Origin of the sequence: Marinobacter lipolyticus (genome assembly GCF_018424605.1) — a bacterium.
In the GTDB taxonomy this organism is placed as follows: Bacteria; Pseudomonadota; Gammaproteobacteria; order Pseudomonadales; family Oleiphilaceae; genus Marinobacter; species Marinobacter lipolyticus_B.
The window spans coordinates 113,387-168,069 of record NZ_QTKT01000006.1; the positions used below are offsets into that span (position 1 = coordinate 113,387).

The window sequence follows — 54,683 nt, forward strand, 5'->3', positions numbered from 1 at the left end:
TGCTTTGCCATCAAAAAGGTGCCGGTCAGGTTAACGTCCATTCGCCGTTGCCACTGGGCAAGCTCGAGCTTTTCGATGGGGCCGGTGTCCGGGTCGGCGATGCCGGCATTGTTGACCAGAGCGTCCAGCCCTTCGCCCCATTCCACCGCCTCTGCCACGGCAGAGATAACGTCTTCTTCCTGTGACACATCCGCTCTTATCAGCAGCAGGTTGTCCGGATCGCCGAGATCCATCCGGCATGCGTCGATAGCATCTGTATCCTGATCGAGCACCACCACGCGCCAGCCACTGTTGAGGAAGTGGGCGGTTATGCCTTTGCCGATGCCCTGGGCGCCGCCTGTTATCAGTATTACCGGAGGGGGTTGTGCCATCGACTGTGTCTCCTGATATTTTCCGAAACCCGCCAATAGTATTGCTGACTGCCCGGAGACGGCAGGGAGTTGCTCTCTCCGGCTTTTCGCCGCATTATTTCAGACCATAAGGGGGTAAGCGTTTTTTTCCGAACCTCAGTTTGCCCGTCGGAGTTCGCGTATGGAAGCGCTGTGTAAGGTAAGGATAAAAGGAACAGGGTAGATAGTCTTTATGGTTGAGGCGCTGGAAACGAACGGACTGCTCCAGATTCTTCTGCTGACGCTGATGGCAGGGCTGGCGATGCCCGTGGGAGCGGCGCTGGCCTCGGTCGAGTCGATTCGCCCGCGCTGGCTGGAAACCGAGGTTCGCCACAGCGTGATTGCCTTTGGCGGCGGCGCCCTGCTGGCGGCCGTGGCATTGGTGCTGGTGCCGGAGGGCATCCACAATCTCTCGCTGCCGGCGCTTGTCGCGTGCTTTGCCGCGGGCGGCATCACCTTCATGGGCCTGGATATGTGGTTGTCGGCCAACGACACCCCGGCAAGCCAATTGGTGGCCATGCTCTCTGATTTCGTGCCTGAGGCCATGGCGCTGGGGGCCACGTTTTCTGCCTCCAGCGAGGGCGGCGTTCTGTTGGCTGGCATCATTGCCCTGCAGAACCTTCCCGAAGGTTTCAATTCCTATCGCGAGGTGGCGCGCGCTACCCATTACCGTGCCAGAACGCTTGTAGGCGGATTTGCGCTGATGGCCCTGCTGGGTCCGGTCGCAGGCGCCACCGGGTATTTCCTCCTGTCGGACGCCCCACAGATCGTCTCCGGCATCATGCTGTTCGCCGCCGGCGGTATTCTCTACATCATATTCCAGGACATTGCCCCCCAGGCCAGGCTCAGGAAGCACTGGGCACCGTCACTGGGAGCGCTGGCGGGGTTTCTGCTGGGGGTTGTGGGGAAAGTGCTGGTGTAGGTGGCGCTCGGGGTGCTATTCGCCACAGAGTCCCGTGCGGACAATGCATTCACCGTTTCATCAGGTGGATATTCTGGAGGATGCCCGGGGTATTGAGCTGTATGCCCGCTTCCGTTCTGAAAAGCCGGAGCAGGATCTTGAGGACTGGCAGGGCGTCAGGGCCCTGCGCAGATCGGATAGCTGATTGGCGCTACTCAGGCGAAATCGTAGTCTCCACCCTTTTCGAGCGCCCGCTGATACGCCGGTCTGGCGTGCACCCGTTGCACCCAGGCAGTGATATTCGGCCGGTTCTCGTCAACGATGCCGCGGGCCACCGAGGCTTCCAGCGGAAAGCTCATCTGGATATCCGCACCACTCAGGTTATCCCCGAGAAACCAGGTGTTTTTTGCCAGGTGAGCCTCAACAAAATCCAGGTGTGTTTTGATCATCGGGCCGATGAAGGTTTCGTTGGTTTTGTCGGCAATGCCTTTGGCGACCGGTTTGATAAAGAACGGCATCGGGCTGGATTTGATTTTCTGGAACACCAGACGCATGACCAGCGGCGGCATCAGGGAGCCTTCGGCGTAATGCAGCCAGTAGGTGTAATCCAGCCAGGCCTGGCCGCCGGCCTCCGGCAGCAGGGTGTCTTTGCCGTAGGTGTGGGCAAGGTACTCAATAATCGCGCCGGACTCGGCCACCACCAGGTCGCCGTCGGTAATCACCGGTGATTTGCCCAGCGGGTGGACCTTTTTCAGGCTGTCCGGCGCCAGCATGGTTTTCGGGTCCCGCTCGTATCGCTGGATTTCGTAAGGCACCCCGAGTTCTTCCAGCATCCAGAGAACGCGTTGTGAGCGGGAATTGTTAAGGTGGTGAACTGTAATCATGCAGAAACTCCGTTCGCATCAAAAGAATGAGCAGGTTAGCAGTAATCCCCCCTTACCTTAAATTTCATCAACGTGGTTTGCTGCCAGTCAGGGTGACTCCTAAGCTGAGGGGTACGGGTATTTAAGCGCGTTACTGTTGGAGAAGGTATCGTGAAGTCCGTATCGAGCACAGGATTCGCTCTTTTCGGCGCCTCGCTGATTGCGATCAGTTACGGGCTTGCGCGCTTTGCGTTCGGGTTGTTTGTGCCGCCAATCCGCGCCGATCTGGACCTGTCAGCGGATCTGGTCGGTATCATCGGCGCCATCCCTCTGCTCAGCTTTCTGCTGGCGACGCTGATCGCTCCCCTTGCGGCTATTCGTATCGGCGCCCGCAACACGGCGGTGTTGTCGGGCCTGTTTGGTGCTGCTGGCCTGGCTCTGATCAGCCAGGCCTCGGGTGCCTTGTCTCTCGGGATTGGCGTGTTTGCCTGTGGTATCTGCACCGGTCTGATGATGCCTGCGCTGACCGCCGCCATGCAGGTGCTGGTGGATCGCTCAATGCATGGGCGGGTCAGCTCGGTAATGAATGCCGGTACCAGTGTCGGTGTTGCCCTTGCGGTGCCTGCCGTTTTGTTTATGGCCGGTATCTGGCGATTTGCCTACCTTGGCTTTGCCATTCTGGCGGTACTCGGGGTGCTTGCTGCCTGGTTCGTTATACCGTCGGTCTCCCGGGTTACTCCGTCCAATGCTGCGCCGCCCCCGCCGATCAGCGCGCTGCAGTGGTGGCGTTTGTTGCGGCTGACGCTTTTTGCCTTCGTGATGGGCTTTGTGTCTGCCGCTTACTGGATTTTTGCCCCGGACCTGGTGGTTACTCTTGGAGAGTTGCCGTCTTCTCAGACCGGGTGGCTCTGGCTTGCGGTCGGCCTTGCTGGCCTCGGTGGCGCGGTGGTGGCGGACCTGGCTGACCGTAACAATCCGCAGATTACTCATGCGCTGATGCTGATGATGCTGGCTGCCAGCCTCACACTGCTGGCGGCCAGCCCAGGTCAGTTAGGGTTAGCGGCGTTTTCCGGGTTGGTGTTTGGTCTGGCTTACATGAGCCTGACTGGCCTCTACCTGATGACTGGCATCCGGCTGTTGCCCGGCCGGCTGTCGATGGGGCCGGTGCTTCCATTCATGGCAGTTTCCCTTGGCCAGGCGGCCGGTTCGCCCATGGTTGGTGTGCTGGTGAAAAATTTCGGGTACAGCGAGGCATTCGCCGTCTTCAGTGCCATCGGCATTGTGGTGGCTTTGTTGTCGCCCCTTTACCCGCGGTACATAGATCAGGGCGCCGGGGACGAGGCAGAGGAGGAGACCGGCCTTCAGGCGGCTTACAACTATCAGCTTCTGGATGAGGAAGGGGAGCCGTTCACCTTCGACACGGAAGACACCGCCAGATAACCCATCTACCATTCGAGCCTGATACTGCCCAGCGCAGCATTCCCGAGATCCGGGTCGACCGTGCCTCTTTCCACATCTTCATAACGGACGCGGGTATCCAGGCTTGCCCCTATGCCGAGAATCACGGCGGGCCAAAGCCGGCCACCGGAATTGAGCCGGTATGTAAGCTCGGCTCTCCACTCGTTCAGATAAAGCGTACCTTCCAGCTGCCGGGCGCTATCCAGAGTCGCCCAACGGTCTCCCTCGCGCTCGAACCGGAACTGCCAGCGTCTGCCGGGGCCCTGCCATCGCAGCAACACGGGAAGATCCAACAACCACTGACCACTGGAGTGAGCGGTCTCCCAGCGCACTCTGGGAAGCCAGCGGAAAGAGCCGAACCGGTGGTCCCCGCCAATGCCAATGCTCAGTGCAGCCTCCTCATTGACGGTCCGAAACAGTGCGATACGGCCGTTCAGCACATCGTTGTGAAAGTCCCTGTATTTGAACATGTTGGAGGTGCCCGCCAGGCCAGCCCGCGCCTCCACGCGGTAGAGTCGGTAACGTCCTTCGCCGCCAAAGGTCAGGCGGTGCAAATGGCCGTTGTGCGCGGGCTCACCGGCCTGCAGGCCCAGAGTCTGGTAGTCATAGAGAACCGCCAGGCTGCTCGACGAATCCCGGGAATGCCAGCCAAGCCCACGCTCGGAGCGGCTTATCTCGCTGGCGGACCGCTCAAGGTCCTGCTGGTCATAGGGCTGCCACTGGCGGTACAGGACGTAGAACCGCTCAGTGGCCTCAGCCGTGTGTGGCAGGGCCAGCGTAACGATGACCACAGCCACCAGAAAAATAGCCGACGAGGCCATACCAGCAGAGGCTCGACAGCAGTGCAACCTGGACACCATGCCACCTCGTTTTGGGCCTGTGAATTGCGAGGGCTTTGCCCTACGATTGTAGTAACACTTTGGTCAGCCGGGGCGGTTTACGAAACCTATGTCCGACAAAGAACTTCGCACCAAATCCGATAAACGGTCGATTGACGAGTTTATTCACCGGGTTCGCACGCTGCCTCAGGAAAATGCAGGAGAGGTTGCCGGGCATGGGCGGTTGATTTTTGCGCTGGACGCGACCGCAAGCCGGGAAGCAACCTGGGACCAGGCCTGCCATCTGCAGAGTGAACTGTTTACGGCGACCAGGGATCTTGGCGGGCTGGCTATTCAGCTTTGTTACTACCGGGGGTTTGGCGAATTCAAGGCGACAAAATTCGTCACCGAGACAGGGCAGCTGCTGAACCTGATGAACGGGGTTTCCTGCCTTGGTGGTCGCACCCAGATCAGTCGCGTGTTGGCGCATGCGTTGAAAGAAACCCGTGCAAAAGCCGTCAGGGCGGTGGTCTTTATCGGTGATTGCTGTGAGGAACCGGTGGATGAGCTGTGCCACACAGCCGGAGAGCTGGGTATGCTGCGAACCCCGGTGTTCATGTTTCACGAGGGTGATGATGCCCATGCGCGGGCGGTGTTCCAGCAGGTGAGCAAGCTTTCAGGCGGTGCCTATGCACCCTTTGACCGGAGCAGCCCCCAGGTGCTCCGGGATCTTATGGCGGCCGTTGCAGTCTATGCTTCCGGAGGCGTAAAGGCGCTGCAGGACTTTTCCGGCCGCAGTTCCGCGGACGTCAGGCGCCTGACCCGGCAAATTCGATAGCCCTGTTTAAATCCACGTTCAACGCTACGGAAGGGCAAGCCAGCCCCGGAGTACCTGAGTGCCATTCACGTTGCTGTTTATTATTCTTTCGGTTGTTGCGTGGGTCTGGCTGCGCAGCCAGCCGCCCGGCCAGCGCAAGCAGGCCATTCTCCGGCTGGCGTTGGTGGCGGGTATCGGCATAGTGGTTGTGCTGGCCGTGACCGGCCGCTTGCACTTCGTGTTTGCGTTGCTGGCATTTCTATATCCGCTGTTGCGCCGGGTGTTGCCGTCTCTGTTGGCGGGCAGCGGCGCCGGAGGGACAGAAGCAACCGCCAGGCCCGGCAACCAGTCTCATGTGTCCAGCGACATTCTGGATATGACCCTGGATCACGATTCCGGCGTGATGACCGGCAGGGTCATCAAGGGGCCCATGGCTGGCCGGACGTTGGCGGAGTTGGGCGAAAGTGACTTTCTGGAGCTGTTGCGCTACTGCCGGGCGCAGGATGATGACTCCGCGCGTTTGCTGGAAACCTATCTGGACCGTCGCTTCGGCGACTCCTGGCGAGCGGATGACACTGTCGACGCAGGTGGCGGGGATGCCGGCGAGGATTCCGGTTCGGCCAGGGCCAGCGGCCCGCTGACCGAAAGCGAAGCCTTGGACATCCTCGGGCTGGCGCCTGGCGCCAGCCGTGAGGAGATTATCCGCGCCCACCGCCGGATGATGCAGAAGCTGCACCCCGACCACGGAGGCAGCAACTATCTGGCTGCCCGCATCAATGAGGCTAAAGCATGTTTGTTGGATTGATTCCCCTGCGTCGAGTGGCGATCTGCAGATTCCTGGGTTTCTGCCCCAATCAACGCAACTCAAAAAGAGGTTGGATGAGCGAAGCCGGGAGTGGATCGATACTGGCCGGTCAGGCGCGTCACTGAAATCAACCGGGGGAACCACAGCCTGACTCAGGAAGTTCGCGCCAGCGCCCAGGCACAGAAGGTATCCAGCGGCATCGGTCGGGCAAACAGGTAGCCCTGCAGTCGATGGCAGCCCAGCTGGCCGAGAAGGTCTCGGGTGTTGTCGTCTTCCACACCCTCCGCGACGGTTTCCAGATGCAGGGCGTGGGCCAGTTTCAGAGTGTTCTGGACAATTCCCAGGTCGTTCTGGTTGGAGCACATCTGGCTGATGAAGCAACGATCAATCTTCAGCTCGTGGATCGGCAGGCGGCTCAGATAGGCCAGTGAGGAGTAGCCGGTTCCGAAATCATCCAGGGCGATCTTGCAACCGCTGTTGGCAATCTGGAGCAGGGAACCGATCACGGCGTCCATGTTGTGCATCATGGAGGTTTCCGTTACCTCGAAGTTCACCCGATTCATGGGGATGGCGTGTTCCCGGATTCCCGCCAGTGCAAAGGCAACGAAGTGGCTGTTGGTGAGATTCTGCACCGAGAGATTGATGCTGCAGGTGATGTTCAGTTGTCGTTCCTGCAGGATCTTCATGGTTCTCCACGCCTGGGTCACCACATAGCGGGACAACAGGTCCATCAGGCCGGCATTTTCCGCGATTTCGATTACTTCTCCCGCAGGCACTGATCCGAAACGCGGACTGTTCCATCGCAACAGCACCTCTGCGCCCACCAGGCCAAGGCCGGTGCTGTTCATCTGCGGCTGCAGGTACAGTTCCAGTTCCCCGGCCTCCATGGCCGGTGGCAATGCCGTCACCAGGTCCAGACGCCGCCGCGCGAATTCGGAGATCTCATCGTCATAGACCTGTACCGGCACTTTGCTGGATTCGCTGCGATCCCGCGCCGCCGACGCGTGTTGAAACAGGGTTTCCGCGCTGTCGCCGTGCTCCGGGGCAACCGCAACGCCGCAGTATAAGTTCATGAAGACCGGCAGCCGCACGGCATGCACCGAAATCTCGTGGTGGCCGACCATCTGTTCGACAAAGGCCAGCAGCGGGCCGTCCAGTTTCTGGACATTAATCAGGAACGCTGCGGAGCCGAGCTCGGGAATCGCCACATAGGCATGCTGCCGTGCTTCCAGGCACACCGGACCGCCAAGCCCCGCTAACCGGTGATTGAGTTTCGTCATCAACTGGCAGAACATTTCTTCGGCCAGGTTGTGCCCCATGCTGGAGGCAATGTCCTTGACCTGCGGGTAGTGGACCAGCGCGAGGGCTACATGGGTGTGCTGGCTCATCAGCCTGTGTAGCTGCTGATTGAGCAGAGACGCGTTGGGCATCCCGGTGATCGAATCGTGCATGGCGCGTTCGAGGGACTGCATTTCCAGATCACGAACCTGGCGCTCGGCCATCTGGTGCTTCCGAAGTGCCGCCAGTTTGCGTGAGCGTTCGTCCTTGATGCGGTGGGCGAGGGCAAAGGAAAGTAGCAGAACCTCCGCCACGGAACCGGCCTGTATCGCATGATTGGTGACGGTGTTGACCGGCAGAATGTCGAACACGGTCAGCAGGTACAGGGAAGACCCAAGGGCAAATGTCGTCCAGGCCAGCACGAAATAGCGGGCAATGGTGACACCGGCCTTGAGGCCCGCCAGCCCGACGACAATCAACAGGACCAGCACCAGGGTGCCCAGCAGAGCGGCGAACAGCGCACCGTGTATGGGGTCGGCCCAGGTGTAGAGGATGAGCACGCCGGCCAGTGCGGCCGCGATCTTCATGCTGCGGTCCCAGCGCGAGGAAATGTCCTGCCATTTCAGAAAACTGCGCGCGAACATCAAGGCAAACAGCGATGCAAAGGCAGTGCTTATGGGTAGGGCATAGCGGGTCAGTAATGGTTGCCCGCCCCAGAGCCAGGCGCTCCCGGCTCCGGAAACACAGAGCATCAGCAGGCTGATGGAGCCCACAAACAGCACGTAATAACCGTAGGCCGAATCTCGGATGGAGACAAACAGGAACAGGTTGTAGATCACCAGCGCACCCATCACGCCAAAATAGGCGCCCCAGTAAAGGCTCTGCTGCGAGAAGCGAACCAGCAACTGGTCTTCACGCCACAGCTCCACCGGCACCTGCAGAGAGGTGGCTGAACTGGCCCGCAGGACAATGTCCACCGGGCCGTTCAGGTCCGGTGGCAACGGCAGGGCAATCTGGTAGCTGCGGGCCTGTTCGCGGCGGTTTTCGGTTTCGTGACGACTGGTGTGGTAGACCGCTGATTGCTGGCCATCAGGCAATACATAGAGGTCCACCTGTTCCAGTAACGGATAGGGCACTACCAGATACCACTGTGACGTCAGCGGCTCCGGTATGTTCAGGGAGGTTCTGAGCCATACCGGCTGATCGGTGAAGCCGAGGTTCAGCACGCCGGTGTCGTTCTTGGCCTGCCACCGGTTCTGCTGAATCACTTCACCAAGGGTTCGTGCATCGTCGAGAAGATACTCGAGCTGATTGTTCAGCTGGTAATGGCCGGTGTCGCCGTCAACCGTCAGCTCCCGGGCAAAGGCGGTGTGGGCGAACAACAGGGTGATCGCCATGAATCCCACTGCCCATCTGTCGCGTTTTACCATAGCGCATCCCTGCTCTTCCTATTCGTCCAGAGGGCGGACGAGGCGGCCGGTAAAGCCGAGAAACTCGGCTTCCTCGCGGAAGGCGGTAAAGTCGCCATTCCCGACGCCCGGCTGGCGGAGCAGCACTAGGGCTTCAACCAGGCACCCGGGAATATCCCGGTTATTCCAGGCCGGCATCCGTGGCCACATCAGGAACTCCTCGTGGGAGAGCACCACCTTCTCCACGGCGATTTGCTTCTCCTGCAATTGCTCCCTGGCGGCGAGGGTGATGCAGGGATGGGTGTCGTCTGCGATCAACGCGCCCGGAGCCATATGGTGCTGCAGTTCCAGAATCGCATCGCCGTGATGGGTTAAACCGATAAAGAGTTTTTCGTCATGGAGCCGGGCCAGTGACGAGGTTTGCAGAACCGTGCCCCGATCGGTGGTGATTTCCCTGTCGTCCTCATAGCGCGGATCGAAGCCGATCACCCTGTCAAACAGGCTGGTGAGATCCTGGCACACGGCATTGCCAATGCGCCCGGCGCCGCCGAGCACGACGATGCTGGTTTGCTGGCAATACTGGGGGCGCTCACGCATTTGCCTCGCCACGTCCCAGATCATGTATCGCGTTCCCAGGCTGCCTTCCACCAGCGGCTCGGCAATCTCGATACCGGCTTTCATCACGAAGTTCGGTAGCCGCCCAACGAGGGCGATCCTTTCAACATCGGGGTAGTCCCGCTGCAATTGATCCAGGTACTGGCGTACTTTGTCGGAATCCCCTTCCAGCTCATGCTCCATGAACTGCGATGCGACCAGCAGGCCACGCATGTCCTGATTGCGAATGAAGCCAAGCACCAGATTAGGTGGCATGCGCCGGGCCATGGCGGGCGTAAAGTAAGAGCCGGCCTGCTGCTGGTTGCCGTAGACCGCAAACACGAAGCGGGGTCGGGCGAGGGCGTGCACGAGGGAGCGAAGGTAGGTATTGGCCAGAAAAACCGCAAACCGGCGGCTGTTTTTCCACAGGGCGCGCTTGCTCTTTGCGATCAGGCGTTGCCAGGAAGGAGCAACGTCGTAGAGGTCACTCAGTTCGTTATCGGAGAAGCGTCTGCGGTAGAACTGCAGACCTATGTGGGATTTACCGGTGTAGGCGACGGTGGCCGCGACGTTCATGTCGGCCATGTCGCGAAATTCAACGTCAGTGGTTTCGCCGGGGCGGATATAAACCCGCTCCGGCCTCTTCAGGCGTAGCCCGCTGGCTGATACATCCAGCGTTGTGGTCTCTATGACGTGATTGGCATACTTCAGAACCACCGGGACTCTGATCCCGGATCGCAAATGCCGGCGATACTCCCCATGCACCATTCTCATGGCTGGCTCCCGACGCTGTGGTGAAACTGATGCTCAATTTCAAACCCTAGTCTGGACCAAACTCCTGAAAGCCGCCATTTTCCCTCTAGAACGGATGCCCGAAAATGCCCAGCACGCCAAGCACGATCAGATACCCGGCAACGATGTAGTTAAGCAGTTTCGGAAACACCAGAATGCCAATGCCCGCGCCAAGGCTGATGAGAGGGGCGAGTTCCAGATGCAGTGTCATAGGCCGTACTCCTGTACTTCGATGGTGGAAGAATTGGGTAAGTTCCCGGGAAGCTTGGCATTGAGGGGGAGGGTAATCAAGAATTTGCCGTGCGGTGGGCAGACACGCTGGTGTCAATGGAAGCCCGTTTTCAGGCTCCCCTAGCGTTCAGCTCGCCCTGCAGATACGCCCAGGTTTGCAGGCACCGGGCCTCGATCTCCGTATCCAGAGCCGGCTTGTGGTGTTTGCGGACCGAGCGGTCGTAAATGTTCGCCATCATGCCTTCCGACCATTTCAGCCCGACAAACGACGCCAAAGCCCGGGTGGTAGCCTCGGGATTTTGCACCAGCTGCTCGTAGCCCACCAGCAGAACCGCCGGGTTGTGGTGCAGTTCCAGGAAACGATAGGAATCGTTGTATAGAAGCCAGTAGAGGGCGGCGGCGTCGGGAATGCTCAGGTTGCTGGTGCATTTGCTTCTGATGAACGCCCTGAGCCCCTCGGGGGCCGTCGACTGTTCGGCGAAATCGGTGGCAACCCAGGCCTTGACGGTGTCTACGTGCCGCTCGCCAAAGAACCGCGCCATGGAGTTGATGGCGTCGTAGGGGTGGCGAACCAGAAAGATGGCTTTGCTACCGGGGAAGCGGTCAATGAACCTGCCGGCGTGCAGGGTTTCAACAATCGGTTTGAAGGCGATCACCGGAGCGCGACTGGCGCGGATAACCTGTTCAACACTGTCGAGGTCCCGTAACCGCCAGTTTTCAAAGGCTTTCGGGTTGTCCTCGTTGATCATTTCCACCTCCCAGCAGCGGCTCAGGCTGTGGGCGACAATGTCGGTGCCCGACCGCCCGCTGCCTACCAGGAACACCGGGTGTGTCTGCTCGGCGGGCCTGACCAGCAAATAGGCTTGCTTCCGCAGATGGCGCAGTTTGCGGTTGGCCCGGTAGGCAAATTCACTTCCGCGATATTCCACATGCAGAGTCATAAAGTTCCCTTTTACGCCGGCTGTATGGGTGGTCCCAAGTAGATCCAGTTTAGGTCAGTTTTATTGCTTTTTGAAGACCATTTTCAAGCTCCGCACCTGGCCGGCTCCGCCGCCTCGTACAGGGTGCTGGCGGCGCTCATCTGCTGGCGGAGAGATTCAATTCGTGTGTCGTGACTGGGATGGGTGGAAAGAAACTCCAGGGGTTGGTTGCCCGAGGCCTGGGCCATGTTCTGCCACAGGCGGACACTTTCGCCAGGCTCAAAGCCTGCCCGGGCCATAAGGCTCAGCCCCAGAAGATCGGCCTCTTCCTCATGAGCGCGGCTGAAGGGGAGGGTAATGCCCAGCTGTGCGCCAAGACCCAGCGCCTGCTGAATCTGGTCTTCGGCGATTTCACTCTCGGTGAACAGGCCGATCAGCAACATCCCGGCTTTCAGGCCCAGTTGCTGGGTGAGCCGCTCGTTGCCGTGATCGGCGAGAACATGGGCAATCTCGTGACCAATGACCGCCGCCAGCTGGGCCGGGTTGTCCGCTACCCGGAGCAGTCCCGAGTGAACGCCGATCTTCCCGCCCGGCAGGGCGAACGCATTGGGGCTCGGATTGTCGAAGACCACCACCTCCCAGGAATCGGGCAGAGAGACGCCGTTGACGGGCGCTTCTTCCAGCGTCGCCACCAGTTCTCCGGTAATGCACTGGACCAGCCGGTTAATGTCCGGCCGGGTGATCACCGGGATCTGCTGTTTCATCTGTTCGAAACTCTGTTCACCCATGTCGGTCATGACCACATTGGGGACAAGCGCCAGCCGGTTCCGTCCGGTGGGTGATTCCTGGCATCCGGTCAGGAACAGCAACGCGGTCAGGGCGAGGATGAAAGTCTTCACGGGACACTCCGTCGAAATGATCGTGGGCGGTTCTGGAGATAGTATCCATGACTGGCCGCCCATCGGGTAGGGCAGATCGCAATGTGATAATTGGCGGCGCTGCAAGCGCGGGCAGGCTATGCTCAGGGGATGGTGCATTGGCCCCACCGGCTCAGGGAGGACACCCCAGTGAACGAGATACTGATTGGAAAGGGCGACCGGCAGGTACATTTGCTGGGCAGGTACGGAAACCGCCACGGGCTGATCGCTGGTGCGACCGGCACCGGCAAGACGGTCACCATGATGCTTCTTGCGGAGGGATTCTCGCGCATGGGCGTGCCGGTCTTCATGGCGGATGTGAAGGGCGACGTGGCTGGCCTGTCACAGGCCGGAACTGCCAGCGACAAGTTGCGAGCCAGGGCCGCGGAACTTGGCGTGGATGGGTACGCCAACGAGCCCAGCCCGGTGGTGTTGTGGGATCTGTACGGCAAGCTCGGGCACCCGGTGCGCACCACCATCAGTGAAATGGGGCCGAAACTGCTTGCCCGGGTGCTGGAGCTCAACGACACCCAGTCTGGCGTGCTGGAGGTGGTGTTCCGGGTAGCGGACGATCAGGGTCTGTTGCTGCTGGATCTTGAAGACCTGCGGGCGCTGCTCGCGCTGGTGACGGACACCCGCAAGGAAATCTCCAAGACCTACGGTCTGGTCAGTTCGCAATCCGTGGCCGCCATTCAGCGTTCCCTGCTGGGGCTGGAAAGCGATGGCGGTGACCTGATGTTCGGGGAGCCGGCGCTGAATCTGAACGACTTCATGGGGACTGATCTTAGCGGCCGCGGCATCATCAACATTTTTGCCGCCGAGCAGCTCATCCTCAAACCCCGGCTTTATTCCACCTTTTTGCTGTGGCTGATGTCCGAGCTTTTCGAAAACCTCCCGGAAGTTGGCGATCTCGACCGACCCCGGTTGGTGTTCTTCTTCGACGAAGCCCATCTGCTGTTTGACGATGCGCCGGGCATACTGGTGCAGCGAATAGAGCAGGTGGTCAGACTGATTCGCTCGAAAGGGGTTGGTATTTACTTCTGCTCTCAATTTCCGGACGACCTGCCGGGGGAAGTCCTCGGTCAGCTTGGCAATCGTGTCCAGCACGCCTTGCGAGCCTTCACGCCACGGGATCAGAAAGCGGTGAAAACCGCGGCGGAAACGTTCGTGGCGAACCGCGGGCTTGATGTGGCAACCGTGATTTCCGAGCTTGGTGTGGGGGAGGCGCTGGTCTCTACGCTGCAGGACAAAGGCGTGCCCATGCCGGTGGAGCGCACCCGCATTGCTCCGCCCCGCTGCCGCATGGGCGCTATTACCGCTGAGGAGCGCGCGGCGGTGCGAAGTCGCAGTCCGGTGGGTAGCAAATACGATACCGCGGTGAATCGCGAATCGGCCCACGAAATTCTGGCACAACGGGCGGAGGAGGCGATCAGCACAGCCGCTCAGGACAATGCTCCAGAACCGGAAGCGCCTCAGGACAACCCGTTGAGTGACGTGCTATGGGGCAAGGGGCGTCGGCAGGGCGTTGTGGAGGCAATGGCCAAGTCAGCGGCACGTTCGGTAGGGAGTCAGCTTGGAAGGCAGATTCTGCGGGGGTTGCTGGGTGGCATCCTGGGTGGCTCGCGCCGTCGTTGAGGGGAGAACGCCGGGACCGCCAGTACGCAAGGCACTGCCCGGATGTTGGTGATCAGAAAGTATAGGCAGCGCCCAGGGAGTAGTAGTCAATATCGAAGTTGTCGAGCTCATAGCGCTCGTACTCCGCGCGGACCTGGAACGAGAACAGGGTAATTCGCGCCCCTACGCCGTACAACGGGTCGGTGCCGTCTTCGTCGCCGATGTTGTCAAGATCGCCATCCCAGCTGATAAAGCCTGCTTTGCCAAACAGACCAACGGGGCCCAGTTTTACGCCGGCCAGAGCGGCGCCGGTCCAGCCATCCACTTCGAAATCGGAATCGCCGAAGGCGCCGACACTGCCGTTGAACTTGCCGAAATCCACGTAGGCGCCTTCAACCGCCAAGTCGATCAGCGGAATCAGGCCAAGGTTGTAGCCGGCAAAAATCTTATAGGCCGTGTCCTCGTCATCGAAGTCAATGTCGACGTCAACGTCGTTGACATCTGGTAGATCGTCGTCGAAATCGAGTTCAGCCTGGCCGACTGAGGCGCCGAGGTATAAACCGCTGTCGCTGCCTGCGAGGGCGTTTCCGGATACTGCCAAAAGAGGGACTGCAAGAATTAAGGGAATTACAGTTTTCATGGCCTTAGCCTCCATTGCTAAGAGAGCATCGGTTAAAAAGTAGGCGATTGTGCGATTATTGTCGAACAAATAGGCCTGAAAACTACGAATTGTTAATAAAGGCTCATGTCCAGACTGGCCAAAAGTTCGTTAACCGCCTGCGCAAAGGCCACCGGGGAGTCTTCCTGCAGAAAGTGACCGCCTTTGAGGGTGATGTGGCGCTGGTCTCTGGCACCGGGAATGCGCTTTTGCATGTACGCGTCGCCGCCGCGGGTGATCGGGTCGCCATTGCTGAAGGTGGTCAGAAAGGGCTTCTCCCAGCGCTCGAGAACAGTCCACGCCTTGCGGTTGGCCTCGCTGGCCGGATCATCCGGGCGCATGGGGACGAGGCGCGGAAATGCCCTGGCTCCGGCCTTGTATTTCCTGTTGGGGAAGGGCGCATCGTAGGCTCGCCGTTCATCCGGCCCCAGTTTGCGGAACGACCCGGCATTGATGATGCGGGCAATCGGAAACCAGGGGCTGTGCAGGGCGAAGTTCTTCCAGATCTTGAAGGCGGGCGGCGCTTTCTGATCGCCGGTGGGCAGCATTCCGTTCCCGACCACAATGGCCCGGAAGCGGTCAGGGTTTTCCGCCGCCAGCCGCAGCCCCAGCAATGAGCCCCAGTCCTGGCAGACCAGCGTTATATTTGTCAGCGACAGTTTATCGATAAACAGCTGCATCCAGTCCATGTGCTGCTGGTAACTGTAATCATCGCTGGACGTGGGTTTGTCCGATTTACCGAAACCGATCAGATCAGGCGCAATAACCCGATGACCAGCGGCTGAACATACCGGAATCATGTGGCGATAAAGATAGGACCACGACGGCTCCCCGTGCAGCATCAGAATAGGACTTGCCTCGCCCGGCCCTTCATCCACGAAATGCATCCTCAGGCCATTGAGATCCACATAGTGCGGGGCAAAGGGGTAATCCAGCAGGCGCTCAAAGCGTTTTTCCGGGGTTCTGACAAAGTCCATCGTGTGAGCCTCATTGTGCAAGGTGGAAGCGCATCATTTTAATTAGCGGCGCTTTAGAGGCTATGTTTAGCAGGGTAAGCGTCGGATGGAAACAGGCACGCGTCTCGTGCATCCTGGCGGAGGGGCTCACTGCGGAGGCGCTCAGCCTTCCGCAGCGAGTGGGCACATCAGGCGGCGTTTTTTTTGCGCCAGGCCAGTTCGTTTTCGATGGTGGCCTTCGGTTGCAACATCGCGAAATCCAGGTCCGCCACGGCTTTGCCGTCTTTAAGACGCTGGACGAAATCCGGGTTCGCCAGGGCTTTTTTGCCGACGGCGAGCAGCGATTCCGGATACTCCAGAGCCAGGTCCTGGCTGTTGGTTTCGTCCACGCCACCGTTGATGATCAGTTCGACGCCTCCGATGTCCTGCACCACGCTCGCCAGACTGCGTTCACTGCCATCGAAAGCCGGCTGATTCACGCCGCCATCCGTGGTGTGGATGAAATCGGCGCCGGCACTGCGGACCGCTTCGACAATCTGGCGGAATCCGGCTTCACCCTCCGGCAGTCGGTATTCCGGGTCGGTGACGGTGCCCTGAGAGAGCCGGATTCCGACGGGAAAGTCCGGGCCTACCGCTTTGCGCACCGCCTCAACGGTCTCGACGATAATCCTCAGGCGGTTAGCGAGGTCGCCACCGTATTCATCTGTGCGACGGTTAAAGTGGGTGCTGAGAAACTGATTGAGCAGGTAACCATTCGCTCCGTGCAGCTCAATGCCATCGAAGCCCGCGGCTTTGGCGTTGCTGGCCGCATCGACGAAGCCCCGGATGGCTGTCTGAATATCCTCATGGCTCATTTCTTCAGGCATTTGCCACGCAGCTTGGTCGCCATAGAGACCGAGTGGCTGACCTTTGGGGCTGACAGCGCTGGGTGCCAAAGGCTGATCGGTAAAACGATTCGCCTGGAACTGCGCACCGGCGTGCATGAGCTGAATGACTATTTTACTGCCGGCGTTGTGCACCCGGCTGATGATGTCCTGCCATCCGCTGACCTGACTATCATTGATGATACCCGGCTGGTTGGCGTAGCCCTGACTGGCGTGGCTGTCAGTGTATGTACCCTCGGTGATAATAAGTCCGAAGCCGCCCTTGGCGTAGGCTTCGTAGTGATCAGCCATCAGTTGGTTGGGGCTTCCGTCGGGATCTGCACTGGTGCGCGTCATCGGCGCCAGCGCAAAACGGTTCTTAAGAGCTAACCGGGTGAAGTTTGTGGAATCGGTCAGGTTGCTCATAGGTCCTCCCTTAAGAGGTCGCTGGATTGATAGCTAGGAATTATCTCTAACCCTTGCCGATTTCGAAAGCGGATAAAAGTGATGCAGACATTCAGTTTATTTGAATAGAAAGGTTCTGTAGATAAATCAGTGTAGGTTGCTGACTATTTTGCATTTTTTGACTATTTCCCGCTCGCTGAATCAGGCAAATGTTGCTAGCTTCCATGCCGCGAATTGATTCGCGTAAAACTAATTAGGAGAACACATGAACGAATTAAAGAGCGCCCTGGTTCCAGCCGTCTTGCAAGCATTAATCGTATGCGTACTGCGAGTTTTCACAATTCCATGGGCGATCTGGAAAGGCGCAGCACTTCGCCTGGCGGAGATGCGAAACGTCAGTAAATCAACCAGTACGTCTACCGATACAGAGTTTCCGGTATTTGAGTGGCTGAAGGTTTCCTGGGATGGCGTGATCTTTCTGTCCTGGTTTGTTGGCGTGGTGATGGCGGTAATTCTCGCATCAACCGCATACAGTGGTGGATTCGGTATATTTATTTCCACGCTGGTATCAACCTACTTCGGTGTGATCGGCCTCTCCCTGGCGAAGGAGTTCCTGATCCTCGCGCTGTCGATTGCATTGAATGTCGAGAAGATCTCGAAAAAGCCGGAAAGCTCATCCCAAGTGTAAAAGCTCTCGGAGCGCTTTAGCCCCGGGCTGCCACCCAGGGCGTTGGCATTTTCCAGAAAGGATCCATTCGGATCCTTTTTTGTTTGTAATCCCACTGAAATTCGGTCCATCCCGGCGATAGATCCAGTAGTCAGGACATGGCGGCGTCCAGGCTCAGGTGGTGGTTCTGGCTTCTGAATGGTAGCGCGCATGGAGCTCTCGCACCGCCTCGGCAAGCGCAGGAAACGGACCTTCTGTCGGAATACCAGGCACCACCTGGTTGATCCGCAAGGTGGCCACGGGTGGTGGTGGCACGTGCAATTTATCCAGCCAGGTTGAGAGTTGCTCTGAGGAGCTGGCATAGACGATCCGGCCGAGCCCGACCCATCCATGGGCCGCCGCGCACATGGGGCAATGCTCCCCGGAGGTGTAGACTGTTGAGGCAGCACGCTCGTCAGGTGTCATGTTGGCCGCGGCCCAGCGGGCTATTTCAAACTCCGGGTGGCGGGTGTCGTCACCCCCGGCGGTTTCATTGTGTCCCTCATACCTGACGGCACCGGTCTCATCCACCAGTACAGAGCCGAAAGGTGGGTTGCCGCTATCGACCGCCCTGGCGGCCAGATCAACACAGCGGCCGAGATGTTTCATATCGGTTTCGTAGATCAAGGTGCCCCCATCTATCGCATGTTAATGTTCTTCAGAGTCGTTATGAAGTGGCGCTTCGTCAAGCCGACATCGTTCAAACACTGTCAGTATGATGCGGAATAGAGTAAGAAATAAGCGGGCAATGGAGAATGCTATGAAAGTAATGGTGCTTGGTGCCACGGGGCTTACGGGCCATCTCGCCGTGGAGAAACAGCTGGCAAAACCGGAAGTCAGCGCCGTGGTAGTGCCCCTGCGTCGGCCACTCACTCTGGATCACCCGAAACTGGTGCAGCATGTGATCGATTTCGATGACATGGACGCGTATGCCGGCATCTTCGCTGTGGATGCGCTGGTTTGCTGTATCGGAACAACCATTAGTAAGGCCGGCTCGAAAGAGGCCTTCCGCAAAGTGGACTACGGTTACGCCCTGGCAGCCGCCAGGCTGGCGAAGATGGCGGGTGCGCGAGCCATGATCCTGATGTCGGCGGTCGGTGCGTCGGCCTCGTCCCGCGTGTTTTACAACAGGGTAAAGGGTGAGCTTGAAAACGCGGTCAAGGCGCTGAACTTCCGGTACCTGTCAATCTATCACCCCGGGTTGTTGCTGGGTGACCGGCAGGAGCAACGCACCGCGGAATCCATAGGCATGGCGGTGTTGCCGGTGGTCAATCATGGCCTGATCGGGCCGCTGAGAAAATACCGCGCCATTGAGGCCGCCAGGGTGGCTCAGGCCATGGCGAATGAAGTCGCCTTGCTCGACGAAAACGATTCGGCGGATGCTATCGTGGAGTATCGGGAATACCCGCACATTCAGTCTTTGGCGGGTAACAGTTAGCCGCGTGGGAGCGGACGATGAAAATAGCCGGTATGTTTCTCCTGTGGGTGGCACTGAGTGGCTGCTCGGCAAAGCCCGACGCCATTGAGACAGAAACCGAGGGCAGGGATGGCCCGGCCAGTGCGCTGTACGTTGTGGATCATGGCTGGCACGTGGGGCTGGTGATAAGCGCGAAACTTCTCGAGTCAGAGCTTCCACAGCTGAAAGACCGTTTCGGGAATGCCAGGTTTTACGAACTGGGCTGGGGAGATGAGGGGTATTATCAGGCCAGTGAGAAAACAGCCACTGTCGCTTTGAAGGCCATCTTCTGGTCACAGGGCGCGGTGATGCACGTTGCCGCCTTGCCGGTTTTACCAACGCAGTACTTCCCCGGGAGTGACGTGATCGCGACCTGCCTTGAAAGCGGAGAAGTCGCATCCCTGTTGGACTATCTGTCCGCCAGTTTCGCCCGGGATACGGCAGGCAACCTGATCCTCCTCCAGGCCGGCCTCTATGGTGACAGCCAGTTCTACGGCGGCGTGGGCCGCTATCATCTGCTCAATACCAGTAACAAGTGGACCGCGAAGGCACTGAAGAGCGCGGGCATGGACATTGCGCCGACGTTCAAGCTCACGGCCGGCAGTGTCATGGGCTGGATGAGGAACAACCGCAGCTCAGACGTGCATGGTGGCGGCAAATCCTGTAGCCTGCCCGGCCTTTTTTCTATGCGAGGCCAACGTTATGACTGATCAAACCCGCCACGCCACGCCGACCAGCTCCGGTGCCCTGGCTGGCAGCGATCCCGTGGTGCTGGTGCTCACCATCGGTTTCATTCTGCTGTTCGTCGGCGCCTCTGTGGTCAACAGCGAGTATGTGGCTGAGCTGATCGGCAGTGGCTTTACCTGGACCGCCAGGTATCTCGGGTCCTTCTTCCAGATGCTGTTGTTACTGACGTTTCTCATTGCCATAGGTACCGCGTTGAGCCGCGCGGGAGCTGCGCGTATTGGCGGCCTGGATCGCCCGGAGATCGGCCGTTTTCGCTGGCTGTCGATGATCATGTGCACATTGCTGGCCGGTGGTGGTGTGTTCTTTGCCGCAGGTGAGCCGGTCTACCATTTCGTGGTGACGCCGCCGGCGTTTGATATCGAGGCGGCGACCGCCGAAGCCGTGGCGCCCGCGATGGCGCAATCGTTCACCCACTGGGGCTTCCTGGCCTGGGCGGTGCTGGGGTCCCTCACGGCGCTGGTTCTGACCCGCGCTCACTACGGCCAGGGCAAACCGCTGCAGCCGAGAACGCTGCTATACCCGGTTTTTGGAGAAAAGGTGATTCGTGGTCGCCTTGGCGGTGTGATTGACGCGTTCTGCGTGATTGCGGTAGTGGCCGGAACCGTTGGCCCCATCGGCTTTTTAGCAACCCAGATGAGTTTCGGGTTGCATGAGTTGTTCGGCGTAACGGATGGCTATGGCACCCAACTGACCGTACTGGTCATCCTCGCCGGTGTTTACATGACCTCTGCCATGACCGGTCTGCACAAGGGCATCCAGCTGCTCAGCAGGTTCAACGTTCTGCTGGCGCTGGCGATTGCGGCGGTGATCTTCATTTTCGGGCCAACGCTGTTCCTCACCAATACCTATACCCAGTCTATGGGTGAATACGTCTCATCGTTTTTTGCCATGGCGACCATGACCGCCGAAACCGCGCCGGGCTGGTGGATGAAATGGTGGACGGTGTTCTTCTTCGCCTGGTTTATCGGGTATACCCCGCTGATGGCCGTATTTGTTGCGCGCATTTCCCGCGGTCGTACCGTGCGGGAGATGATCCTGGCGGTGGCGGTGCTGGCTCCGATCGCCACCACCATCTGGTTCACTCTGCTGGGTGGTTCCGGCATTTACCATCAGTTGGCCGGCACCTTTGATCTCACCGAGGCGCTGAACGGATTCCGTTTTGACGTTGCCACGCTGACCGTCGCCCAGGCCTTGCCCGGCGGTACCTGGATGGCTGCTGCAATCCTGCTGCTCACCACCATTTTCGTGGCAACCACCGGAGACTCCATGAGCTATTCCATTGCCATGGTTGGCGCCGGTCATGACGAACCCAGCCCCTGGATCCGCGTATTCTGGGGCGGCGCCATGGCGCTGATGGCCGCTATACTTCTGTATATGGGGGCCGGCCAGATCGGTGTGTTGCAACAGTTCATTGTACTGACAGCGATACCGGTGTCGTTGATTATTCTGCCGTCGCTGTGGACCGGTCCCAAGGCCGCGATGGCAATGGCAAGAGAGCAGGGGCTGGTTTAGTCTTCAGGGGGCGGGGCTCCGCCCCCTGAAAGCCCGATGCCCAACAGGAGAACGGTGACTGATGTCTGAAGACCCCCTGAAAACGCTGTCTGACATGGCCAGTGATGCGCATGCCCGCATCCAGGCCGCCCACCAGCACATTAATCCGGTGGTGGAAGTGCGCCGGGGGATGCGCGATGCTGGTATTCCCGCCGATGTGATGACCATCGATTGCCTGCGTACCCGCCGCCGCATCACGCTGATCCTCCACGATGGCCAGCCGGGGCTGTTGCTGTACCAGTTCATCACCATCGAGGATGAAGTGGGTGACGAGTTCCGACAAATGCCGCTGTCTGACGTGGATGTCGCCATGCTGGTGGAGTGGATTCAGGATTACTTCGGGTAACCGTGACGGCCTTACCCGGTCGGGGCATTACTCGGTGCGGAGCTTCTGTTGGCTACAGATCATACACATTTTGCTACACGAAAAGAGGCCCTGTTGACCTGAGTTCAGCGTTACGATTAGACCAAAGGCTATACTGATAACAACATCAAAAACTCTTCATAACCGACGTTGGGTTACGCGCATGGTATCTCTGATGCGGGCTTTTACGGGACTGTTGACGGTGCTTTTAATGAGCGCCCCGACTCTCGCCGGGGCCGCAGAGCAGGCTATTCTGGTTACGCCCTCCTCTGCCATCGAATCACAATTCAGCGTATGGGAAGATCCGGAAGGGCAGGCGGAGCTCGGGCAGGTAAGGCGCCTGGACGATGACCGCTGGCAATCCGTACCTTCCGGGAGCGCGACCTTTGGAATTACACCGTCCGCTTATTGGTTGCGGTTTGCGGTGGCAAACCAGACCACGGAGCGTCTCAGCCTGATTGCTGAGCTGGCTTATTCGCAACTGGATGACGTGGTCTTTCACGTCTTCGCGGATGGAAAGCAGATTCAGCACGTCGAAACCGGGGATACCCGCGCGTTCTACCCGCGGCAGGTGGATCATCCCAATATGCTGTTGCGGCTGGACCTGCCCCCCGGCCAGCGGCACACCGTGTACGTGCGCGTTGAGACAGCGGGCTCGATGATTCTGCCCCTCAATGTGTGGCACGCCAACGAGTTCTTCAGTGCCGCGGGGGATGAGCAGAAGCTGCATTTCTTCTACTACGGCAGCCTGACCGTTATCATCCTGATAAATCTCGCCGTCTTTCTGACGTTGCGGGAAAAACTCTATCTCTACTACGCGCTGGCAATCGCCGGCTATCTGCTGTTTTTTGCTTCCATCAAAGGGTACAGCTTCCAGCTGCTTTACCCCGATTCGCCCGCCATCCATGCCCGGGCGTTACTGCTGTCCATGCCGATTCTGGCGCTGTTTTCGGTACTGTTTTGCCGGGAGCTGCTGAAAATACCGTCCCACAGCGCGAAACTGGATATTGCGATCCGAGTAATGATCGGTTTTGAGGTGCTTAATTTCATTGCTGCGCTGACGTTGAACTATAACGCGGCGGCCATGTTGTCGGCTGTATCAGCGTTGTTCTTTTTCTCGCTGCTGTTTGTTGCCGGCCCCATTACCTGGGCGGCAGGGGTGCGGGCCGGCGCGTTCTTCACCGTGGCCTGGACGCCTCTGACCATCGGTGTGCTGGCCACGGCGGGCCGGGCGCTGGGGTTCTTTCCGGAGAACTTCATGACTGAGCACGCAATGCAGATTGGCTCGGGGCTGGAGGCCTTCATTCTCACGTTGGCGCTGGCGGATCGACTGTACCGCGAGCGCGAAGAAAAAATACGCGCGCAGGCCGACAGCCTTCGTGAGGCACAGGCACGCAGCGACGCCCAGAAGCGACTGACCGACGTCATGACCCACGACCCGGTGACCGGCCTGCCCAACCGTAACCGCTTTGAGCGCATGGTCAACGAGCAGTTGCAGAGTGACCCAGACGGACGCTACATCGTTGGGGTGGCAAGGATTGCCCGTCTCGAAGAGATTAACCGCACGCTGGGACTCAGTCGCAGTGACCGGTTGCTGAGGCGGCTGGCCCAGGAAATGACACTGCTGGCCGAGGAACTGCCGTTTCTGCAGCGGCGGACGGACTGCCGCGGGCGCCAGGAGCTGGTGTATCAGTTATCCGGCGACAGTTTCGGTATGCTGGTAAACGCCAATAAAGTCACCGACAACTTTGAACGTCTGAGCCGGGCCCTGAAGCAACTGGTTGAGCCGGTTGCCATGGACAATCTGGCCATTGAGCTGCACCCGAAATTCGGCGCCGCCAGTTATCCGAACCACGGTGATAATGCGGCTTTGCTGATCCGCAATGCCCACGTCGGCATGGCGACGGCTCCCCGGGGGCTGCACGGCACCGGCTTTTATTCCCAGGAGCTGGATATCTACAGTGAAAGTCGCCTGACACTGATGTCTGACCTCAGGGAGGCGTTGCAGGCAAGCCACACAGAGCTGCATTACCAGCCGAAACTGTGTCTGGAAACGGGGGAAGTCATTGGCGTTGAAGGGCTGATGCGCTGGTATCATCCGGAACGTGGCTGGGTGTCGCCGGTGGACTTTATCCCGCTGGCCGAGGAAACCGGCGTCATCCGCCAGCTGACCCGCTGGGCGGTCGAGCGGGGCATTCGCGATCTGGCGCGGCTGTCCGGCGACTACCCGGACCTGACCGTGTCCATCAATATTTCGGCGCGGGATCTGGGCTCGGGTGAACTCAGGCGGTCCATTGAATCGGCGCTCAAACGTCATGGTGTGGCGGCGCCACGCCTGACACTGGAGCTTACCGAAACCGCGGCCATGGAAGATCCGGAAAAGGGTCTGGTGGCGCTGGGCTCACTGGCAGAGACCGGGCTCGCACTCTCCATTGACGATTTCGGCAGTGGCTATTCTTCGCTTTCCTACCTGAAGCAATTGCCGGCCAGAGAGCTCAAGCTTGATCGCTCGCTGGTGGCGGACATTGCCACCAGTGGCAGCTCCCGGGTGATCCTGGAAACCGCTATCAATATGGCCCACAGCCTGGATTATCGGGTTGTCGCCGAGGGTGTTGAAAACGAGCAGGTCGCCCGGCTGCTGCGGGACCTGGGATGTGACCGGCTGCAGGGGTTCTGGCTTTGCCGCCCCTTGCCGCTCAACGATCTGAAGCACTGGCTGGCACGCTACGCCGAATCCGCCAACCCTCTGTTTGAGGCCCCCACAGCCGGGTGAACAATGGCCGATCTGGATAAACTCAATCTGCGCCACCTGTATTACTTCTGGGTGATTGCCCGCGAGGGCGCCATCGTCCGGGCGGCGGAGCATCTGGATCTGACGCCCCAGACCCTGAGCGGGCAGCTGGCGGCGTTCGAATCAGCATTGGGCAACGCACTGTTCCGTCGTGCCAACCGGTCACTGCAGCTGACGGACTTTGGTCAGACCGTGTTCAGCTACGCCGACGATATGTTCCAGACCGCCCAGGCTCTGACTGACGTGTTGCGCCAGCCACCGGAGAACCGCCCCCTCAGTCTGTCGCTGGGGATTGCCGCCTCAATCCACAAACTCATTGCCTTCAGTCTGACCGCGCCGGCGCTGGCGCTGAGCCGTGAGGTGCGCCTGAACTGCCGGACCGGGGATACCGCGGCCCTGCTGAAGCGGCTGGGTCAGCGGGAGCTGGATGTGGTGCTGACCGATTGCCTGCCGGATTCGCGCGAGGCCAGTCAGTTCCGCAGTTATCGATTGGCCAGCTCGTCCATGTCCCTGTTTGCGGCGCCTGAGCTGGCGAACCGACTGTCCGGTAACTTTCCGGCAAGCCTGGATGGCCAGCCGTTTCTGGCGACCTCGCTTGATGCACCCTACATCCACGCCCTGATGAACTGGTTCTCCAGCCAGGGCATCCGCGTAAAACTGGTGGCGGAGGTGGACGACAGCGCGCTGATCAAGGTGTTCGGACGGGAAGGCCTTGGTTACTTTGCCGCGCCAACGTCCATTCGGGAGGAAGTGTGCCGGCAGTACCAGGTCATCCACGTTGCCAGCATCGGCGACGTCCGGGACACCCTATACGCCGTGACTCGCGCTCGCGGAGGTCACAACGAAGCCGTGGCGGAGCTATTAAAAGAGCGCCCGGACCTGACGGATTAGCTCGAGAAATTAGATGAATAGATAAGATAAAACTTTATTCTTTTCGATCTTTTGTTGGCGGATGATGGAATCGTGTCCATGACAGGAGAGTCGATCATGAAAACGATTCACAAGTTCCGGCTGGAGTGCACAAAAGAACCCACAACCCTCAAGCTTCGTGAAGGTTGCCGGGTGGTGAGGTGCGAATACCTGGTACCGCAGAAGGGTGTGTATCTGTGGGTGGAGCAACCACTGAACATCGCGATTCCGACCATCGAGCGGCAGTTCCTGGTGGCCTTTTCCGGCGATCCGGTGCCGGACAGTTATGAGTACCTTGATACCGCGTTGGATCCGTTTGGGCCGGAGGCCTATCACATCTACGAGGTCACCGAAGCGCAGCCGGGCGCGTCAAAGCCGACGCATCACCACTCAGGCGTGATGATGGGCGCTGACTTCAAGCGGGCCGGCGCAGCCTGATCCGCGGGCAGTAACGCCGCTGCATGTTCTTCCGTGTTGAAGTAGCGTTGGTAACGCCCACTGGCACGGAAGGCTTGCAGTCGCCTGTTGAATTTGCCGAGCAGTTCCCTGGATTCAAAATCGGTGGCGCGGGGAAACAGCAGGAAACTTTTGTTCTCCAGGATGGCGCGGGGATGGTGAACAATCTCACGGGCGGCTGAGGGCGTCAGTTCCCGCCGCAGAATGTGGTAACCCACGTTGATTTCCTCCGGGAAGGCGTCGATCCGACCGCGCACCAGACGGGCGACCATGCCCTGGCCGTGGGCTTCCTGGTCAAAGTAGGGGGGCCAGTCCCCGACCGTGATACTCAGGTGATTATTATCGTCCGCGCGGGCCGCCTGAACTGACAGTAAAATAGCCGCCACTAACGGCATCAGGGTCAACTTCATGGATACATCCGGAATTCTCTGAGGGGGCTGCTCTTCTGAGTCTAGAACATTTGGCGTATGCTGGCTCCGCCCGATGTCCCCATTATATGCGGAATCCTTTCGATGAAATTCCCCAAAGCTACGGTCATACTGGTCTCGGCCGCCCTGATATTTATCGCCTGGGACCTTACCCGTGACAAGCGGGAGCCTGGCGATACCAGCCGATTTACCAATCTTGCCTCGCACCCGGCGGCCCGCAGCGAGGTGGTGGACTGGGTCATCTCCCGCATTCCGGAACTGTGTGTGGAGATCGCGGGGCAGCCCGCCGGCAGTCCGGCGCACGCCGAGTGTGTGGATCGCAGTGAGTCCCGTCACTCGCTCTGCCGGCGCGCGATCTATGGCAGTTTCCCGGAGGTTATCCGCTCTGAGGCTGCCTTTCGGGATGTAACGCTTACCATGATGGATTGCCTGGTCCAGTAGCGCAGGCCAACAACAGAGAGCCAAACCATGACCAACGACGAACTGACCGCCGTACTTGAGCTTGATGGCGAGGAACGATACGACTATTTCCTCAGCCGCGTGGGTGAGGAGCGGGAAATCTGGATTCTGGTAAACGCGGACAATCGTTTCCTGAAAATTGCCTCCGAAGATGGTGACGTCGAATACCTGCCCGTGTGGCCGGATTCCGAGTTTGCCGCCGAGTACGCTAAAGACGCCGACGATCTGTCACCAAAGAGTATTTCGCTGCCGGACTTCTTCAAGAAATGGGTGCCGGGCCTGGCAAAGGACGGTCTGGATATCGGTGTATTCCCCGGGTTGGACAAAACCCTGTGGATCACCGAGCCGGATGAGCTGAAACAGGATCTTCAGGACGAATTGGCGAGCTTTTGAACAGCGCAGCGGGGCTGTGACGGCCGGCCGTTCATTTTACGGTCATAATGCCGCACCCCGCATGGTTACAGGGTTTCAGAAGACTGTGCGCCCTGTTCCCACAAACTTATCCACAGTTTTTGTGGGCAACTTCAGCCCGGAGTGGCCAGCCGCGCCGGAAGCTGGCAAAGTTCACCCCTTAAAAAATTGAACATTAGCAAGAGGATTGGCCCGTGACGGACCTGGTAGAGTACACACTGAACGACGGCATCGCGACCGTCGTGATCAACAACGGTAAGGCGAACGCTCTCAGCCACGAAGTGTTTGAGGGCCTGAATGCGGCGCTGGATCAAGCTGAGCAGGATAAGGCGGTGGTCATTCTGAGCGGCCAGCCCGGCGTGTTTTCCGCCGGCTATGACCTCAAGGAAATGCAGAAGGGGCCGGACGAAGCCGCCGCACTGGTGACCGTAGGTTCCAAACTGACCCGCCGACTGGCTGCTTTCCCCCTGCCGGTGATTGCCGCCTGCAGCGGCCATGCCATCGCCAAGGGTGCTTTCATTCTGCTGTCGGTCGATCACCGCATCGGTATCGAAGGCCCGTTCAAGCTTGGGCTGAACGAGGTGGCCATCGGCATGACCATGCACCACGCCGGCATCGAAATCGCCCGCCATCGGCTGGCGCCGGCGCATTTCTACCGTTCGGTGGTGAATGCGGAAATCTACAGTCCGGAAGGGGCGGTGGAAGCCGGTTTTCTGGATGAGGTTGTGGCGCAGGACAAACTGATCGAGCGCGCCACCGAGCTGGCGAGCCATTTCAAGACCCTGAACATGCGCGCTCACCGGGAAACCAAGGTCAAAGCCAAGGCCGATTACCTGTCGCTGCTGGACCGTTGCATCGTGAAAGACGCTGAAAACCTCGGTCTGCAGGGCTGATTCAGCGAAAACGGCTCAGGAAATCCCGGTGTTGGCGCAGCGCGCGATCAATGCCGGTGGCGCGGAACCGCACCGCCTGACCCGGCAGACACTGGGCCAGGCGGCTTGCCGCCAGCGGCGTCAGGTTGCCCAGGCGTGGGTAACCACCGATGGTTTGCCGGTCGTTCAGTAGCACGATGGGTTGACCGTCCGGCGGCACCTGCACCGCGCCCAGTGAAATTCCCTCCGATATCAGAGAGTCAACGGCACAGCGAAGCGCCGGCCCGATCAGGCGAACGCCCATGCGGTCCGCCCGCTGGTCTACCCGCCACAGGGCATTGAAGGCCTCGAACAGGCTGCTGCCGGTAAAAGCCGCTATCTGTGCCCCGGGCAGCAGATCCAGGGTGGCGGTGTGGCGGTAATCCGGTTGTTCCCACTCCGGCGCTTGCCGTTCATCCCCAGTGGCCTCCGACCGGGTGATCGCCAATCTGTCACCGCTGCGCAGGCTGCTGCCCTGACCGTCAAATCCGCCGAGCTGCTCCCTCGTAACGCTGGCTACACTGCCCAGCACCGCCGTGCCCCGAAACCCGCCGGAAACAGCAAGATAGGCCCGCAGGCCGCTGACCGGCGCGGAAAAGCTCAGGACATCGCCGGACCTGATGACAAGCGTCCGCCACCTTGGGGCGGGTTGCTGGTTGTGGCGGATGCCGAGATCGGCGCCGGTCAGTGCGATGGTCATATCCCGTTCAGCGACCAGTTCCAGACCGCCAAAGGTCACTTCCAGTACCGCCGCGCCCCAGTCGTTGCCCGTCAGCCGGTTGGCCCAGGCCCAGGCGTGTAAATCCGCCGGCCCGCCCTGGGTAATGCCGAGGTGTCGCACCCCGAAGCGCCCGGCGTCCTGCAGCAGGGCCAGGGGGCCGGCGCGGGCGACGCGGAAGCCGCTGATCATGGTGTTGCTCATGGGGCTGACGCCGGCGCGGTGGGCGTGGTGTCGCCACCCAACTGCTCGAATGTGGACTGATCCACCGCCACAAAGCGTACCCGGTCTCCGACCCGCAGCAGGCTGAGGCCGTCGCGATGGCGGTCAAACAGACGGGCCGGCGTGCGGCCAATCAGGTTCCAGCCACCGGGCGTAACCAGTGGGTAGGCGGCGGTTTGCCGGCCTGCAATCGCCACGCTGCCGGCGGGCACCTGCTGACGCGGCGTGTCCAGGCGCGGGCAGACCAGCGCGTCATCCAATAAACCCATGAACGCGAAGCCGGGCGCGAACCCCAGCGCAAACACGCAGTAGTCGCGGTTGCTGTGCGCCTCGATGACGGCGGGCACAGAGAGCCCGGAAAGCTCGGCGACCCGTGGCAGGTCGGGGCCGGTTTGCAGGTCATACCAGGTGGGCAGCTCGTGTAGCGTTCCGCCGGCATCGGCCTCCACGGGTTCCAGCCGGCCCAGTAGTTCGATCAGTTGCTGCCTCGCCTCGCATGGGCTGATCCGCAGCGGGTCGAACACCACCAGCAAGGTGGTGTAGGACGGCACGAGATCCACCAGCATGTCGCCGAAGGCCGTCTCGCAGTCCCTGGTCAGGGCGGCCAGCCACGCCAGGTTGCTTTCCTCAATGCGATCGAACAGCCGGATCATCCAGCTGTCCAGGCCGGCCCGCTCGAGGCAGGGCAAAGGCGCCGGTTTCATGCGGGCTGACTAAGCGCGTTCAGCATTTGGCGAATGGCGCGCACCGAGGCCACGGATTCGGCATTGTCCCCGTGCACGCACAGGGTGTCAGCCTCCAGTATCAGGTCACTACCGTCGCTTGTGGTCAGCGGTTGCCCGGTGGCGATGCGCCGGGCCTGGTCGAGGATGAGTTCCGGTTCATGGTGAACGGCGCCGGGCTGTGCGCGGGAAACAAGCCGCCCGGCGCCGTCGTAGGCGCGGTCAGCGAAGGCTTCAAACCAGAGGGTAATGCCCTGCTCGCGGGCCAGATCGCGCAGCGTGGTGGTGTCGCGGGTGGCCAGGGTCATCAGCGGCAGGTTCGCGTCGAACGCGCGGATAGCACGGGTAACGGCGATGAATACCTCCGGGTCGCGCACCATATCGTTATACAGCGCCCCGTGGGGTTTGACGTAGCGAAGCTCGCTGCCTTCGGCGCGGCACATGGCCGCCAGTGCGCCCACCTGATACAGCACCAGGTTCTCGATTTCCGTCGGTGAGCAGGCCACAGAACGTCGGCCGAAGCCGACCAGGTCCGGATAGGCCGGGTGGGCGCCGATTCCGACCGCATGCTCAGCCGCCAGGCGAACGGTGCGCCGCATGACGTCGGGATCGGAGGCGTGAAAGCCGCAGGCAATGTTGGCAAGGTCAACGTGCGGCATCACCTCGTGATCCAGCCCCATCACCCAGGGCCCGAAGCTCTCGCCCATGTCGGCATTCAGCAGTAAAGATTTCATGGTGCTCCCTCTGTCTCTCTCGATTCTCGCACGGCTTCATGATATATCAGCAACCCTATTGTCCCATTTTTCGTTTGGAAGCTTCAGCTATGCCCAAAGCCAGTGAAATCAAGAAGAATTCCGCCGTCGAATACGAAGGCCGCGCTTACTTTGTGAAGGATATCGAACGTTCGGTTCCCCAGGGCCGTGCCGGAGGCAGCCTTTACCGCATGCGGATGTACGACGTGGTCACCGGCGCCAAACTGGACGAGACATTCAAGGACTCGGACATGCTGAACCTGGCGGATCTGGTGCGCCGCCCGGTTTCGTTTTCCTATTCCGACGGTGACGAATTCGTGTTCATGGATACCGAGGATTTCACCCAGTACAGCCTTAACCGCGACGGCATTGCCGATGAGCTGCTGTTCATCAGTGAAGATACCCAGGGCCTGATGGTCGTTCTGGTCAGTGACGCGCCGGTCGCGCTGGACCTGCCCCCCACGGTGGATCTTGAGATCGAGGAAACCGATCCGTCGGTCAAGGGCGGTTCCGCTACCGCGCGCACCAAGCCTGCCAGGCTGACTACCGGGCTGGTGATCCAGGTGCCGGAGCATATTTCCACCGGTGACCGGATCAAGATCAACGTGGAAGAGCGCCGCTTTCTGGGTCGGGCCTGAGTGTTATGAGTGATCGCGTTTCTCGACCTGTCTCCAGACCTGTCTCCAGACCCGTTTCCGCGTCCGCCATCGAGAAGCACGTCTACAAGGTGTTTCCCAACGACATGAATGCCCACAACACCGTGTTCGGGGGCATGATCATGGCCAAGTGCGACCGCCTGGCATTGGTGGTGGCGGAGCGTCATTCCGCCCACGTCTGTGTCACCGCGGCGGTGGACTCCATTCATTTCCGCGCCCCGGCCAAAGGCAACGATACCTTGCTGTTCAGTCTGTCGCTGAATCGCAGCTGGGGGTCTTCCATGGAAATTGGCGCGCGGGTGGAAGCGGAGAACAGTTACACCGGCGACGTTCGCCATATTCTCTCGGCGTTTTTCACCTTCGTGGCGCTTGATGAGAATGACAAGCCGGTGGACGTGCCCGCGGTGTTGCCGGAAACGGACGAGCAGAAGCGACGCTTCGACAACGCCGAGATCCGCCGTGAAGGTCGCCTGGAAACCCGCAAGAAGCTATCCGGCCGCTAGATCCTACAGCCCTGCATCCCGGACATTCTCCATGACCACGAAGGTGCTGGTCTGCAGAACGTGGGGCAGGGCGGATATCTCCTCACCGAGTACCTGGCGGTATTCCGCCATGTTGCCGGTCCGCACCTTCAGCAGGTAATCGAAATTCCCGGCAATCATATGGCACTGCTCAACCGCTGAAATCTGCTTGACGGCGGTATTGAACGCCGCCAGCGCGTCACTGCTGGTGTCGTTGAGGGTGACCTGGGCAAAGGCGATATGGCTTTGCCCCAGCTTGGTCTGATTCACCAGCGCAGTGTATCCGGTCACATAGCCCTGCTCCTCCAGCCGCCGCATTCGAACCTGACACGGGGTTTTTGAAAGGCCCACCCGTGACGCCAGCTCGGTGATGGTGATGCGTGCGTTCTTCTGCAACTCACGAATGATGGAGTGATCGATGCGGTCAAGTTCGAACATGGGCTCTGGTCCTGGGTACTGAAAGTCGGTTCCGCCATCCTGATCTTATGTCGCCCCGGGGTCGTAACTCCCCGAAAGCGCGCACTGTTTACGCAAGCGGGCAAGTCCTTGTCAGGGGCGCTATGCTTATCAGTGTGAGCTTAAGGTACCGTAAAGGTTTACAGGTTACCGGTATGCGCAGTTTAAGGTGTTTTTCCTGAAAGATTAACTTTATCTGAGAAATAGATAAATTTTTATTCATTAAAAAAGCCGAATTGACGCGTCAAACCGGGTCTTACAGTGAAAACGTCTTTGTTGTAATCGGTAGAATGCGGCAAAGACAAACAACTGAGAGGGTACATCTATGAGACCGCAGCAATCAGTGACTCCCGAGCTTGCAGACAGCCGGCAGGCCCTTCGTGATTACTACCTTGCGGATGAATACACGGTCATCCGCGAGATGATTGCTGGCGCTCAGTTGTCTCAGACCGAGCGAGACGCCATCTCCGCGCGCGCCGCGGACCTGGTTCGCAGTGTCCGCAGCAATGCGAAGTCCACCATCATGGAGAAGTTCCTGGCAGAGTACGGCCTCACCACCAAAGAGGGGGTGGCGCTAATGTGCCTCGCAGAAGCGCTTCTGCGTGTGCCGGATAACCTGACCATTCATGAGCTGATTGAAGACAAGATCACCTCCGGTGCCTGGGGCGCCCACGTGGGCAAGGCGTCGTCGCCACTGATCAACACCGCCACCGTTGCGCTGCTGATGACCAGTAACCTGCTCAAGGATTCCGAGCGCAACACGGTGGGCGACACCCTGCGCAAGCTGCTCAAACGGTTTGGCGAGCCGGTGATCCGCACCGTGGCCGGTCAGGCAATGAAGGAAATGGGCCGCCAGTTCGTGCTTGGTCGCGATATCGACGAAGCGCAGGACGAAGCCAAAGAGTACATGGAGAAGGGCTACACCTATTCCTATGACATGCTCGGCGAAGCCGCACGCACCGATGACGATGCCCAGCGGTATTTCGACTCCTATTCCAATGCCATCGACAGTATTGCGAAAAGCTGCAAGGGCGATGTGCGCAAGAACCCGGGCATTTCCGTCAAGCTCTCGGCGCTGCTCGCGCGCTACGAGTATGGCAACAAGGAACGGGTGATGAATGAGTTGCTGCCCCGGGCTAAAGAGCTGATGAAGAAAGCGGCGGCGGCAAACATGGGATTCAATATCGATGCCGAAGAGCAGGATCGTCTGGATCTGTCACTGGATGTGATCGAGGCGCTGGTGGCCGATCCTGAACTGGCCGGCTGGGATGGCTTCGGCGTTGTGGTCCAGGCGTACGGCAAGCGGGCGGCGTTTGCCCTCGACTGGCTCTATGGGCTGGCTGAAAAGCACGATCGGCGGTTCATGGTGCGTCTGGTCAAGGGTGCCTATTGGGACGCGGAAATCAAGCGTGCCCAGGTGATGGGCCTCGATGGTTTCCCGGTGTTTACCCGCAAGGCCTGCAGCGATGTGTCGTTTCTGTCCTGCGCCACCAAGCTGCTGAACATGACGGACCGCATCTATCCCCAGTTTGCCACTCACAATGCCCATTCGGTGTCGTCCATTCTTGAGATGGCGCAGATCAAGGGCGTGGACAACTACGAATTCCAGCGCCTGCACGGCATGGGCGAATCGCTGCATGACGAGGTGCTGAAAGTGAGCGGCGTGCCGTGCCGCATCTACGCGCCGGTTGGTCCCCACAAGGATCTGCTTGCCTATCTGGTACGACGCCTGCTGGAGAACGGCGCCAACAGCTCCTTCGTGAACCAGATTGTCGACACCAGTATCACCCCGGAAGAGATTGCCAAGGATCCGATTCTCAGCGTCGAGGAGATGGGCAGTAAAATCTCCAGCAAGGCAATCGTGCATCCGTTCAGCTTGTTCGGCGAACAGCGTCGAAACTCCAAAGGCTGGGACATTACCGATCCGGTGACGGTCGAAGAGATTGATGCCGGGCGTGATGCCTATCGGGATCATCGCTGGAAAGGCGGCCCGCTGATAGCCGGTGAGGCCAGCGGCGGCGAGGTTCAGGTGGTGCGTAACCCAGCCAACCCGGACGATCTGGTCGGTCACGTGACCCAGGCCTCCGAAGCCGATGTGGATACCGCCATCACGGCGGCAGCAGCCGGATTCCGGGCCTGGGCAGACACCCCGGTGGAAGAGCGTGCCGCCTGCGTTCGGAAAGTGGGTGACCTCTACGAGGAACATGCCTACGAGCTGTTTGCACTGACCACCCGCGAGGCGGGCAAATCCCTGCTGGATGCCGTTGCCGAGATCCGCGAGGCAGTGGACTTTTCCCAGTATTACGCCAACGAGGCGGTCCGCTACAAGAATAGTGGCGAAGCCCGCGGCGTGATGTGCTGCATCTCGCCGTGGAACTTTCCGCTGGCGATCTTTACCGGCCAGATCCTGGCCAACCTTGCCGCTGGCAACACCGTGCTCGCCAAGCCCGCCGAGCAGACTTCGCTGCTGGCTGTTCGAGCGGTGGAGTTGATGTATGAGGCCGGCATCCCGCGGGACGCCATCCAGCTGTTGCCCGGCACCGGTGCCACCGTGGGCGCGGCGCTGACCTCCGATGCCAGGGTCAGCGGCGTGTGTTTCACCGGGTCCACGGCCACCGCCCAGCGCATCAACAAGGCGATGACCGAGAATATGGCGCCGGATGCACCGCTGGTGGCCGAAACGGGCGGCCTGAACGCCATGATTGTGGATTCCACCGCGTTGCCGGAACAGGTGGTGCGGGACGTCCTCGCGTCCTCCTTCCAGAGCGCCGGCCAGCGTTGCTCGGCACTGCGCATGCTTTATGTGCAGAAAGACATTGCCGATCACCTGCTGGAAATGCTCTATGGCGCCATGGAGGAACTGGGCATTGGTGACCCGTGGCAGCTGTCCACCGACGTAGGCCCGGTGATTGATGAAAACGCCCGCAAGAAAATCGTTGATCATTGCGACGAGTTCGAGCGCAAAGGCCGCCTGCTGAAAAAGCTGGAGGTGCCGGAGAAAGGGTTGTTTGTCTCACCGGCGGTGCTGGGCGTCAGTGGCATTGAAGAACTTGAGGAGGAAATCTTCGGGCCGGTGCTGCACGTGGCCACCTTCGAGGCCAAAAACATCGACAAGGTCGTTGATGACATCAACGCCAAGGGGTATGGCCTGACGTTTGGTATTCACAGCCGGGTGGATCGCCGTGTGGAGCGCATTGCCAGCCGCATCAGGGTGGGCAACACCTACGTCAACCGTAACCAGATCGGCGCCATCGTCGGCTCTCAGCCTTTTGGCGGCGAAGGGCTGTCCGGCACCGGCCCGAAGGCCGGTGGCCCGCAGTACGTGCGCCGGTTCCTGAAGGGCGACACCGTTGAGCGCCCGGCCGAGGCCGGCGCGAAAACGATCGATATCAAAAAACTGGAAAGCCTGATTGGCAGCCTTCGGGATCAGCAGTCGCCGAAGCCGGAAGCGCGCATCGAAGCGCTGACGCCGGTGTTCGGCCAGGTGCCTGCGCCGCTGGATGCCGAGGCGGAGGAGTTGCCGGGCCCAACCGGCGAGCTTAACCGCCTGAGCAATCACGCCCGGGGCGTGGTGCTGTGCCTGGGGCCGGATAAGCAGACTGCGCTGGAACAGGCGGCGACGGCGCTGTCCCAGGGTAACAAGGTGGTGGTGATCGCGCCGGAAGTGGAAGATACCGTCGCCGAGGCAGCAAAAGCCGGCCTGCCCGTGGTGGGCGTTAACGGTTTGCTGGAGCCCGCCGCGCTGGAACAGGCCCGGGGTTTCACCGCCGTGGTGAGCTGTGCCGAGCAGTCGCTGCTGCGCGCGTACCGTGAGGCGCTGGCGAAGCGTGACGGTGCGCTGTTGCCGCTGATCACCGAACACACCCTGGATCAGCGCTTCGTGATCGAGCGCCACCTGTGTGTGGATACTACCGCCGCCGGTGGTAACGCCAGCCTGATTGCTGCCTCGGAGTAAGCGGAGGAGGCGACGATGGCAACCGCAGCCGGCAAACTGGTGGTGTTCTACGATGGCTCCTGCCCGGCCTGCATCAAGGACCGGCGCTGGTACGAAAAGCTGGCGAGCAAGACCGGGGAGTCGGTTGAGTGGCTGGACATTACCGGGCGTGACGAACAATTGCGGCAGGAAGGCATTGACCCGGTCAAAGCGCTGCGCGAACTGCACGTCAAGGATGAGCAGGGCAGGGTGCACCGGGAAATGGACGCTTACATTCTGCTGATGTCCCGCGTATGGGTACTGAAACCGCTGGCATGGCTGATCGGCCTGCCAGTGATCCGGCCCACTCTCGCGTCGCTATACCACCGCTGGGTGGCGAAGCGCCTGGGTGACACTCCGTAGCCGGGCAGGTCTTTTTTCAGTTGCTGGCGTAGCGTTCGTGAAGAATGCTGACTCTTTCCACGTAGGCTTTGGTCTCGGCGTAGGGGGGAATCCCGCCGTAGCGGCCGACGGCGCCGGGCCCGGCGTTGTAGGCGGCCGTGGCGAGCCGGGTGTCGCCGCCAAACCGTTCGAGCATGCGCGCCAGGTAATTGGCCCCGCCTCGTATATTTTCCGCTGCGTTCATGGCGTTGTTGACGGCCAGTTCCTGCGCCGTTGCAGGCATCAGCTGCATCAGCCCCTGGGCGCCTTTGGGGGAAATGGCGGCGGCATTGAAGGCGGATTCTGCGTGGATGACGGCGCGTACCAGGGCCGGGTCGACCCCGTACTGGCGGGCCGCGGCCTCGATTTCACTGCGGTAGGGTTTGACGAATAGCGGCGTCGTTCTCCAATCCACTTTGGAGTTGGGGTCACAGGCATAGCAGTGGAAACGGATTACTTTGAACTCGGAGCCATCGGGTCGGCTACTGCTGTAGGCCATGACGCCGTTTTGATCGCGGTAGCTGTACACCACTTCGGTTTTGCTGGAGGCGCGAGGCCGGCTGCTGCTCTGGATGTTGGTGTATTCCACCGTGCCATCGGGATGCACCACACGCTTCACGTTATCGGCATTCGCCGGGGAGCTGGTCAGTGCCAGCCAAGCGGTCGCCAGAAGGACGGTGGGGAACAATCTACTGCTGGTCATTACGCTCTCACGTCTGCCCTGAATCGTGTGCTACGGTCTCGTGCAAGTATACGCGCTTGTGAGGGCTGTGAAATGTAACGGTTAGTGTCGGAGCCCGCAAATGTGATGCGGTTGCCAGTCAAGGTGGATAGAAGTTTGAAACATGGCTGGGGGAGACGGGGGTGCCAACTGCTCTTGCCGGAATGCGTGAGCAGTTGGCAGGGATAACTTAACTAGACTTTGGGACCTTTACCTCGCATGGCGTTAACTACCAGCGATATCACCAGAAGCGCGAGAAAGATGAAGAACAGAATTTTCGCGATGCCGGCCGCGGTACCCGCGATCCCTCCAAAGCCTAATACGCCGGCAATGATGGCGATGATGAGACACACTACAGCCCAATAGAGCATATCCTTTCCTCCTTTGATGGCTTCGCTTATCAACTTGGCACAGGTTTTGAGAAAGCACAAACTGGCCGCGCCCCAGGGCGCTGCCGCTGTCTGTCATAAAAATCTCAAGTTATTGTTTTAACAATATAAATTTATTTTTGACGCATCATTACGCTTTGATAAGCAAACGTACCGACGGATGGACGGCTCAGGTTTCGGATGCAATGTCCTGCAGGGCGCTGATCAGGGAAGCCGGCTCCTGGGCACCGGAAATGAGGTATTTATCATTAATGATGAAGGCCGGCACGGCGGAAACGCCGGCCTGCTGGTAGCGCGCTTCGTCTTCGCGCACCTGTGCGGCGTAATCGTCCGAGGCGAGCACCGCACGGGCGGCGGCACCATCCAGTGAGACGGTTTCCGCGCAGCGGATCAGCACGTCGGGGTCTGATACGTTCTCTGCGCGGCCGAAATAACTTTCGAACAGCGCCTTTTTCATTTCCGTCTGTTTGCCCTGTTCGCCGGCCCATTTCACCAGGCGGTGGGCGTCAAAGGTGTTGCGGGTATGGCGCTCCTGCAATTTGTCGAAGTTCAGGCCCAGGCTGTTGGCTATGGCCATCATCTGGCTCTGGTTGGCGCGCATCTCTTCTTCACTGCGGCCGTACTTGCGGCTGAGGGCGGGCAGTATTGGTTCGCCGTCGCCGGAAGGGTCGGGGTTAAGCTCGAAGGCATGCCATGCAACCGTGAACAGCATGTCGTTGCTCAGCCGCGCCATGGCCTGTTCAAGTCGGGCGTAGCCGATGGCGCACCAGGGGCACGCAATGTCGGAAACAATGTCGATCTTGATGTGGGTCATGACGGCTCCGCAATGGCATGTTGAGTGAGCGTTCAGAATATCACTCTGATACGCCGGCTGTCTCCTGACGGCTCAGTGGCCGGTAGGCCCCCGGCGGCAGAGTGGCATCCAGCCGGATGGCCCCCATCTGCTCACGGTGCAGCGCCGTCACGCGGTTACCAACGGCATGGAACATGCGTTTGACCTGGTGGTAGCGGCCCTCGTAGATGGTCAGCCGGGCCTCAGTGGCCGCGAGGCTCTCAAGCCGGGCCGGAGAGGTGCGCAGCTGTTCATAATTGAACCAGATACCTTCGGCAAAGCGCTGTGCGGTTTCCGGTGAGATCGGATAGGCGGTGGACACGCGGTAGATCTTGGGCAGTTTGATGCGGGGTTCGGTCAGGCGGCGCGACCAGAGGCCGTCATTGGTGAGGATCAGCAGGCCGGTAGACGCCCGGTCGAGCCTGCCGGCGATGTGCAGGCCCGGGCGCAGGTCCGGGGCCAACAGCTCCATGACCGTGGGATGCTCGTCGTCCTCCGTGGCGCTGAGGTAGCCCGCGGGTTTGTGCAGCATCAGGTAAATTGCGGGCTCGCCCGCCTGCAGAGTCTTTCCTTCCACCACAACGCTGGCGAACCGGTCCACCTCCGTCGCCGCGTCGGTACACACCTGGCCGTTTACGGTCGCGAGGCCGGCGGCAATCAGTCTGTTGGCCTGCTTGCGGCTGACCCCGTTCTGGTTGCTGAGTATGCGTGAAAGTTTCATTGTGCTGATGATAGCGGTTCCGCCGGAACGCGCACAGTGAAAGTGATTGACCGTCTGTGCCGGCAGCGAAAGCGTTCCTCTGTACCTGTATTGTTTGCCTGCTAACTACTAAAGTTGGCGGTTGTCTCTTTGTTTTTTGTTGGTGGATGTTATGCGGTCACTTTTCTTCACCTACCTGGTTCCGGCCCTGTTCGTCTGGCTCTGGAGTACGGGGTTCATCGGTGCCAAGTACGGCCTGCCGTACGCTGAACCCTTTACCCTGCTGCTGATCCGCATGCTGATAACCCTGGTGCTGTTGGCGGGGCTGGCCCGGTTGCTGAAAACCCGCTGGCCGGGCTGGCGGGGCGCCGGGCATCTGGCGGTCACCGGCCTGCTGGTTCATGGCTGCTATCTGGGCGGGGTCTACTATGCTATTCAGGGTGGCATGCCTTCCGGCATTGTATCGCTCATTGTGGGGCTGCAGCCACTGGTGACTGCAGCGGCGGCCGTGGTGTTTCTGCGCGAAGGGGTATCCGGGCGCCAGTGGCTGGGGTTGTTGCTGGGGCTGGTGGGCGTGACTCTGGTGTTGATGGAGAAATTCACCGGTGACCCGGGCGATACCTCCGGTTTTCCCTTGTGGACGCTGGTCTGGGCCTTTTTTTCGCTGGCCGGCATCTCGCTGGGTACCGTCTATCAGAAGCGCCATGGCACCCAGGCGGATCTGGTGGCCGGAACGTTGATCCAGTACAGCGCGGCGTCGGTGCTTTTTGCCATCGGTGCGTTTGCGTTGGAATCCCGGGAAGTGGACTGGACACTTCAGTTACAGCTGTCCATGGCCTGGCTGGTTCTGGGTGTGTCCATTGGTGCCATCCTGTTGCTGATGTGGCTGATCCGCCGGGGTGCCGCGTCCCAGGTGGCCAGCCTGTTTTATCTGGTGCCGCCGGTCACCGCGCTGGAAGCGTTCTGGCTGTTCGACGAGCGTCTGGGCGTGCTGGCCATGGCCGGTGGTTTGGTTTCGATCACCGGGGTTGCACTGGTGGTCACTCGCAAGGCCGTCCATGGCGGCCGGCAATAGCCGTTTTTATCCGAACGGTAATCCCTCCCGACAGGACGCGACACCGGCTTTGGGGTAAGGTTGCTAGCAACTGCGATACAGAAGGAAACACAGGGAATGAGCTATTGGCTGGTGGCGAACCCCAAGGCCGGTGACGGGCAGCGAGGTCGGGAATTCTGGCTGGAACAGCTTGCCGCAGCGGGTATTCACGATCCGCAGTGTCAGGACTTCGATCAGCAGGACTGGGCCGGGCAGGTGCAGCCGGATGATGTAGTGATGGTGGCCGGCGGTGATGGTTCCGTGAACATGGGCGCGCGCCTGTGCCTGGCGCGGAAGGCGGTTCTGGCCGTGTTGCCCTCGGGCACCGCCAATGATTTTGCCCGCAATCTGGACCTGCCCGAGCAGCCAGAGGCCCTGTGCGAGCTGATCCACGAAGGCCCGGTACAGACCGTGGATGTTGCGGAATTCGAGCAGCGGCTGTTTCTCAATGTGGCCCACATCGGATTGGGTACTGCGCCGGTGTGCGAAGCGGACGACACCAGCAAGAAGTGGTTCGGCCGCTTCAGTTATGGGCTGGGACTGTTGCGCAAACTCAGTGAGAAGCGGGGATTTCACGCCGAGATACGCTGTGACAAGGGCCGGGTGAGCGGGCGGTGGCTGTCTATCGCCATTGCCAACGGCGCCTTTTTCGGCGGCGGCAATGAGATACCGGAAGCCTGTGCCACCGATGGACAGCTTGAAGTTGTGGCGGTGCGCCCCAGGCCGCTGTTCCAGTTGTTGCTGACGGCATTGATGCTACGCTTCACGCGGAAATCGCCCCGCCGCACCAGTACGGTGGTGCACCTTAAAGGCAGCCGCTGCAGCGTGATTACCCGCAAGCCGAAAACGGTGACCGCCGATGGCGATGTGGCGACCAGGACGCCGCTCGAGGTGGTGTGCCGGCAACAGGTTCTGCGGGTTATCGGGCGCCAGGTGGTGGCCGCCGACGGCTCAGCCCAGCAGTAGCGGAATCACCAGCCCGGTGACCACCGCAAGCACAATAATCAGGAAAATCAGCTGCTTCCACGGGAAGCGTGGTTTTTCTTCGATTTGCAGTTCTTTCTCCAGATGCTCCCTCAGCAGGCGGGTGTTACGGGTGTTGGCCTTGTAGACGATGTCAAAGGCATCGCCGACGACCGGCACCATGCCCCCGAAGGTTTCCACCAGCATATTCTTGACCATGTGGGTTTGGACGCTGGTGCTGGCGCCGGCACGGTGAGCTTCCAGCAGCACGTACAGTGACAGCAGCAGCCCGATGACATCGCCCACCACCGGCAGCAGCCCGATAATCGGGTCGAGACCGAGACGGATTCTGGTGAACGGGATGCGGATGGCGGTATCCGTCAGGCGCGAGAATCGGTCCAGGCGTGCAAGCGTTGCCCGTTGACGCGCTCTCAGGTCGGTGGTCTGTGCCGCGCTGTCGCCATTGCTCATGGTGCTGTCTTCCTGCAGTAAAGTCCCCGTGTCGGGCCAGGTCATACTAACCCGCCGGCTCACTCGCCAGCCAGTATCCAGGCCGCTGCTTTTTCCGCAATCATCAACGTGGGTGAGTTGGTGTTGCCACTGGTGATGGTCGGCATGACCCCGGCATCCACCACACGCAGGCCGGATACTCCCCGTACCCTGAGGTGGGGATCGACCACTGCCATGGGGTCATCGGCCCGACCCATGCGGGTGGTGCCCACAGGGTGGAAGATGGTGGTGCCAATATCTCCGGCCAGACGAGCCAGCTCGTCGTCGCTCTGGAATTGGACGCCGGGCTTGTACTCCTCGGGTTGGTAGCAGGCAAAGGCAGGTTGCCCGGCGATGCGGCGGGTAACCCGCAGCGAGTCTGCGGCCACTTTGCGATCTTCCGCGGTGCTCAGGTAATTAGGCGCAATAGCGGGCGCGTCCTCGGGGTTGGCGCTGCGAATGCGTACGGTGCCGCGACTGGTCGGGTTGAGGTTGCATACGCTGGCGGTGATCGCCGGGAAGTCGTGCAGCGGCTGGCCAAAGGCGTCGAGGCTCAACGGTTGGACGTGGTACTGGATGTTGGCGTAGCGGTATTCGGCAAGGTTTTCCCCCACCCCGGGGAGGTCCTGCACCACGGGGATTCCATGCTGCTCCAGCAGCTCCGAGGGGCCGATCCCGGAAAGCTGCAGCAGTTGTGGCGAGCCGATGGCCCCTGCGCTCAGCAGCACCTCCCGGCTGGCGTGCACCACGACCTCACTCTGGCCCTGACGGGCCACCCGCACACCGGTGCAGCGGGCGCCACCGGTTGTTCCGGCATCCATGACCAGCCCAAGCACCCGGGTTGAATGCCAGACGGTGAGGTTGGGACGCTTCGCGGCTTTGCGGAGAAACGCTTTGGAGGTATTCCAGCGCCACCCCGACCGTTGGTTGACCTCGAAATAGTCGACGCCCTCATTGTCGCCGCGGTTGAAATCCCGGGTGCGGGGGACGCCCGCCTGCACCGCCGCGGCGGCGAAATCCTCAAGCACCTGCCAGCTCAGGCGCTGATGCTCCACCCGCCATTCCCCGCCGTGCCCGTGGAACCGGTGATGATCCGGATCCGCATCACCACCTTCGTCCATCCGGTAATGGTCTTCATGGCGCATGAAGTCGGGCAGACAGTTGTCCCAGCGCCAGGCGTCCTCTCCGGTGACCTCTGCCCAGTGATCGTAATCGCGGCGCTGGCCGCGGATATAGAGCATGCCATTGATACTGGAGCACCCGCCCAGGGTCTTGCCACGGGGGTAGATCAGCGAGCGACCGTTGAGCCCCGGCACAGGTTCGGTGCGAAATCGCCAGTCAGTGCGCGGATTGTCGATGCAGTACAGATACCCCACGGGAATGTGGATCCAGTGGTAATTGTCGCGACCGCCTGCTTCGATCAGCAGTACCCGATGGTTCGGGTTGATGCTGAGGCGGTCGGCCAGCAGGCAGCCAGCGGTTCCGGCACCCACGATGATGAAATCGAACGGCCCGGTCGTCGGGCTTGGGCTGTCAGTCATGTTGGTTAACCAGGTTGTTTTTGTTCTGTTGGTACAAACGTTTTAACTGAAATTACGCTCCAGCGCATCCCGGCGCTGACAATTTATGCCTCCGCCCGTGGGATACGTTTTGTCACTGAAATTTCTCCGCGAACCGGTAATCTGATGACTGGCATAAACGACCAGTTTCAGTGGCAATTTGTGACAGAGTGTCGCTTTCACAACTACCTGCTGAGTTCAACCAACGAATTCTGGACAAGGACACGAACAATAATGGTTACCCTGATGAAATCACTCGTTGCCGGGGCGCTGAGAAACGCAGCCCTGGGCTCTCTTCTCGTTCTGCTTTCCGGTGGCGGGGCGCTGGTGAACGCGTCGGAACGGCTGTACATCTTTACCGAGAACTATCCCCCCTACAACCAGTCCGCCACCGGCAAGGGCTTTGCCCACAACGAGGACGACATCACCGGCATTTGCAGTGAGATGGTGAAGGCCATGCTGGCGCGGGTCGACTACGACTACGTGATGAAAATGCGTGACTGGAGTTACGCTTATGACTGGGTCCAGGGTCGTGAGAACCACGGCCTGTTCTGCACCGCCCGTACCGAGCAGCGGGAGTCCCAGTTTCAGTGGGTGGGACCGCTGGCGCCCATCCAGTGGACATTGTTTGCGGCACCGGGCTCCGATATCACGCTGGACTCACTGGAAGACGCCAAGGGGTATCGCATCGCCGGTTACAAGGGCGATGTCATGTCCGATTATCTGGTTCGCCAGGGGTTTGATGTGGTGATGAGCATCTCCGGAGACGTTAACCCTCGGCGTCTCACTCTGGGTGAGGCCGATCTGTGGGTAACGGACGGGCTCGTCGGGCCACTGGTCGCCGAGCAGGAACACGGCATTTCCGGCCTGGTGCCGGTGCTGGTCTTCCGCGAAACCCCCATGTATCTCGCGCTGAGCAATGAGACCAATCCGGCAATCGTGACCGCCCTGCAAGGAGCACTCGATGAAGCCCGACGCTCGGGAGAGCTGGATGGGCTGGTCAGCCGCTCGGCACCGCCGGGGGAATGAAATACGTTGTGAAATTGCCGATCCTCGTATAGAACTTACAGGGTAGCTCCAACTTTCTTACGAGGATCGCCAATGGCTTTTTCACCCGAGTATCTTGCTGAACTGAACCTGCTGGCCCAGTTCCAGTCCACCTCGGCACAGGAGGGCATCAAGGTGCACCAGCATTCCGCCCCGGAGGCGTCTGTGAAGGCTGCGGAGCGCCTGCATCAGAAAGGGTTGATCACCCAGAAAGACGGTGGCTACCTGACAGCACTCGGCAGTGAGGCGGTGGAGCTCACCCAGAAGCTGCAGTCCATCCTGGCAAGCCGCTGAGTGGTTCAGGCCCTGGGGTCAGTACCACAAACCATGGTCGGAAGCCGGCCTCTGCCGTTCCAGCATAACGCCTTTGCCCTCCAGAATACGTAACAGGATCTGGGTGTCTTCCACGTTCAGGAAGCTACCCAGGGCCACGTCCTCCCCCCGATGGCTGATGAACAGTTTCGGTGGGGTAAAGCCGTGGCGTGGCAACTTGACCTGGACCCGGGTATAGGCACGGGGGAACCGCCACTCCCGTTGCTTGGTTCTGCGTCCTTTCTCCAGGGTGACCGACTCCGCCGTGACGATCAGAACCTCCTGGGCCTGGCAGGCCCGGGAGGTCAGGTAGATACCGGCTGCGAGCGCCAACAGTTCCAGCCCGGCGAAGGGCACGATTACCCAGGCACCGGCCAGTGCCATGCCGACCGATATCACCAATGACACCGCAAACAGTGCCATCCAGATACGCAGGTTGCCGGCCCAGCTCAGTGAGCGGTTGGGGGTGAGCAGCAGGCGCATGCCTTGCTCACAGTGCAGGTGCTCTACCATTCGCCTGACCCCGATGCGGGTATGATGTGACTATACGACGACGGCCCCGGTGCCGATGAGTGAACCTTATCTGACGAAGCCGTAATTCAAACGGGGCGCGGTAAACGACATACTTGTCTCTTCCAAGCATAGTTGCAGGTGCAGGGGAGTTCCCGTTTGGCCAAGAAATCGTTTCCATGCCGCCTTGGTGGTTATATTGCGTGGTCTGTTGCAGGATTGCTGGCGCTGGTCGTGGCAACGTTGTTGCTCATGAGATTCGTGAATCCCCCCACCTCCGCGTTCATGCTGGCGCACTGCCTGAGCTCGGAAGATGCCAGGGTGCATTACCAGTGGGTCGACTACCGGCGAATTTCCAAATGGATGCCACTGGCGGTGGTTGCCAGTGAAGATCAGCGTTTTCCGACCCATTGGGGCGTCGATTTCGCCGCCATCGGCAAGGCGTTGGAGGAATACCGGGCGGGCGAAGGGCTGCGGGGCGCCAGTACCATTACCCAGCAGACCGCAAAAAACCTGTTTCTCTGGAATGACCGCAGTTTCGTACGCAAAACCCTGGAAGCCGGGCTGGCTCTGGGGCTTGAGACCTTCTGGTCAAAGCAGCGCATCCTTGAGGTCTACCTCAACATCGCCGAGTTCGGCCCCGGCATCTATGGCGTGGAGGCGGCCAGCCGCGCCTATTTCGGTGTCAGCGCCCGCGATCTTTCCCGCTCCCAGGCAGCGCGACTGGCGGCGGTGCTGCCGAATCCGAAGGTACTCCGCGCCGGCGATCCGTCGCCGTATGTCTGGGAGCGGGCGGCCTGGGTTCAGCGGCAGATGCAGCAGCTGAACGGGCCGGGTTATCTGCAGGGGCTGTAGCGGAACCCCACGCACAGGTAACGAAATCGATACAGTGATTTTCTGGCACTGTGGCACTCTGAGCGAACGGGAGTCGCACCACCGGATGCGTAGTGTACGGATACCTGTCCGTGGATCGGCTCTGCTAGAGTAACTCGGTATCCCGTCTCTGCTAAAGGATCTGCGTTCGTTATGTCCAGACAGTCCACCCATTCCCAGAAGCTGCTGTTGTTCAGGCTCACCGGACAGAAGCTGTTTGCCATCGGGACCCTGAAAATCCGTGAAATTCTGCCATTTGCCCGGCTGACCAAACTCCCCCAAAGTCATTCCGCCGTGCTCGGCACCATGTCGTTCAGGGGCTCGGCAGTGCCGGTCATCGATATGGCGGCGGCGGTGGGCGGACGCCCACTGACCGCGGAAGAGCAGCAGGCCGGCTCGATCATTGTGACGGATATTCAGCGCCAGGAAATCGGTTTTGTGGTGCGCAGCGTCAACCGGATCATCGAGGCCGACTGGAAAAAGGTGCAGTCACCGCCTGCGGCATTGGGAGACCAGGCCTTTATCACCGGCCTGATCGATATGGACGGCGACCTGATTCAGCTGCTGGATGTGGAACTGCTGCTGTCCAAGGTATACCCCAGCGCCGTCGACACCCAGGCAGCGGCGTTGACCGACGTGGAAAGCGAGTCACTCAGGGCACAGCGGATTCTGCTGGTGGATGACTCGCAGGTGGCCCGCAAGCAGCTGTCCGATGTGCTCGACAGCAAAGGCATTTCCTATGAAGTCACCACCAATGGGCAGAATGCCCTGGACCGGCTGCTGGAGGCGCACCGTGGTGGCAATCCGGTGGATATTCTGGTCAGTGATATTGAAATGCCGGGGCTCGATGGCTACGAACTGGCGTTCAATATCCGCGACAACACCTCGCTGAGGCAGCCGTACATCATTCTGCACACCTCGCTGAACAGCGAGATGAGCCTGAGCTACGCTAATCAGGTCGGGGCCAACGAGGCTCTGACAAAGTTTGATGCCAACGAGCTGATGCAGGCCATGCTGCGGGGCGCGGCGAACTAGGCCGGCGTGAGGTTGGTTTACTGGCTGGCGCTGGCATGATGGATCTGGATGCCGGCACCCGCGTCAATTGAGGTTGCCAGCGCTGCAATCAATTCGCCGTTGTGCTGATAGATATCATCCCGCCAGTGCAGGGCGCCGTTTTCGTCGACCCAACTGGTCCAGTATTCAAGGCGGACCGGCACGGGATCCTCAAGGTAGACCTTGGTTAACTCCCTCGAGCTGAGCACGCTGTTCACCCGTTCCGCAGACCAGCCACGCTGGTTCGCCAACAGCCTCTGGGCCAGCTCCAGGGAGTCTTCCACGCGAATGCACCCGGAACTGAAGGAGCGCTGGCTGCGGCTGAACAGGTGGCGAGCGGGGGTGTCGTGCAGGTAGACGTCGAACTCGTTGGGAAACATGAACTTTACCTGCCCCAGGGCGTTTCCCGGCCCGGGTTCCTGGATCAGTTGAAACGGAAAATAGTCTTCGGAAAGTGCCCACCAATCGACATTGTCCGGATTGACCGGTTCGCGGTCCGGCCCCCATCCGCGGTAGAGCGAAAAACCGGAGTTGCGTAAATAATCGGGGTTCTGCCGAATCACCGGTAGCTGATCTTCAATCATGATGCTTCGTGGTACAGTCCAGCTGGGATTGAAAACCAGCTGGCGGATGCTGTCGTGGAACAGAGGCGTGGGCCGGAAGGGCCGCCCGACGATCACGCGACTGCGGAAAACCACTTCGCCCTGCTGAACCATGCGAAGCTCGAAGCCGGCAACATTAACAACGACCTGGGTGCCAGTGCTTTCCTCCGGAAGCCAGCGCCATCGTTCCAGGTTGGCGTCGATCTGTGCCAGGCGTTCGGCCGGCGTGAGGTTCAGCGCGGCCACCGTGGACGTGCCAATCAGGCCGTCTGTATCCAACCCGTGGCGGGCCTGAAAGCGTTTAACCGCCGACACCAGTGTGCTGTCGTACTCCGAGCCGGCACTGCTGTGGCTGACCGGCAGCGGGTGATCGCCGAGCAGGGTCAGGCGCTGGCGGATAAGCGGTAGCCGGGTATCCCCGGCACCTGGTCGTATGGTGGTGCCGTCGGCAATTGCTGGCCAGGTGGCATCCTGCAGCGCGTCGACGCTGTCTCTGGCGAGCAGCAGCCGTTGATAACCCGGCCCGGACGGAGCCAGCCGTTGCAGCGCCGCTTCAACCTCCTGTTGTTCCAGGCCCTGCGCCAGACGCTGTCCGGCCATATGCCCGCGTGCCCCGGTTACCCTCGCCGGTGTCAGGCTGTCGGGATTCACTTTGCCGTGCAGAAGGTGGGACGCCAGCAGCAGTGCGCTATCGGTCAGCAGCATGTCCAGCTCGGCGAGGGTTTCGCCGTCCAGCGCGCCGGCGCCGTTGGCAGCCAGGCCAACCATGCGCTGCAGACGGCTGAAGTGGTAATCCGAGGGCGTCAGGCCGTGGCGCTCGGATGCCGCGATGACATTGAGAAGGGCAGCCCGATCCGCTGGTCGGGTCCAGGCCAGCGTATAGTCGCGTTGACGATAGAAGTGGGACAGGGCGTTTTCGGTGGAGAGCATGCGGCCAAGTGCGCTGACGGGGAAATCCAGGTCGATGGCGCCCATGCGGCTGCGAATCACATCGTTGGTATGGCCACACAGGGACCACAGGCACATCACAGTCAGAAAAATCCCTCTCACTGCCATCGAACCAGAGATCATCCTTCCTCTCCAACTTTAAAACGTTAGTTCCTCATCACCATCCTAGACCTTTCTCGCGACATACAAAAGCGGAGCCTGACGCGCAGGCCCCGCGTGACATGTGTTTTGTATTTCCCGTCAGCCGGCGCGGCCGAACACTTTCTCGAAGAAGCCGATTTCCCGGGTGTCGGGGATGGGCAACTGGTCAAGCTCGACCATGGCCCGACGCCAGAACTGGTCGGGCTCATCCAGTGCGCTCGCGAGCTTGCGTTCCTGCTCACTAAAGGAGTTGTGCTCGCCGCCAAGGCCTGCGGCTATGAGTTCACGCGTCCACAGGTAGATGGCAGCGCGGATGGTCTTCAGCACGCCGCCGTAGGTGTCGCGGCTGACATTGATGGCGAGTTCGGCACTGAGGTTGATCTGGGCCTGCAGTTCTGACATCTGCTCCTGGGGAAGCGCAATGCGGTTGCCATTGCCTTTCTTGCAGTTAGCGCAGGTTTTCTCAAGCGATCGGATGCCCTCAAGCAGGTCCAGCCGGCCGTGTTCGGCTTTCTGAACCTCGTCCACCGGTGCCGGAATCCAGCCATACTGGGGTGAGCGCGCCACAATGTGGCCGGGAAGGTCACGGCGATACGGCGGAGCCTTGGCCGGCTCGCTGTAGCCTTCAAACTCTGCTCGTAGCCAGGCCGCCATTTTCCGGTGCCTGAGCATCATGGCCAGCGTAATGGCCGAAGGCATTAACTCCTCCAGCATGTCGGTGGCGTCTTTGATCCGTTCCTCCAGATGGTTAACCGGTGCGGACATGCCTGTTCTCCATTTTTTCCGGCAGCTCCGGGAGCCGCCTTGTTGTTATTGTGAATGATGGGGGCAGGCTGTGGTCCTTGCCCTGGCTAAAAAGTAGTCAGAGAGTGGTCGCGCATCCGTTGTAAAATGTAAGCGATTTGTTACCGAAGGTAAGGTGTGCTCATTGAAGGAATCGCTGATATTGACTGAAATCAACACGCACCCGGCCATACCGGCGTAGTCTGAGATGTCATACTCGGTAGCAGGGCCTCAGGATGGACACCGCACCTGACTTTACCGCCCGCCGTCTCGCCATGGTGGAGCACCAGATTCACGCCCGCGGTATTTCATCGCCGCTCGTTCTGGACGCCATGGGCCGGGTGCGGAGAGAAAAATTCGTACCTGCCGCCAACCGCGAACAGGCCTATGATGACGGCCCGCTGTCGATCGGACTGGGGCAAACCATTTCCCAGCCCTACGTGGTGGCGTTGATGGTCGAGGCGCTGGGACTGCAGGGTGGAGAGAAAGTGCTGGATGTTGGCACCGGCTCTGGCTACGGCGCGGCGGTTCTGGCCTGCATCGCCAGCGAGGTCTTTGGTATCGAACGACTGTCGACGCTGGCGCAACGGGCGCGCCGGGTGTTGCTCGCCGAAGGTTTCCTGAATGTGCATGTGCAGTGCGGTGACGGCACGGTGGGCTGGCCCGGTGCAGCACCATTCGATGGCATCATTGTCGCCGCCGGCGGTCCTGACGTTCCGGAAACACTCAAGGTTCAGTTGGCGACGGGGGGGCGGCTGGTGATGCCGGTTGGCTCGGAGTTTGGCGGGCAGGAGCTGGTGCGTATCACTCGCCAAACGCCGTCCCGGTTCCGGCGCGAGACCCTCGGCGGAGTACGTTTCGTTCCCCTGGTCGGTGCCGAGGGCTGGCCGGAGGGAAACCGCTGACCGGTCAGCCGGAATGAGTGCTTTCGAAAATTTTGTCCGCCGACGCGGCCACAAAGCCCGGATACAGCTTGCCGGAGGCGTCGGTGTAGCGCAGGGCAAACTCGTAGAAACAGCTGGGGATGGTTGCCGTGCGGTCGGTGAACCTTACGGGCATCCTGTCTGCCATGGTGGAAGACTGCTCCAGCAACTCCTCTGGCGAGCCTTTCACTTCACCACCGGAGTCGTTCACCCGATAGCCATTGGCTTTCAGCAGTTGATTGATGGCTTCGACACTGTGGTACTGCCCCAACTGATTGATGCTGACGGTGAAATGGTTGGCACGGAATCCCCAGGCGGCGAGCCAGGCGGCGTACTCGCTTTCGGCCAGCAGGGCCTGGTAGGTCGCGTAGTCCAGATGCCAGTGGCGGCCGGAATAAAGAAAGTTGTCGGCCTTGACGCTCTCGGGTTTGACCTCGTCCACCAGTGTCCGGGCAATGCTCTGCAGCTCGGGTGAGCACTGTTCCGTCAACAGTTCCGAGATGAAAACCTTGGGAGCCAGCGGGTCCGGGTGTTCGTAGTGCCGGGCATAGAGTTTCTTGGCTTCAAAATGATAGTCACCGCCGCAGTAGTAACCCAGCGAAGTAAAGTGCGCCGCCAGGGCCTCGAGTCCGACCGGGTCGAGATTGAAGGTGCGCAGTGCGATGTGGTCATTGACAATTCGCTGGCCCTCTTCCGCGCCCAGTATCCGGTGGATGGCCTCGGCGGAAGGTGTCACGGTGCGGTAGTCCTCCCACAGGTGATCAAACAACAGAGTGCGGTCAGTGTGCATAGTGAGCCTCCGTGTTGGGCGATTCAGGGTCGTACGCTGCCCGGTTTGCGGCCTGAGCCAGGGGTAAAAAGCGGGCCGCGGCACCGGTCTCCAGGTTGAGTCTGTCGGCCAGCGAGCGCGGCACGGTCAGCATCTGACGGTGAGGGAGCCAGTCGGCAGCCTCGGTGACCGAGGCGCGGAAACCGAGGGTGTCTGTATTGGCCAGCAGCATGGGCCGGTGTCGGTTACCGGGCTGATTTCGGGTGATCGCGGGGATGTCGTCGTCCACCACCTGAACCCGGCAGTGCCTCGAATGCTGGACGCTGGCAATACGCCCCAGCGGGGCCTCCACGGTGGGCCCGGCGTCGAGAAGATCCACGTAGCCGTGGTGGCGGAAGCCTTCTTCCAGCAGCATTTTCAAGGCCGGTCGGGTGTGCTGATGGACCTGGCCGATCGTGCGCCGTGCCTCGTCACTCATGTTGGCGGTAAACAGTGGGTTTTCCGGCAGCAGGCTATCCAGCAGGCGGGTATTGCCCGTGGCAACCAGCTGGGTAACGGTGGCAAATTCCAGGTTGCCGGCCTGGGTTTTGAGCCAGTTCCAGAACGGTGGCTGACCGCGATCATTGGCAACCCCCCGCATCTCAGCAATCACGGTCGATGCGAACCGCTGAGGGTGCTGGGCCATGAACAGAAAACGCACTTTCGACAGCAGTTTGCCCGCGTGGGCCTTGCGAAACGCCGCGCCGCGATAGGCCGGCCGCAGGTACAGGCTGCAGATCTCGGAGTATCCGGTGTAGTGATTGCACCGGGTTAGCCGTTCGTGCGTGGTGCCCGCCACCGCACCACGCCGGAAGTGCTCCAGCGGGCGCTCGTGCCCGGCGTAGGCTTCAATGCCGGTGGTCCCCATGATCTCGCCGGTGTCAGTATCCACAAGAACGAACAGGTATTGCTCGTCTTTCGGTTGTGTCACCGCCCGTCCAAAACTGTCCATGCTGCGCGCAATCTTGCGCTCGAGAAACGCCGGGTCATCGGTCAGCGAGGTGAACCCCGGGCCGGATTCCCGGGCGATGGTGAGCAGGGCTGGCAGATCCTGTGGCTGGATCGGACGAATGATCATGGGCGTGTCCCCGGACGACTGAATCAGGATTCTTGTATTGCGGTCAGTATGAAAGGGGTTGGTGTCGGTTTGTAGTGGCAGAATAACCGGAATAATGAAAAGATCAGTCAAAATGACGGAGTAAAGTGGCGTTATGCTCGGAAAGCAGGATCAGAAGCTGTTATTGCTGTTGCGGCAAAATGCGCGAACCAGCGTGTCCGACCTCGCGCGGGCACTTAATTTGTCCCGGTCAACGGTGCAGAACCGCCTGGCCCGCCTCGAAAGCGGTGGGGTTATCAAAGGGTACTCGGTGCAGTTGGGCGACGCCTTTGCGGCGAATCAGGTCGAAGCGCATGTGTCCATCAAGGTGGTACAGAAGCTGACGTCGAGAACCAACGCGGCGCTGGAGAACATCAGCCAGGTGGCGCAATTGTTTTCGGTCAGTGGTGAGTACGACCTGATCGCCATTGTGCAGGCGCAGTCACTGGAAGAGCTCAGTGCGGTGCTGGACGAGATCGGCAATCTGGAGGGTGTCGAGCGCACCAATTCGGCGGTGGTATTGGAAACACGGTTTCGTCGCTGAAACGTTGCGCCCGATCCCTGGGCGCGGTCATCACGATTGGTCGGTCAGCGTCGTCTGGTTCAGCAACGACGGCTTCTTCAGCGCTTTGCCGAACAGTTCTTTTTCTTCGGCGATCGCCAGCGCCGCTTTTTCCGCCAGCGCCTCATCCATGCCCTCTACCCGTGCCTGCAGGAACTGGGTAATCTCTTCAGCCAGTTCCAGCACCTTGTCTCGGGCATCAGCGTCGGCTTTGGATGAAAAGAGCAGGGTATCCGGGTTCTTCAGCGCCATCTCCAGTCCATCCCTTTCCGAGTAATACAGTGCCTGTACAGCCATGAATCTCTCCAATGGGGCCCACACCAGTATGTCGGTGCGGGGCAGTTGTTACGTACGAGGCAGTGTATCGCGTAAAACTGTATATGTATACAGTTGTCGGGCTGGTGTGCGTGCAGTTGATCACGCCGGGGTGATGACAAAACCCTGTGCCGGAAAATGCACATGGACGGTGCCGGTTCGGGCGTGTTCCCGTTTCAGGATGGTGGTCTGGTCATCGCTGAACAGCAGCAGGCCGCGGACCGGATCGCGGCCGTAATCGTCCGGTGCCACGTCCACGTTCTGCCCGGTCAGCGGATGTTCCGAGGCGGACGCCAGCATCCGGGGATCGGAATTTCTGGCGATATCCAGCGCCTGGTCGCCGGTAATATCCGCCGGCTGGCCGTGCCCGAACGCTTTCATACGCTGCATCCAGCTTGCGACCCGGGGGTAATCCCTGAGCCAGGGTTTACCGGCCAGATCGCACACAAACCAGAGGCTGTGATAGGCCGAAAAATCCGCGATGCAGGGCGAGGGCCCGAACAGAAAATCCTGATCCAGCATGCTTTCCATCTGGGCCATGTGCGCAAGCACCCGGGCTTTGGCCTGGGGGCCTTTCAGGGCTTTGACCCGGGACCCGCGTCCCATGGCAATGCGATCCTTCAGAAACCGGAAGGCATTAATCAACGAGGTTTCCCGGATCAGCTTTTTAAGCATGCGGCCGTCACTGGCGGCAATCACACAGGCGAGAAAGACCTTGAGGTCGGTTTCACGTACAAATGCCTGAACCTCCTCCGGCTGCTGGTCAAGGATCAGTTCGGACTTTCCGCTGAGACGGGCAATTTCCCGGGCCACCGTGCGGGTGTCGCAGAACACGTCGGCGCCGATCTGGGCAACCGGAATCTTGCGGTAGCCGCCGGCCAGCACGTCCAGAACCGGGCGAGGCGGCATTTCCTTCACAGTAACTGACTGCCAGGGCAGGCCGGCATAGCCAAGCATTGCCCGGGCTTTTTCGCCAAACGGTGACATGGGGTAGTGATAGAGGATCAGTTCATGCATGGCTATTGGTCCGTCGCTGTAAGGAAGTGCCGAGCATACACGGACCGCAGCGCAATGTGTGAAGGCCGGGGTGAATCTGGCCTAAGAGGTCAGTAAACCCGCAGAGGCACAATAAAGAAAAGCGGCGGAGCCGATGAGGATGAGCCCCCAGGCAGGAAAGATCAGGTACGAGCGACTTGTTGTTTTCATAGGCACCTCCATCAGTGGCCCTGTTTATTACGCTACGTAGCTAACTGTAGACCATCCCGCGCACCTGTCACGACAGGATTGCGCAGCAGGTCGCAATAGAGTAAGAAACTGTCAGTGGCCGCGGTAATCGTGGCTATTGAGGAAAGCTGGAATACCGGTAGTATGCGGATAACACAATAAAAATCCGATGACGGACAGAATAACAACAAGGAGCCTGACATGGCCGTAGAACTAGAGAAGCAGACTTCCCTGCATTGCCTGTATTACTGGGCGAAACAAACCCCGGATAACGTGTACCTGACCCAGCCATTTCCGGATGGGCGGGTTGAGGACATCACCTGGCAGCAGGCCGCGGATCAGGTTTCCCGCATGGCGGCTCATCTCATCAGTCTTGATTTACCCGAGCGCAGCAATATTGCCATTCTGGGCAAGAACAGCGCCCACTGGATTCTCTCAGATCTGGCCATCTGGGCGGCAGGG

60 protein-coding genes (2 of these 60 running past the window's edge) are annotated in these 54,683 nt (G+C 60.1%); 30 read left to right on the forward strand and 30 right to left on the reverse strand.

Annotated features, from left to right (window positions below; all coding sequences use genetic code 11):
- Positions 1–371 carry the beginning of an SDR family oxidoreductase gene (locus DYI22_RS10300; RefSeq protein WP_213477951.1) on the reverse strand. The gene continues 397 nt to the left of window position 1, outside the view, so 371 of the gene's 768 nt are visible here — the first part of the coding sequence; its start codon is at positions 369–371; its stop codon lies off the left edge, out of view.
- 211 nt (positions 372–582) lie between these two features.
- Between DYI22_RS10300 and DYI22_RS10305 the strand changes: the two genes are divergently transcribed.
- Entirely contained in the window at positions 583–1,311 is a 729-nt protein-coding gene (locus DYI22_RS10305; protein WP_213477952.1) for a ZIP family metal transporter, read from the forward strand.
- A gap of 43 nt (positions 1,312–1,354) precedes the next feature.
- Positions 1,355–1,495, forward strand: a complete 141-nt coding sequence (locus tag DYI22_RS10310; protein ID WP_213478053.1) for a hypothetical protein — start codon at positions 1,355–1,357, stop codon at positions 1,493–1,495.
- A gap of 10 nt (positions 1,496–1,505) precedes the next feature.
- Here DYI22_RS10310 and DYI22_RS10315 read toward each other — a convergent pair whose 3' ends face one another.
- The gene (locus DYI22_RS10315) at positions 1,506–2,174 is read right to left on the reverse strand and encodes a glutathione S-transferase family protein (protein WP_213477953.1); all 669 of its coding nucleotides are present in this window, start codon (positions 2,172–2,174) and stop codon (positions 1,506–1,508) included.
- Positions 2,175–2,324: 150 nt separating this feature from the next.
- Between DYI22_RS10315 and DYI22_RS10320 the strand changes: the two genes are divergently transcribed.
- Positions 2,325–3,593 carry a CynX/NimT family MFS transporter gene (locus DYI22_RS10320; RefSeq protein ID WP_213477954.1) on the forward strand — a complete coding sequence of 423 codons (1,269 nt, stop codon included), beginning with the start codon at positions 2,325–2,327 and terminating at the stop codon, positions 3,591–3,593.
- Between the two features lie 5 nt (positions 3,594–3,598).
- Here the strand turns inward: DYI22_RS10320 and DYI22_RS10325 are convergent, their stop codons facing one another.
- Positions 3,599–4,432: a hypothetical protein gene (locus tag DYI22_RS10325; RefSeq protein WP_213477955.1), complete on the reverse strand. Its 834-nt coding sequence runs from the start codon at positions 4,430–4,432 to the stop codon at positions 3,599–3,601.
- A gap of 127 nt (positions 4,433–4,559) precedes the next feature.
- Between DYI22_RS10325 and DYI22_RS10330 the strand changes: the two genes are divergently transcribed.
- Positions 4,560–5,267 carry a VWA domain-containing protein gene (locus tag DYI22_RS10330; RefSeq protein WP_213477956.1) on the forward strand — a complete coding sequence of 236 codons (708 nt, stop codon included), beginning with the start codon at positions 4,560–4,562 and terminating at the stop codon, positions 5,265–5,267.
- Positions 5,268–5,325: 58 nt separating this feature from the next.
- The gene (locus tag DYI22_RS10335; protein ID WP_213477957.1) at positions 5,326–6,051 is read left to right on the forward strand and encodes a molecular chaperone DnaJ; all 726 of its coding nucleotides are present in this window, start codon (positions 5,326–5,328) and stop codon (positions 6,049–6,051) included.
- A 152-nt stretch (positions 6,052–6,203) separates the two neighbouring features.
- Here the strand turns inward: DYI22_RS10335 and DYI22_RS10340 are convergent, their stop codons facing one another.
- The 5 genes from DYI22_RS10340 to DYI22_RS10360 form a co-directional block, all read right to left on the reverse strand.
- A complete protein-coding gene (locus tag DYI22_RS10340; RefSeq protein ID WP_213477958.1) occupies positions 6,204–8,759 on the reverse strand; it encodes an EAL domain-containing protein in 2,556 nt (851 codons plus the stop codon).
- Between the two features lie 18 nt (positions 8,760–8,777).
- A complete protein-coding gene (locus DYI22_RS10345; RefSeq protein ID WP_213477959.1) occupies positions 8,778–10,106 on the reverse strand; it encodes a PilZ domain-containing protein in 1,329 nt (442 codons plus the stop codon).
- An 85-nt stretch (positions 10,107–10,191) separates the two neighbouring features.
- The gene (locus DYI22_RS10350) at positions 10,192–10,335 is read right to left on the reverse strand and encodes a DUF3096 domain-containing protein (protein ID WP_213477960.1); all 144 of its coding nucleotides are present in this window, start codon (positions 10,333–10,335) and stop codon (positions 10,192–10,194) included.
- A 130-nt stretch (positions 10,336–10,465) separates the two neighbouring features.
- Positions 10,466–11,296 carry a sulfotransferase family protein gene (locus DYI22_RS10355; RefSeq protein ID WP_213477961.1) on the reverse strand — a complete coding sequence of 277 codons (831 nt, stop codon included), beginning with the start codon at positions 11,294–11,296 and terminating at the stop codon, positions 10,466–10,468.
- 83 nt (positions 11,297–11,379) lie between these two features.
- Positions 11,380–12,174 (reverse strand): M48 family metallopeptidase, encoded by a 795-nt coding sequence (locus tag DYI22_RS10360; RefSeq protein ID WP_323132902.1) that lies wholly within the window; start codon positions 12,172–12,174, stop codon positions 11,380–11,382.
- A gap of 168 nt (positions 12,175–12,342) precedes the next feature.
- Here DYI22_RS10360 and DYI22_RS10365 point away from each other — a divergent pair, with 168 nt between their 5' ends.
- On the forward strand, positions 12,343–13,827 hold the full coding sequence (locus tag DYI22_RS10365; RefSeq protein WP_213477962.1) for a helicase HerA-like domain-containing protein: 1,485 nt from the start codon (positions 12,343–12,345) through the stop codon (positions 13,825–13,827).
- 52 nt (positions 13,828–13,879) lie between these two features.
- Here the strand turns inward: DYI22_RS10365 and DYI22_RS10370 are convergent, their stop codons facing one another.
- The 3 genes from DYI22_RS10370 to DYI22_RS10380 form a co-directional block, all read right to left on the reverse strand.
- Entirely contained in the window at positions 13,880–14,446 is a 567-nt protein-coding gene (locus tag DYI22_RS10370) for an outer membrane beta-barrel protein (RefSeq protein ID WP_213477963.1), read from the reverse strand.
- A gap of 92 nt (positions 14,447–14,538) precedes the next feature.
- Positions 14,539–15,441 carry a haloalkane dehalogenase gene (locus DYI22_RS10375; RefSeq protein WP_213477964.1) on the reverse strand — a complete coding sequence of 301 codons (903 nt, stop codon included), beginning with the start codon at positions 15,439–15,441 and terminating at the stop codon, positions 14,539–14,541.
- A gap of 167 nt (positions 15,442–15,608) precedes the next feature.
- Positions 15,609–16,709, reverse strand: coding sequence for an NADH:flavin oxidoreductase (locus DYI22_RS10380; RefSeq protein ID WP_213477965.1), 1,101 nt, complete (start codon positions 16,707–16,709; stop codon positions 15,609–15,611).
- 244 nt (positions 16,710–16,953) lie between these two features.
- Here DYI22_RS10380 and DYI22_RS10385 point away from each other — a divergent pair, with 244 nt between their 5' ends.
- Complete coding sequence (locus tag DYI22_RS10385; protein WP_213477966.1) at positions 16,954–17,376, forward strand: hypothetical protein; 423 nt, start codon at positions 16,954–16,956, stop codon at positions 17,374–17,376.
- A gap of 153 nt (positions 17,377–17,529) precedes the next feature.
- Here the strand turns inward: DYI22_RS10385 and DYI22_RS10390 are convergent, their stop codons facing one another.
- The gene (locus DYI22_RS10390) at positions 17,530–18,003 is read right to left on the reverse strand and encodes a nucleoside deaminase (protein ID WP_228300956.1); all 474 of its coding nucleotides are present in this window, start codon (positions 18,001–18,003) and stop codon (positions 17,530–17,532) included.
- 151 nt (positions 18,004–18,154) lie between these two features.
- Here DYI22_RS10390 and DYI22_RS10395 point away from each other — a divergent pair, with 151 nt between their 5' ends.
- The 7 genes from DYI22_RS10395 to DYI22_RS10425 all read left to right on the forward strand — a co-directional run bounded on the left by DYI22_RS10395 (position 18,155) and on the right by DYI22_RS10425 (position 25,650).
- Positions 18,155–18,832: an NAD(P)H-binding protein gene (locus tag DYI22_RS10395; protein WP_213477967.1), complete on the forward strand. Its 678-nt coding sequence runs from the start codon at positions 18,155–18,157 to the stop codon at positions 18,830–18,832.
- A gap of 17 nt (positions 18,833–18,849) precedes the next feature.
- Positions 18,850–19,560, forward strand: a complete 711-nt coding sequence (locus DYI22_RS10400; protein ID WP_213477968.1) for a TIGR02117 family protein — start codon at positions 18,850–18,852, stop codon at positions 19,558–19,560.
- Positions 19,553–21,109, forward strand: a complete 1,557-nt coding sequence (locus DYI22_RS10405) for a BCCT family transporter (RefSeq protein WP_213477969.1) — start codon at positions 19,553–19,555, stop codon at positions 21,107–21,109. The genes DYI22_RS10400 and DYI22_RS10405 overlap by 8 nt, the downstream gene beginning before the upstream one ends.
- 61 nt (positions 21,110–21,170) lie before the next feature.
- Positions 21,171–21,494 (forward strand): hypothetical protein, encoded by a 324-nt coding sequence (locus tag DYI22_RS10410; protein WP_213477970.1) that lies wholly within the window; start codon positions 21,171–21,173, stop codon positions 21,492–21,494.
- 229 nt (positions 21,495–21,723) lie between these two features.
- Entirely contained in the window at positions 21,724–24,285 is a 2,562-nt protein-coding gene (locus DYI22_RS10415) for an EAL domain-containing protein (protein ID WP_228300957.1), read from the forward strand.
- A gap of 3 nt (positions 24,286–24,288) precedes the next feature.
- On the forward strand, positions 24,289–25,194 hold the full coding sequence (locus tag DYI22_RS10420) for a LysR substrate-binding domain-containing protein (protein ID WP_213477972.1): 906 nt from the start codon (positions 24,289–24,291) through the stop codon (positions 25,192–25,194).
- Positions 25,195–25,290: 96 nt separating this feature from the next.
- Entirely contained in the window at positions 25,291–25,650 is a 360-nt protein-coding gene (locus DYI22_RS10425; protein WP_228300958.1) for a hypothetical protein, read from the forward strand.
- On the opposite strand, the gene DYI22_RS10430 is transcribed toward DYI22_RS10425, so the two are convergent.
- Complete coding sequence (locus DYI22_RS10430) at positions 25,596–26,078, reverse strand: hypothetical protein (RefSeq protein WP_213477973.1); 483 nt, start codon at positions 26,076–26,078, stop codon at positions 25,596–25,598. The genes DYI22_RS10425 and DYI22_RS10430 overlap by 55 nt on opposite strands.
- Before the next feature lie 102 nt (positions 26,079–26,180).
- Here DYI22_RS10430 and DYI22_RS10435 point away from each other — a divergent pair, with 102 nt between their 5' ends.
- The 3 genes from DYI22_RS10435 to DYI22_RS10445 all read left to right on the forward strand — a co-directional run bounded on the left by DYI22_RS10435 (position 26,181) and on the right by DYI22_RS10445 (position 27,859).
- Complete coding sequence (locus DYI22_RS10435) at positions 26,181–26,537, forward strand: hypothetical protein (protein ID WP_213477974.1); 357 nt, start codon at positions 26,181–26,183, stop codon at positions 26,535–26,537.
- Between the two features lie 27 nt (positions 26,538–26,564).
- Positions 26,565–26,948, forward strand: coding sequence for a DUF2750 domain-containing protein (locus DYI22_RS10440; RefSeq protein WP_213477975.1), 384 nt, complete (start codon positions 26,565–26,567; stop codon positions 26,946–26,948).
- Between the two features lie 212 nt (positions 26,949–27,160).
- Positions 27,161–27,859, forward strand: a complete 699-nt coding sequence (locus tag DYI22_RS10445) for a crotonase/enoyl-CoA hydratase family protein (RefSeq protein ID WP_213477976.1) — start codon at positions 27,161–27,163, stop codon at positions 27,857–27,859.
- A gap of 1 nt (position 27,860) precedes the next feature.
- Here the strand turns inward: DYI22_RS10445 and DYI22_RS10450 are convergent, their stop codons facing one another.
- The 3 genes from DYI22_RS10450 to DYI22_RS10460 are packed head-to-tail and all read right to left on the reverse strand — an operon-like array spanning position 27,861 to position 30,273.
- Entirely contained in the window at positions 27,861–28,784 is a 924-nt protein-coding gene (locus DYI22_RS10450; RefSeq protein ID WP_416234593.1) for a biotin-dependent carboxyltransferase family protein, read from the reverse strand.
- 11 nt (positions 28,785–28,795) lie between these two features.
- Positions 28,796–29,521, reverse strand: coding sequence for a 5-oxoprolinase subunit PxpB (gene pxpB, locus DYI22_RS10455; protein WP_213477978.1), 726 nt, complete (start codon positions 29,519–29,521; stop codon positions 28,796–28,798).
- On the reverse strand, positions 29,518–30,273 hold the full coding sequence (locus tag DYI22_RS10460) for a 5-oxoprolinase subunit PxpA (RefSeq protein ID WP_213477979.1): 756 nt from the start codon (positions 30,271–30,273) through the stop codon (positions 29,518–29,520). Before DYI22_RS10460 ends, pxpB begins: the two co-directional genes overlap by 4 nt.
- Positions 30,274–30,362: 89 nt before the next feature.
- On the opposite strand from DYI22_RS10460, the gene yeiP reads away from it, so the two are divergent.
- Both yeiP and DYI22_RS10470 read left to right on the forward strand, forming a co-directional pair.
- The gene (gene yeiP, locus DYI22_RS10465) at positions 30,363–30,929 is read left to right on the forward strand and encodes an elongation factor P-like protein YeiP (protein ID WP_213477980.1); all 567 of its coding nucleotides are present in this window, start codon (positions 30,363–30,365) and stop codon (positions 30,927–30,929) included.
- Between the two features lie 5 nt (positions 30,930–30,934).
- The gene (locus DYI22_RS10470) at positions 30,935–31,450 is read left to right on the forward strand and encodes an acyl-CoA thioesterase (protein ID WP_213477981.1); all 516 of its coding nucleotides are present in this window, start codon (positions 30,935–30,937) and stop codon (positions 31,448–31,450) included.
- Positions 31,451–31,453: 3 nt separating this feature from the next.
- Here DYI22_RS10470 and DYI22_RS10475 read toward each other — a convergent pair whose 3' ends face one another.
- On the reverse strand, positions 31,454–31,906 hold the full coding sequence (locus DYI22_RS10475; RefSeq protein ID WP_213477982.1) for an Lrp/AsnC ligand binding domain-containing protein: 453 nt from the start codon (positions 31,904–31,906) through the stop codon (positions 31,454–31,456).
- 343 nt (positions 31,907–32,249) lie between these two features.
- Here DYI22_RS10475 and putA point away from each other — a divergent pair, with 343 nt between their 5' ends.
- Positions 32,250–35,879 carry a bifunctional proline dehydrogenase/L-glutamate gamma-semialdehyde dehydrogenase PutA gene (putA, locus tag DYI22_RS10480; protein WP_213477983.1) on the forward strand — a complete coding sequence of 1,210 codons (3,630 nt, stop codon included), beginning with the start codon at positions 32,250–32,252 and terminating at the stop codon, positions 35,877–35,879.
- A 15-nt stretch (positions 35,880–35,894) separates the two neighbouring features.
- The gene (locus DYI22_RS10485; RefSeq protein WP_213477984.1) at positions 35,895–36,260 is read left to right on the forward strand and encodes a thiol-disulfide oxidoreductase DCC family protein; all 366 of its coding nucleotides are present in this window, start codon (positions 35,895–35,897) and stop codon (positions 36,258–36,260) included.
- 16 nt (positions 36,261–36,276) lie between these two features.
- On the opposite strand, the gene DYI22_RS10490 is transcribed toward DYI22_RS10485, so the two are convergent.
- From DYI22_RS10490 to DYI22_RS10505, 4 genes are all read right to left on the reverse strand, one after another.
- Positions 36,277–36,981 (reverse strand): lytic transglycosylase domain-containing protein, encoded by a 705-nt coding sequence (locus tag DYI22_RS10490; protein ID WP_213477985.1) that lies wholly within the window; start codon positions 36,979–36,981, stop codon positions 36,277–36,279.
- Positions 36,982–37,193: 212 nt separating this feature from the next.
- Entirely contained in the window at positions 37,194–37,370 is a 177-nt protein-coding gene (locus DYI22_RS10495; protein ID WP_213477986.1) for a DUF1328 domain-containing protein, read from the reverse strand.
- Positions 37,371–37,557: 187 nt separating this feature from the next.
- On the reverse strand, positions 37,558–38,202 hold the full coding sequence (locus tag DYI22_RS10500) for a DsbA family oxidoreductase (RefSeq protein ID WP_213477987.1): 645 nt from the start codon (positions 38,200–38,202) through the stop codon (positions 37,558–37,560).
- A gap of 40 nt (positions 38,203–38,242) precedes the next feature.
- Positions 38,243–38,941 carry a pseudouridine synthase gene (locus DYI22_RS10505; protein WP_213477988.1) on the reverse strand — a complete coding sequence of 233 codons (699 nt, stop codon included), beginning with the start codon at positions 38,939–38,941 and terminating at the stop codon, positions 38,243–38,245.
- Positions 38,942–39,092: 151 nt separating this feature from the next.
- Here DYI22_RS10505 and DYI22_RS10510 point away from each other — a divergent pair, with 151 nt between their 5' ends.
- Together DYI22_RS10510 and DYI22_RS10515 are read left to right on the forward strand one after the other, a co-directional pair.
- A complete protein-coding gene (locus DYI22_RS10510) occupies positions 39,093–39,995 on the forward strand; it encodes a DMT family transporter (protein ID WP_213477989.1) in 903 nt (300 codons plus the stop codon).
- A 96-nt stretch (positions 39,996–40,091) separates the two neighbouring features.
- A complete protein-coding gene (locus DYI22_RS10515) occupies positions 40,092–40,979 on the forward strand; it encodes a diacylglycerol/lipid kinase family protein (RefSeq protein WP_213477990.1) in 888 nt (295 codons plus the stop codon).
- Here the strand turns inward: DYI22_RS10515 and DYI22_RS10520 are convergent.
- Both DYI22_RS10520 and DYI22_RS10525 read right to left on the reverse strand, forming a co-directional pair.
- Positions 40,965–41,492 (reverse strand): DUF4112 domain-containing protein, encoded by a 528-nt coding sequence (locus tag DYI22_RS10520; RefSeq protein WP_228300959.1) that lies wholly within the window; start codon positions 41,490–41,492, stop codon positions 40,965–40,967. The two genes, DYI22_RS10515 and DYI22_RS10520, sit on opposite strands and share 15 nt — an antisense overlap.
- 14 nt (positions 41,493–41,506) lie before the next feature.
- Positions 41,507–43,006, reverse strand: coding sequence for a GMC family oxidoreductase (locus DYI22_RS10525; protein WP_213477991.1), 1,500 nt, complete (start codon positions 43,004–43,006; stop codon positions 41,507–41,509).
- 264 nt (positions 43,007–43,270) lie between these two features.
- Between DYI22_RS10525 and DYI22_RS10530 the strand changes: the two genes are divergently transcribed.
- Together DYI22_RS10530 and DYI22_RS10535 are read left to right on the forward strand one after the other, a co-directional pair.
- Positions 43,271–44,053 (forward strand): substrate-binding periplasmic protein, encoded by a 783-nt coding sequence (locus DYI22_RS10530; protein WP_416234589.1) that lies wholly within the window; start codon positions 43,271–43,273, stop codon positions 44,051–44,053.
- Between the two features lie 72 nt (positions 44,054–44,125).
- Positions 44,126–44,365: a TIGR02647 family protein gene (locus tag DYI22_RS10535; RefSeq protein WP_213477993.1), complete on the forward strand. Its 240-nt coding sequence runs from the start codon at positions 44,126–44,128 to the stop codon at positions 44,363–44,365.
- A gap of 18 nt (positions 44,366–44,383) precedes the next feature.
- On the opposite strand, the gene DYI22_RS10540 is transcribed toward DYI22_RS10535, so the two are convergent.
- A complete protein-coding gene (locus DYI22_RS10540; protein WP_213477994.1) occupies positions 44,384–44,896 on the reverse strand; it encodes a DUF2244 domain-containing protein in 513 nt (170 codons plus the stop codon).
- A gap of 156 nt (positions 44,897–45,052) precedes the next feature.
- Here DYI22_RS10540 and mtgA point away from each other — a divergent pair, with 156 nt between their 5' ends.
- Positions 45,053–45,748 carry a monofunctional biosynthetic peptidoglycan transglycosylase gene (gene mtgA / locus DYI22_RS10545; RefSeq protein ID WP_228300960.1) on the forward strand — a complete coding sequence of 232 codons (696 nt, stop codon included), beginning with the start codon at positions 45,053–45,055 and terminating at the stop codon, positions 45,746–45,748.
- A gap of 171 nt (positions 45,749–45,919) precedes the next feature.
- Positions 45,920–46,801: a chemotaxis protein gene (locus DYI22_RS10550; RefSeq protein ID WP_213477995.1), complete on the forward strand. Its 882-nt coding sequence runs from the start codon at positions 45,920–45,922 to the stop codon at positions 46,799–46,801.
- Between the two features lie 17 nt (positions 46,802–46,818).
- On the opposite strand, the gene DYI22_RS10555 is transcribed toward DYI22_RS10550, so the two are convergent.
- Complete coding sequence (locus DYI22_RS10555) at positions 46,819–48,477, reverse strand: L,D-transpeptidase family protein (protein ID WP_213477996.1); 1,659 nt, start codon at positions 48,475–48,477, stop codon at positions 46,819–46,821.
- A gap of 132 nt (positions 48,478–48,609) precedes the next feature.
- On the reverse strand, positions 48,610–49,275 hold the full coding sequence (locus tag DYI22_RS10560) for a hypothetical protein (protein WP_213477997.1): 666 nt from the start codon (positions 49,273–49,275) through the stop codon (positions 48,610–48,612).
- Between the two features lie 254 nt (positions 49,276–49,529).
- Here DYI22_RS10560 and DYI22_RS10565 point away from each other — a divergent pair, with 254 nt between their 5' ends.
- Positions 49,530–50,198, forward strand: a complete 669-nt coding sequence (locus tag DYI22_RS10565; protein ID WP_213477998.1) for a protein-L-isoaspartate(D-aspartate) O-methyltransferase — start codon at positions 49,530–49,532, stop codon at positions 50,196–50,198.
- Positions 50,199–50,202: 4 nt separating this feature from the next.
- On the opposite strand, the gene DYI22_RS10570 is transcribed toward DYI22_RS10565, so the two are convergent.
- On the reverse strand, positions 50,203–51,006 hold the full coding sequence (locus tag DYI22_RS10570) for a DUF1338 domain-containing protein (protein ID WP_213477999.1): 804 nt from the start codon (positions 51,004–51,006) through the stop codon (positions 50,203–50,205).
- Entirely contained in the window at positions 50,996–52,102 is a 1,107-nt protein-coding gene (locus tag DYI22_RS10575; protein WP_213478000.1) for an arginine N-succinyltransferase, read from the reverse strand. Before DYI22_RS10575 ends, DYI22_RS10570 begins: the two co-directional genes overlap by 11 nt.
- 133 nt (positions 52,103–52,235) lie before the next feature.
- Here DYI22_RS10575 and DYI22_RS10580 point away from each other — a divergent pair, with 133 nt between their 5' ends.
- The gene (locus tag DYI22_RS10580; RefSeq protein ID WP_213478001.1) at positions 52,236–52,664 is read left to right on the forward strand and encodes an Lrp/AsnC family transcriptional regulator; all 429 of its coding nucleotides are present in this window, start codon (positions 52,236–52,238) and stop codon (positions 52,662–52,664) included.
- Between the two features lie 30 nt (positions 52,665–52,694).
- Here the strand turns inward: DYI22_RS10580 and DYI22_RS10585 are convergent, their stop codons facing one another.
- Together DYI22_RS10585 and DYI22_RS10590 are read right to left on the reverse strand one after the other, a co-directional pair.
- Complete coding sequence (locus DYI22_RS10585) at positions 52,695–52,979, reverse strand: YebG family protein (RefSeq protein WP_213478002.1); 285 nt, start codon at positions 52,977–52,979, stop codon at positions 52,695–52,697.
- A gap of 120 nt (positions 52,980–53,099) precedes the next feature.
- Positions 53,100–54,014 (reverse strand): glutathione S-transferase family protein, encoded by a 915-nt coding sequence (locus tag DYI22_RS10590; RefSeq protein ID WP_213478003.1) that lies wholly within the window; start codon positions 54,012–54,014, stop codon positions 53,100–53,102.
- 408 nt (positions 54,015–54,422) lie between these two features.
- On the opposite strand from DYI22_RS10590, the gene DYI22_RS10595 reads away from it, so the two are divergent.
- Positions 54,423–54,683, forward strand: the 5' portion of a protein-coding gene (locus DYI22_RS10595) for an AMP-binding protein (protein WP_213478004.1). Its footprint extends 1,422 nt past the window's final position; 261 of the gene's 1,683 nt are visible here — the first part of the coding sequence; the start codon lies at positions 54,423–54,425; its stop codon lies beyond the right edge, outside the window.

Coding starts and splice junctions, on each gene's coding strand:
- DYI22_RS10500 (WP_213477987.1), bottom strand. CDS start 38,202: ATGACCCACATCAAGATCGACATTGTTTCCGACATTGCGTGCCCCTGG.
- DYI22_RS10390 (WP_228300956.1), bottom strand. CDS start 18,003: ATGAAACATCTCGGCCGCTGTGTTGATCTGGCCGCCAGGGCGGTCGAT.
- DYI22_RS10535 (WP_213477993.1), top strand. CDS start 44,126: ATGGCTTTTTCACCCGAGTATCTTGCTGAACTGAACCTGCTGGCCCAG.
- DYI22_RS10550 (WP_213477995.1), top strand. CDS start 45,920: ATGTCCAGACAGTCCACCCATTCCCAGAAGCTGCTGTTGTTCAGGCTC.
- DYI22_RS10395 (WP_213477967.1), top strand. CDS start 18,155: ATGAAAGTAATGGTGCTTGGTGCCACGGGGCTTACGGGCCATCTCGCC.
- DYI22_RS10495 (WP_213477986.1), bottom strand. CDS start 37,370: ATGCTCTATTGGGCTGTAGTGTGTCTCATCATCGCCATCATTGCCGGC.
- DYI22_RS10565 (WP_213477998.1), top strand. CDS start 49,530: ATGGACACCGCACCTGACTTTACCGCCCGCCGTCTCGCCATGGTGGAG.
- DYI22_RS10575 (WP_213478000.1), bottom strand. CDS start 52,102: ATGATCATTCGTCCGATCCAGCCACAGGATCTGCCAGCCCTGCTCACC.
- DYI22_RS10430 (WP_213477973.1), bottom strand. CDS start 26,078: ATGAAGTTGACCCTGATGCCGTTAGTGGCGGCTATTTTACTGTCAGTT.
- DYI22_RS10440 (WP_213477975.1), top strand. CDS start 26,565: ATGACCAACGACGAACTGACCGCCGTACTTGAGCTTGATGGCGAGGAA.
- DYI22_RS10355 (WP_213477961.1), bottom strand. CDS start 11,296: ATGACTCTGCATGTGGAATATCGCGGAAGTGAATTTGCCTACCGGGCC.
- putA (WP_213477983.1), top strand. CDS start 32,250: ATGAGACCGCAGCAATCAGTGACTCCCGAGCTTGCAGACAGCCGGCAG.
- DYI22_RS10560 (WP_213477997.1), bottom strand. CDS start 49,275: ATGTCCGCACCGGTTAACCATCTGGAGGAACGGATCAAAGACGCCACC.
- DYI22_RS10415 (WP_228300957.1), top strand. CDS start 21,724: ATGAGCGCCCCGACTCTCGCCGGGGCCGCAGAGCAGGCTATTCTGGTT.
- DYI22_RS10485 (WP_213477984.1), top strand. CDS start 35,895: ATGGCAACCGCAGCCGGCAAACTGGTGGTGTTCTACGATGGCTCCTGC.
- DYI22_RS10520 (WP_228300959.1), bottom strand. CDS start 41,492: ATGACCTGGCCCGACACGGGGACTTTACTGCAGGAAGACAGCACCATG.
- DYI22_RS10570 (WP_213477999.1), bottom strand. CDS start 51,006: ATGCACACTGACCGCACTCTGTTGTTTGATCACCTGTGGGAGGACTAC.
- DYI22_RS10380 (WP_213477965.1), bottom strand. CDS start 16,709: ATGAGCAACCTGACCGATTCCACAAACTTCACCCGGTTAGCTCTTAAG.
- pxpB (WP_213477978.1), bottom strand. CDS start 29,521: ATGAAACCGGCGCCTTTGCCCTGCCTCGAGCGGGCCGGCCTGGACAGC.
- DYI22_RS10525 (WP_213477991.1), bottom strand. CDS start 43,006: ATGACTGACAGCCCAAGCCCGACGACCGGGCCGTTCGATTTCATCATC.
- DYI22_RS10410 (WP_213477970.1), top strand. CDS start 21,171: ATGTCTGAAGACCCCCTGAAAACGCTGTCTGACATGGCCAGTGATGCG.
- DYI22_RS10400 (WP_213477968.1), top strand. CDS start 18,850: ATGAAAATAGCCGGTATGTTTCTCCTGTGGGTGGCACTGAGTGGCTGC.
- DYI22_RS10460 (WP_213477979.1), bottom strand. CDS start 30,273: ATGAAATCTTTACTGCTGAATGCCGACATGGGCGAGAGCTTCGGGCCC.
- DYI22_RS10340 (WP_213477958.1), bottom strand. CDS start 8,759: ATGGTAAAACGCGACAGATGGGCAGTGGGATTCATGGCGATCACCCTG.
- DYI22_RS10505 (WP_213477988.1), bottom strand. CDS start 38,941: ATGAAACTTTCACGCATACTCAGCAACCAGAACGGGGTCAGCCGCAAG.
- DYI22_RS10310 (WP_213478053.1), top strand. CDS start 1,355: ATGCATTCACCGTTTCATCAGGTGGATATTCTGGAGGATGCCCGGGGT.
- DYI22_RS10515 (WP_213477990.1), top strand. CDS start 40,092: ATGAGCTATTGGCTGGTGGCGAACCCCAAGGCCGGTGACGGGCAGCGA.
- DYI22_RS10490 (WP_213477985.1), bottom strand. CDS start 36,981: ATGACCAGCAGTAGATTGTTCCCCACCGTCCTTCTGGCGACCGCTTGG.
- DYI22_RS10420 (WP_213477972.1), top strand. CDS start 24,289: ATGGCCGATCTGGATAAACTCAATCTGCGCCACCTGTATTACTTCTGG.
- DYI22_RS10330 (WP_213477956.1), top strand. CDS start 4,560: ATGTCCGACAAAGAACTTCGCACCAAATCCGATAAACGGTCGATTGAC.
- DYI22_RS10540 (WP_213477994.1), bottom strand. CDS start 44,896: ATGGTAGAGCACCTGCACTGTGAGCAAGGCATGCGCCTGCTGCTCACC.
- DYI22_RS10305 (WP_213477952.1), top strand. CDS start 583: ATGGTTGAGGCGCTGGAAACGAACGGACTGCTCCAGATTCTTCTGCTG.
- DYI22_RS10590 (WP_213478003.1), bottom strand. CDS start 54,014: ATGCATGAACTGATCCTCTATCACTACCCCATGTCACCGTTTGGCGAA.
- DYI22_RS10435 (WP_213477974.1), top strand. CDS start 26,181: ATGAAATTCCCCAAAGCTACGGTCATACTGGTCTCGGCCGCCCTGATA.
- DYI22_RS10530 (WP_416234589.1), top strand. CDS start 43,271: ATGAAATCACTCGTTGCCGGGGCGCTGAGAAACGCAGCCCTGGGCTCT.
- DYI22_RS10345 (WP_213477959.1), bottom strand. CDS start 10,106: ATGAGAATGGTGCATGGGGAGTATCGCCGGCATTTGCGATCCGGGATC.
- DYI22_RS10585 (WP_213478002.1), bottom strand. CDS start 52,979: ATGGCTGTACAGGCACTGTATTACTCGGAAAGGGATGGACTGGAGATG.
- DYI22_RS10470 (WP_213477981.1), top strand. CDS start 30,935: ATGAGTGATCGCGTTTCTCGACCTGTCTCCAGACCTGTCTCCAGACCC.
- DYI22_RS10375 (WP_213477964.1), bottom strand. CDS start 15,441: ATGGACTTTGTCAGAACCCCGGAAAAACGCTTTGAGCGCCTGCTGGAT.
- yeiP (WP_213477980.1), top strand. CDS start 30,363: ATGCCCAAAGCCAGTGAAATCAAGAAGAATTCCGCCGTCGAATACGAA.
- DYI22_RS10510 (WP_213477989.1), top strand. CDS start 39,093: ATGCGGTCACTTTTCTTCACCTACCTGGTTCCGGCCCTGTTCGTCTGG.
- DYI22_RS10580 (WP_213478001.1), top strand. CDS start 52,236: ATGCTCGGAAAGCAGGATCAGAAGCTGTTATTGCTGTTGCGGCAAAAT.
- DYI22_RS10315 (WP_213477953.1), bottom strand. CDS start 2,174: ATGATTACAGTTCACCACCTTAACAATTCCCGCTCACAACGCGTTCTC.
- DYI22_RS10385 (WP_213477966.1), top strand. CDS start 16,954: ATGAACGAATTAAAGAGCGCCCTGGTTCCAGCCGTCTTGCAAGCATTA.
- DYI22_RS10325 (WP_213477955.1), bottom strand. CDS start 4,432: ATGGCCTCGTCGGCTATTTTTCTGGTGGCTGTGGTCATCGTTACGCTG.
- DYI22_RS10405 (WP_213477969.1), top strand. CDS start 19,553: ATGACTGATCAAACCCGCCACGCCACGCCGACCAGCTCCGGTGCCCTG.
- DYI22_RS10370 (WP_213477963.1), bottom strand. CDS start 14,446: ATGAAAACTGTAATTCCCTTAATTCTTGCAGTCCCTCTTTTGGCAGTA.
- DYI22_RS10555 (WP_213477996.1), bottom strand. CDS start 48,477: ATGGCAGTGAGAGGGATTTTTCTGACTGTGATGTGCCTGTGGTCCCTG.
- DYI22_RS10425 (WP_228300958.1), top strand. CDS start 25,291: ATGAAAACGATTCACAAGTTCCGGCTGGAGTGCACAAAAGAACCCACA.
- DYI22_RS10475 (WP_213477982.1), bottom strand. CDS start 31,906: ATGTTCGAACTTGACCGCATCGATCACTCCATCATTCGTGAGTTGCAG.
- DYI22_RS10350 (WP_213477960.1), bottom strand. CDS start 10,335: ATGACACTGCATCTGGAACTCGCCCCTCTCATCAGCCTTGGCGCGGGC.